The organism is Actinomycetospora sp. 2LY8.5 (assembly GCF_057180585.1).
In genome coordinates this window covers 226278-283948 of the sequence record NZ_JBXUHE010000005.1, presented here as the reverse complement: position 1 = coordinate 283948, position 57671 = coordinate 226278, and the positions used below count along the sequence as shown (strand labels likewise).

At 74.9% G+C, this 57671-nt stretch carries 53 protein-coding genes and 1 tRNA gene (2 of these 54 cut by a window edge); 21 read left to right on the top strand and 33 right to left on the bottom strand.

Translation table 11 applies throughout. The features are described from left to right. The 3 genes from topA to AC2A1K_RS09800 form a co-directional block, all read right to left on the bottom strand. A protein-coding gene (gene topA, locus AC2A1K_RS09810; protein WP_483896119.1) for a type I DNA topoisomerase crosses the window boundary here: on the bottom strand, nt 1–2595 show its 5' portion. It extends 360 nt beyond the left edge of the window; the window shows 2595 of its 2955 coding nt (coding positions 1–2595); the start codon lies at nt 2593–2595; its stop codon lies off the left edge, out of view. 204 nt (nt 2596–2799) lie between these two features. Next, nucleotides 2800–3780, bottom strand: a complete 981-nt coding sequence (locus AC2A1K_RS09805) for a hypothetical protein (protein ID WP_483896118.1) — start codon at nt 3778–3780, stop codon at nt 2800–2802. A 42-nt stretch (nt 3781–3822) separates the two neighbouring features. Next, nucleotides 3823–4677 (bottom strand): helix-turn-helix transcriptional regulator, encoded by an 855-nt coding sequence (locus tag AC2A1K_RS09800; protein ID WP_483896117.1) that lies wholly within the window; start codon nt 4675–4677, stop codon nt 3823–3825. A gap of 102 nt (nt 4678–4779) precedes the next feature. On the opposite strand from AC2A1K_RS09800, the gene AC2A1K_RS09795 reads away from it, so the two are divergent. Then, nucleotides 4780–5463 (top strand): SDR family NAD(P)-dependent oxidoreductase, encoded by a 684-nt coding sequence (locus AC2A1K_RS09795; protein WP_483896116.1) that lies wholly within the window; start codon nt 4780–4782, stop codon nt 5461–5463. A 75-nt stretch (nt 5464–5538) separates the two neighbouring features. Here the strand turns inward: AC2A1K_RS09795 and AC2A1K_RS09790 are convergent, their stop codons facing one another. After that, the gene (locus AC2A1K_RS09790) at nt 5539–7857 is read right to left on the bottom strand and encodes a sodium-translocating pyrophosphatase (protein ID WP_483896170.1); all 2319 of its coding nucleotides are present in this window, start codon (nt 7855–7857) and stop codon (nt 5539–5541) included. Nucleotides 7858–8083: 226 nt separating this feature from the next. Between AC2A1K_RS09790 and AC2A1K_RS09785 the strand changes: the two genes are divergently transcribed. Further along, the gene (locus tag AC2A1K_RS09785; RefSeq protein WP_483896115.1) at nt 8084–10429 is read left to right on the top strand and encodes a DEAD/DEAH box helicase; all 2346 of its coding nucleotides are present in this window, start codon (nt 8084–8086) and stop codon (nt 10427–10429) included. A 333-nt stretch (nt 10430–10762) separates the two neighbouring features. Here AC2A1K_RS09785 and AC2A1K_RS09780 read toward each other — a convergent pair whose 3' ends face one another. From AC2A1K_RS09780 to AC2A1K_RS09740, 9 genes are all read right to left on the bottom strand, one after another. After that, nucleotides 10763–11407, bottom strand: coding sequence for a bifunctional DNA primase/polymerase (locus tag AC2A1K_RS09780; protein WP_483896114.1), 645 nt, complete (start codon nt 11405–11407; stop codon nt 10763–10765). Nucleotides 11408–11594: 187 nt separating this feature from the next. Further along, nucleotides 11595–12053, bottom strand: coding sequence for an Rv3654c family TadE-like protein (locus AC2A1K_RS09775; RefSeq protein ID WP_483896113.1), 459 nt, complete (start codon nt 12051–12053; stop codon nt 11595–11597). Next, nucleotides 12050–12481 carry a TadE family type IV pilus minor pilin gene (locus AC2A1K_RS09770; protein ID WP_483896112.1) on the bottom strand — a complete coding sequence of 144 codons (432 nt, stop codon included), beginning with the start codon at nt 12479–12481 and terminating at the stop codon, nt 12050–12052. The genes AC2A1K_RS09775 and AC2A1K_RS09770 overlap by 4 nt, the downstream gene beginning before the upstream one ends. A gap of 17 nt (nt 12482–12498) precedes the next feature. After that, nucleotides 12499–12699: a DUF4244 domain-containing protein gene (locus tag AC2A1K_RS09765; RefSeq protein WP_483896111.1), complete on the bottom strand. Its 201-nt coding sequence runs from the start codon at nt 12697–12699 to the stop codon at nt 12499–12501. A gap of 42 nt (nt 12700–12741) precedes the next feature. Then, a complete protein-coding gene (locus AC2A1K_RS09760) occupies nt 12742–13461 on the bottom strand; it encodes a type II secretion system F family protein (RefSeq protein WP_483896110.1) in 720 nt (239 codons plus the stop codon). Beyond that, the gene (locus tag AC2A1K_RS09755) at nt 13458–14270 is read right to left on the bottom strand and encodes a type II secretion system F family protein (protein ID WP_483896109.1); all 813 of its coding nucleotides are present in this window, start codon (nt 14268–14270) and stop codon (nt 13458–13460) included. The genes AC2A1K_RS09760 and AC2A1K_RS09755 overlap by 4 nt, the downstream gene beginning before the upstream one ends. Beyond that, nucleotides 14267–15556: a TadA family conjugal transfer-associated ATPase gene (locus tag AC2A1K_RS09750; protein WP_483896108.1), complete on the bottom strand. Its 1290-nt coding sequence runs from the start codon at nt 15554–15556 to the stop codon at nt 14267–14269. Before AC2A1K_RS09750 ends, AC2A1K_RS09755 begins: the two co-directional genes overlap by 4 nt. Further along, on the bottom strand, nt 15553–16653 hold the full coding sequence (gene ssd, locus AC2A1K_RS09745) for a septum site-determining protein Ssd (RefSeq protein WP_483896107.1): 1101 nt from the start codon (nt 16651–16653) through the stop codon (nt 15553–15555). Before ssd ends, AC2A1K_RS09750 begins: the two co-directional genes overlap by 4 nt. Before the next feature lie 187 nt (nt 16654–16840). Then, nucleotides 16841–17578, bottom strand: a complete 738-nt coding sequence (locus tag AC2A1K_RS09740) for an oxidoreductase (protein ID WP_483896106.1) — start codon at nt 17576–17578, stop codon at nt 16841–16843. A 182-nt stretch (nt 17579–17760) separates the two neighbouring features. On the opposite strand from AC2A1K_RS09740, the gene arfB reads away from it, so the two are divergent. The 3 genes from arfB (at nt 17761) to AC2A1K_RS09725 (ending at nt 19776) form a co-directional block, all read left to right on the top strand. Beyond that, nucleotides 17761–18207 carry an alternative ribosome rescue aminoacyl-tRNA hydrolase ArfB gene (gene arfB / locus AC2A1K_RS09735; protein ID WP_483896105.1) on the top strand — a complete coding sequence of 149 codons (447 nt, stop codon included), beginning with the start codon at nt 17761–17763 and terminating at the stop codon, nt 18205–18207. A gap of 178 nt (nt 18208–18385) precedes the next feature. Continuing rightward, nucleotides 18386–18865, top strand: a complete 480-nt coding sequence (locus tag AC2A1K_RS09730; protein WP_337707448.1) for a phage holin family protein — start codon at nt 18386–18388, stop codon at nt 18863–18865. Between the two features lie 107 nt (nt 18866–18972). Next, nucleotides 18973–19776 carry an alpha/beta fold hydrolase gene (locus AC2A1K_RS09725; RefSeq protein WP_483896104.1) on the top strand — a complete coding sequence of 268 codons (804 nt, stop codon included), beginning with the start codon at nt 18973–18975 and terminating at the stop codon, nt 19774–19776. 153 nt (nt 19777–19929) lie between these two features. Here AC2A1K_RS09725 and AC2A1K_RS09720 read toward each other — a convergent pair whose 3' ends face one another. The 4 genes from AC2A1K_RS09720 to nth are packed head-to-tail and all read right to left on the bottom strand — an operon-like array spanning nt 19930 to nt 23196. After that, nucleotides 19930–21126: a MarP family serine protease gene (locus AC2A1K_RS09720; RefSeq protein WP_483896103.1), complete on the bottom strand. Its 1197-nt coding sequence runs from the start codon at nt 21124–21126 to the stop codon at nt 19930–19932. Then, nucleotides 21123–21869: an NUDIX hydrolase gene (locus AC2A1K_RS09715; protein ID WP_483896102.1), complete on the bottom strand. Its 747-nt coding sequence runs from the start codon at nt 21867–21869 to the stop codon at nt 21123–21125. The genes AC2A1K_RS09720 and AC2A1K_RS09715 overlap by 4 nt, the downstream gene beginning before the upstream one ends. Beyond that, a complete protein-coding gene (locus tag AC2A1K_RS09710) occupies nt 21866–22513 on the bottom strand; it encodes a TlpA family protein disulfide reductase (protein WP_483896101.1) in 648 nt (215 codons plus the stop codon). Before AC2A1K_RS09710 ends, AC2A1K_RS09715 begins: the two co-directional genes overlap by 4 nt. Next, entirely contained in the window at nt 22510–23196 is a 687-nt protein-coding gene (nth, locus tag AC2A1K_RS09705) for an endonuclease III (RefSeq protein ID WP_483896169.1), read from the bottom strand. Before nth ends, AC2A1K_RS09710 begins: the two co-directional genes overlap by 4 nt. A 211-nt stretch (nt 23197–23407) precedes the next feature. Between nth and AC2A1K_RS09700 the strand changes: the two genes are divergently transcribed. From AC2A1K_RS09700 to AC2A1K_RS09680, 5 genes are all read left to right on the top strand, one after another. Beyond that, nucleotides 23408–23656, top strand: coding sequence for a hypothetical protein (locus AC2A1K_RS09700; protein ID WP_483896100.1), 249 nt, complete (start codon nt 23408–23410; stop codon nt 23654–23656). 245 nt (nt 23657–23901) lie between these two features. Next, nucleotides 23902–24576 (top strand): Crp/Fnr family transcriptional regulator, encoded by a 675-nt coding sequence (locus AC2A1K_RS09695; protein ID WP_116708603.1) that lies wholly within the window; start codon nt 23902–23904, stop codon nt 24574–24576. Nucleotides 24577–24618: 42 nt separating this feature from the next. Further along, nucleotides 24619–25344, top strand: coding sequence for a helix-turn-helix domain-containing protein (locus AC2A1K_RS09690; protein ID WP_483896099.1), 726 nt, complete (start codon nt 24619–24621; stop codon nt 25342–25344). Between the two features lie 55 nt (nt 25345–25399). Then, a complete protein-coding gene (locus AC2A1K_RS09685; RefSeq protein ID WP_483896098.1) occupies nt 25400–26206 on the top strand; it encodes an alpha/beta fold hydrolase in 807 nt (268 codons plus the stop codon). 9 nt (nt 26207–26215) lie between these two features. Further along, nucleotides 26216–26638 (top strand): VOC family protein, encoded by a 423-nt coding sequence (locus AC2A1K_RS09680; RefSeq protein WP_483896097.1) that lies wholly within the window; start codon nt 26216–26218, stop codon nt 26636–26638. Here AC2A1K_RS09680 and AC2A1K_RS09675 read toward each other — a convergent pair. The 6 genes from AC2A1K_RS09675 to sp36 all read right to left on the bottom strand — a co-directional run bounded on the left by AC2A1K_RS09675 (nt 26635) and on the right by sp36 (nt 32658). After that, a complete protein-coding gene (locus AC2A1K_RS09675) occupies nt 26635–27456 on the bottom strand; it encodes an MBL fold metallo-hydrolase (protein ID WP_483896096.1) in 822 nt (273 codons plus the stop codon). The genes AC2A1K_RS09680 and AC2A1K_RS09675 overlap by 4 nt on opposite strands. Further along, nucleotides 27453–28268: an NUDIX hydrolase gene (locus tag AC2A1K_RS09670; RefSeq protein ID WP_483896095.1), complete on the bottom strand. Its 816-nt coding sequence runs from the start codon at nt 28266–28268 to the stop codon at nt 27453–27455. Before AC2A1K_RS09670 ends, AC2A1K_RS09675 begins: the two co-directional genes overlap by 4 nt. A 58-nt stretch (nt 28269–28326) precedes the next feature. Further along, on the bottom strand, nt 28327–31281 hold the full coding sequence (locus AC2A1K_RS09665) for a hypothetical protein (protein ID WP_483896094.1): 2955 nt from the start codon (nt 31279–31281) through the stop codon (nt 28327–28329). Beyond that, nucleotides 31274–31885: a hypothetical protein gene (locus tag AC2A1K_RS09660; RefSeq protein WP_483896093.1), complete on the bottom strand. Its 612-nt coding sequence runs from the start codon at nt 31883–31885 to the stop codon at nt 31274–31276. The genes AC2A1K_RS09665 and AC2A1K_RS09660 overlap by 8 nt, the downstream gene beginning before the upstream one ends. A 141-nt stretch (nt 31886–32026) precedes the next feature. Continuing rightward, complete coding sequence (locus AC2A1K_RS09655) at nt 32027–32494, bottom strand: RidA family protein (RefSeq protein ID WP_483896092.1); 468 nt, start codon at nt 32492–32494, stop codon at nt 32027–32029. Next, nucleotides 32491–32658 (bottom strand): Sp36 family protein, encoded by a 168-nt coding sequence (gene sp36, locus AC2A1K_RS09650; RefSeq protein ID WP_337704865.1) that lies wholly within the window; start codon nt 32656–32658, stop codon nt 32491–32493. Before sp36 ends, AC2A1K_RS09655 begins: the two co-directional genes overlap by 4 nt. 95 nt (nt 32659–32753) lie before the next feature. Here sp36 and bagA point away from each other — a divergent pair, with 95 nt between their 5' ends. Both bagA and bagB read left to right on the top strand, forming a co-directional pair. After that, nucleotides 32754–33770 carry an ATPase BagA gene (gene bagA, locus AC2A1K_RS09645; RefSeq protein ID WP_483896091.1) on the top strand — a complete coding sequence of 339 codons (1017 nt, stop codon included), beginning with the start codon at nt 32754–32756 and terminating at the stop codon, nt 33768–33770. Beyond that, a complete protein-coding gene (gene bagB / locus AC2A1K_RS09640; RefSeq protein WP_483896090.1) occupies nt 33770–34990 on the top strand; it encodes an ATPase BagB in 1221 nt (406 codons plus the stop codon). The genes bagA and bagB overlap by 1 nt, the downstream gene beginning before the upstream one ends. A 24-nt stretch (nt 34991–35014) precedes the next feature. Here the strand turns inward: bagB and AC2A1K_RS09635 are convergent, their stop codons facing one another. Continuing rightward, entirely contained in the window at nt 35015–35383 is a 369-nt protein-coding gene (locus AC2A1K_RS09635) for a WhiB family transcriptional regulator (protein ID WP_483896168.1), read from the bottom strand. 318 nt (nt 35384–35701) lie between these two features. On the opposite strand from AC2A1K_RS09635, the gene AC2A1K_RS09630 reads away from it, so the two are divergent. From AC2A1K_RS09630 to AC2A1K_RS09610, 5 genes are all read left to right on the top strand, one after another. Continuing rightward, complete coding sequence (locus AC2A1K_RS09630; protein ID WP_483896089.1) at nt 35702–38074, top strand: penicillin-binding protein; 2373 nt, start codon at nt 35702–35704, stop codon at nt 38072–38074. Further along, a complete protein-coding gene (locus AC2A1K_RS09625) occupies nt 38071–39057 on the top strand; it encodes a metallophosphoesterase (RefSeq protein WP_483896088.1) in 987 nt (328 codons plus the stop codon). Before AC2A1K_RS09630 ends, AC2A1K_RS09625 begins: the two co-directional genes overlap by 4 nt. Before the next feature lie 23 nt (nt 39058–39080). Beyond that, nucleotides 39081–39154: transfer RNA gene (locus AC2A1K_RS09620), tRNA-Pro, on the top strand. A 183-nt stretch (nt 39155–39337) separates the two neighbouring features. After that, the gene (locus AC2A1K_RS09615) at nt 39338–40681 is read left to right on the top strand and encodes a hypothetical protein (RefSeq protein WP_483896087.1); all 1344 of its coding nucleotides are present in this window, start codon (nt 39338–39340) and stop codon (nt 40679–40681) included. Nucleotides 40682–40698: 17 nt separating this feature from the next. Then, complete coding sequence (locus tag AC2A1K_RS09610) at nt 40699–41820, top strand: glycoside hydrolase family 18 protein (protein ID WP_483896086.1); 1122 nt, start codon at nt 40699–40701, stop codon at nt 41818–41820. An 18-nt stretch (nt 41821–41838) separates the two neighbouring features. On the opposite strand, the gene AC2A1K_RS09605 is transcribed toward AC2A1K_RS09610, so the two are convergent. Next, nucleotides 41839–42852 carry an alcohol dehydrogenase gene (locus AC2A1K_RS09605; RefSeq protein ID WP_483896167.1) on the bottom strand — a complete coding sequence of 338 codons (1014 nt, stop codon included), beginning with the start codon at nt 42850–42852 and terminating at the stop codon, nt 41839–41841. A gap of 207 nt (nt 42853–43059) precedes the next feature. On the opposite strand from AC2A1K_RS09605, the gene AC2A1K_RS09600 reads away from it, so the two are divergent. Both AC2A1K_RS09600 and AC2A1K_RS09595 read left to right on the top strand, forming a co-directional pair. Continuing rightward, entirely contained in the window at nt 43060–45438 is a 2379-nt protein-coding gene (locus AC2A1K_RS09600; RefSeq protein WP_483896085.1) for a glycerol-3-phosphate 1-O-acyltransferase, read from the top strand. A gap of 28 nt (nt 45439–45466) precedes the next feature. Further along, a complete protein-coding gene (locus tag AC2A1K_RS09595) occupies nt 45467–46918 on the top strand; it encodes an HAD-IB family hydrolase (protein ID WP_483896084.1) in 1452 nt (483 codons plus the stop codon). 8 nt (nt 46919–46926) lie between these two features. Here the strand turns inward: AC2A1K_RS09595 and AC2A1K_RS09590 are convergent, their stop codons facing one another. Together AC2A1K_RS09590 and AC2A1K_RS09585 are read right to left on the bottom strand one after the other, a co-directional pair. Further along, nucleotides 46927–47658, bottom strand: a complete 732-nt coding sequence (locus AC2A1K_RS09590) for an enoyl-CoA hydratase (protein ID WP_483896083.1) — start codon at nt 47656–47658, stop codon at nt 46927–46929. A gap of 7 nt (nt 47659–47665) precedes the next feature. After that, nucleotides 47666–48478, bottom strand: a complete 813-nt coding sequence (locus AC2A1K_RS09585; RefSeq protein WP_483896082.1) for an SAM-dependent methyltransferase — start codon at nt 48476–48478, stop codon at nt 47666–47668. Nucleotides 48479–48557: 79 nt separating this feature from the next. On the opposite strand from AC2A1K_RS09585, the gene AC2A1K_RS09580 reads away from it, so the two are divergent. Then, nucleotides 48558–50423 carry a S9 family peptidase gene (locus AC2A1K_RS09580; protein WP_483896081.1) on the top strand — a complete coding sequence of 622 codons (1866 nt, stop codon included), beginning with the start codon at nt 48558–48560 and terminating at the stop codon, nt 50421–50423. 154 nt (nt 50424–50577) lie between these two features. Here AC2A1K_RS09580 and AC2A1K_RS09575 read toward each other — a convergent pair whose 3' ends face one another. From AC2A1K_RS09575 to AC2A1K_RS09550, 6 genes are all read right to left on the bottom strand, one after another. Beyond that, nucleotides 50578–51057, bottom strand: a complete 480-nt coding sequence (locus tag AC2A1K_RS09575) for a Dps family protein (RefSeq protein ID WP_483896080.1) — start codon at nt 51055–51057, stop codon at nt 50578–50580. A 135-nt stretch (nt 51058–51192) separates the two neighbouring features. Then, nucleotides 51193–52677 (bottom strand): catalase, encoded by a 1485-nt coding sequence (locus AC2A1K_RS09570; protein WP_483896079.1) that lies wholly within the window; start codon nt 52675–52677, stop codon nt 51193–51195. A 9-nt stretch (nt 52678–52686) separates the two neighbouring features. Continuing rightward, on the bottom strand, nt 52687–53154 hold the full coding sequence (locus tag AC2A1K_RS09565; RefSeq protein WP_483896166.1) for a Fur family transcriptional regulator: 468 nt from the start codon (nt 53152–53154) through the stop codon (nt 52687–52689). A gap of 161 nt (nt 53155–53315) precedes the next feature. Then, nucleotides 53316–54371, bottom strand: a complete 1056-nt coding sequence (locus AC2A1K_RS09560) for an aspartate-semialdehyde dehydrogenase (RefSeq protein WP_483896078.1) — start codon at nt 54369–54371, stop codon at nt 53316–53318. Between the two features lies 1 nt (nt 54372). Beyond that, nucleotides 54373–55638: an aspartate kinase gene (locus tag AC2A1K_RS09555; protein WP_483896077.1), complete on the bottom strand. Its 1266-nt coding sequence runs from the start codon at nt 55636–55638 to the stop codon at nt 54373–54375. Between the two features lie 103 nt (nt 55639–55741). Next, nucleotides 55742–56101: a hypothetical protein gene (locus AC2A1K_RS09550; protein ID WP_483896076.1), complete on the bottom strand. Its 360-nt coding sequence runs from the start codon at nt 56099–56101 to the stop codon at nt 55742–55744. Between the two features lie 305 nt (nt 56102–56406). On the opposite strand from AC2A1K_RS09550, the gene leuA reads away from it, so the two are divergent. Further along, nucleotides 56407–57671, top strand: partial view of a 2-isopropylmalate synthase gene (leuA, locus tag AC2A1K_RS09545; RefSeq protein WP_483896075.1) — the 5' portion only. The gene runs 547 nt beyond the window's last position; 1265 of the gene's 1812 nt are visible here — the first part of the coding sequence; its start codon is at nt 56407–56409; its stop codon lies off the right edge, out of view.

Genomic DNA, 57671 nt, shown 5'->3' with positions numbered 1-57671 from the left:
GAGCTTCTGCGCCTCCTCGAGGGTCACCGTGAACAGCTTCTCCTCGCTGTCCAGCGACCGGGAGTCCTTGCCCTTCTTGAGGTACGGCCCGTAGCGCCCGTTCTGGGCGGTGATCTCCTCGCCCGACTCGGGGTCGGTGCCGACCACGCGCGGCAGGCTCAGCAGCTTGAGCGCGTCATCGAGGGTGATCTCCGCCAGCGTCATGGACCGGAAGAGCGAGCCGGTGCGCGGCTTGGACGTGTCGCCCTCGTCCAGCACCTCGGTGACATAGGGCCCGTACCGGCCCTCCTTGGCGAGGATCTCGTGGCCCGACTCCGGGTCGGTGCCCAGCGAGCGCCCCTCCTGCGGGGTCGCGAAGAGCTCCTCGGCGTGGGCGAGGTCGAGCTCGTCGGGCGGGAGATCCTCGGGCAGGTTGGCCCGCTGGGACTTCTCCTCGCCGTCCTCGGTGACGATCCGCTCGAGATAGGGCCCGTAGCGACCGACGCGCACGACGACGTCGCGGCCCTGGTCGTCGGCGAACATCCGCAGCGAGTTGACCTCGCGCGCGTCGATGCCCTCGAGCTTGTCGCCGACGAGCTTCTTCAGCCCGCCGAGGTTCGACATCGACGCCTCGACGCCGTCGCCCTTCGGCGAGCTGCCGTTGCCGCCGAAGTAGAAGTGCGACAACCACGTCTCGCGCTGGGCCTCGCCGGCCGCGATGGCGTCGAGCTCGTCCTCGAGCGCGGCGGTGAAGTCGTAGTCGACGAGGCGCCCGAAGTGCTGCTCCATCAGCCCGACCACGGCGAACGCGATCCAGCTGGGGACGAGAGCGCCGCCCTTCTTCCAGACGTAGCCGCGCTCCTGGATCGTGTTGATGATCGACGCGTAGGTCGAGGGGCGGCCGATGCCGCGCTCCTCGAGCGTCTTGACCAGGCTCGCCTCGGTGTAGCGCGCGGGCGGGTTGGTGCTGTGGCCCTCGGGGCTCAGCTCGTCGGCGGCGCACGCGTCGCCCTCGGCCAGGCGCGGCAGGCGGCGCTCGGCGTCGTCGGCCTCGCCGCCGGCCTCCTCGTCGACGGTCTCGACGTAGGCGCGCAGGAAGCCGGGGAACGTGATCGTGCGGCCGGACGCGGAGAACGTGGCTTCCTCGCCGGTCGCGGCGGTGCCGGTGATGCGCACGCTCATCGTGGTGCCGCGCGCGTCACGCATCTGGCTCGCGATCGTGCGCTGCCAGATCAGCTCGTAGACGCGGAACTCGTCGCCGGAGAGCTCTCCCGCGACCTGGCCGGGGGTCCGGAACGTCTCGCCCGCAGGCCGGATCGCCTCGTGGGCCTCCTGCGCGTTCTTGACCTTGCGCGTGTACTGGCGCGGCTTCTCGGCGACGTTCTCGGCGCCGTAGAGGTCGCGGGCCTGGGTGCGCGCGGCGTTGATCGCCGTGTCGGACAGCGTCGTGGAGTCCGTGCGCATGTAGGTGATGTAGCCGTTCTCGTACAGGCGCTGCGCGGTGCGCATCGTGCGCTCGGCCGAGAACCGCAGCTTGCGCCCGCCCTCCTGCTGGAGGGTCGAGGTCATGAACGGCGCGTAGGGCTTGCGCGTGTAGGGCTTCTCCTCGACCGACGAGACCGTGTAGTCGCGGTCGGTGAGGGCCTCGGCGAGCCGGCGGGCGTCGCCCTCGTCGAGGCGGCGCACGTCCTGGGTCTTGAGCCGGCCGAGGGAGTCGAAGTCGCGGCCGGTGGCCACGCGGGCGCCGTCGACGGCCGTGAGCGACGCCTTGAAGCTGCGCGGGGCCTGGTCGTCCTTCGATTCCGTGGCGCGCAGCTGCGCGTCGATGCCCCAGTAGCCGGCGGACACGAACGCCATCCGCTCGCGCTCGCGCTCGACGATCACGCGGGTCGCCACCGACTGCACCCGGCCCGCCGAGAGCTTCGGCATGACCTTCTTCCACAGCACGGGGCTGACCTCGTAGCCGTAGAGCCGGTCGAGGATGCGCCGGGTCTCCTGGGCGTCGACGAGGTCCTTGTCGAGCTCGCGGGGATTCGCCGCGGCCGCCTGGATGGCCGACTCGGTGATCTCGTGGAACACCATGCGCCGGACCGGCACCGTGGGCTTGAGCGTCTCGAGCAGGTGCCAGGCGATGGCCTCGCCCTCGCGGTCGCCGTCCGTGGCGAGGTAGAGCTCGTCGACCTCCTTGAGCGCGTCCTTCAGCTCGGTCACCGTGGACTTCTTGTCCGGGGTGACGATGTAGAGCGGCTCGAAGGAGTTGTCGACGTCGACGCCGAGGCGCGCCCACGCCTCGCCCTTGTACTTGGCGGGGACGTCGGCGGCGCCGCGCGGCAGGTCGCGGATGTGGCCGCGGCTGGACTCGACGATGTAGCGCGAGCCCAGGTAGTCGGCGATCTTGCGGGCCTTCGCGGGCGACTCGACGATCACGAGGCGGCGGCCGCCGTCACCGGCGGGGGTCGCGCCGCCGCGACCGGTCTTCCTGCCTCCACCCGAGGACGTCGCGCCGGACTTCGCGCGCGTGCCGGACCCGGCCGTCGACCCGTTCTGCGTCGGGGTCTCGGCCTCGGTGGTCGCGCTGCGTGCCGTCGTCGAGCCCTTCGTCGGTGCCACGGGCATGCCTCGTCTCGTCGTACTCATGGCGGGTCGCCACTCGCCGCCAGTGTGCCTCACGGTGTCACCTGCGCCAGGCGCGACCGGTGTCAACGCTCACGCACCAGGGTGGTGACGGGTCCTGCCGCCGGGCGTGGCGACCCGGATTCTGGACCGATCGGCGCTGTTCACGGGGCCGACCGGGTGTTCCTCGGCTCGATGTCGCCGGGCTCACACCGGCCAGACGCCCTCGGCCAGATCGCGGGGCGGTCGGCCCAGCAGCTCGCCGAGTCGACCGTGCCGTCGCCTCCCGACGATACGCAGCACCGGGGTCCGGGCCGCGCCGGCCAGGGTGGCGCCGAGCCCCGCGTGACGACTCGCCGTGAGCAGACGGTCACTCGATCCCGGAGCGTCGGGGTCGAGACCGAGCGTGTACGCCCGCCCGTCGACCGCGCCGGCCGCGAGCACCCACAGCCGCAACCGGGGTCCGTCGAGCTCGAACCCCTCGGGCACGTGCTTCATTCCCCCGCCGCCGGTCCAGGTCCTCGCGAGGTCCACCAGATCGGCCCGGAACGCCGTGCGGACCTCCGGGCGCCCGTCCCCGGCGCGCCCCACCTCGGCCGGCACCCCCCGCACCCGCAGCGCGCAGCACAGGGCCCGCACGCGCCACGTCACGAGGGGGTCGTCAGCCTCCGGCGTGCGAGCGATGCGGCGTTGCTGGCGTCTGACGCCAGGATCGCCACAGCCTCGCTGCAGCGACACGCCGGGCCCGGGGGTGGCGGGTGCCTCAGCGTGGCGGCCACCACCCGCGGCACGCAGCGTCGAGGGGAGCACGCCGATCGGGGGAGCTGCCTCGCCGGAGGCGCGAGACCGACGTCGAACGTCAGGGTGTCCGCCGGCTCGCCCCAGGAGAGCGGCGATCTCGTCCGGGTCGAGGTCGAGGAACGCGAGCTCGTCCGGGTCGACGTCGGGCCCGGGGTCGGGATCGGGTTCGGGCGTGTCGTCGGTCGCGATCTCGACGTCGACCTCCTCGTCCCCGACGTCATCGTCCTCCTCGGGCTCCGGCGCCGGCTCGGGCCCCAGGACGATCGTCAGCCGCGCCGCGGAGCCCCGCCCGAAGATCTCCGCGCGCCCCGGCCCGCAGAGCAGGCCCTCGAGGTCGGTCAGGGCGCGCGGGCGGGCGTCGGCCGAGTAGAACGACAGCTGCCCCACGCCCGCGGAGCCTAGAACATGCGTTCGAACGGACGTGGGACCTCAGACGGTCTGCAGACCCACCACGCGCAGGAGGCCGAGCAGCTCGGCGTCGTGGCTGCCCGGCGCAGCGGAGTAGACGACCAGGCGCTGGTCGTCGCCCGGAACCTCCAGCGAGTCGCAGTCCAGCGTGAGCCGTCCGACGCCCGGCACCTCGAACGACTTCCGGTCGACGCGGCGGTCCTCCACCGGCCGCTGCGCCCACAGCTCAGCGAAGATCGGGCTCGTCCGCGTCAGCTCGTCGACGAGCCCCCGCAGCACCCGGTCGTCGGGGTAGCGGCCCAGCGCTGCCCGTGCCTGGGCCACGGAGAGGCGATCGAGTCGCTCGCGGCTGCCGTCCTCGTCCACCACGAGCGCGCGGCCCTCGCCGCCGCGCGGCCCGAAGCGCATCCAGAGCATGTTTCGCCGGTCCCGCGGGATCGCGGAGAGGTCGCCGTACAGCGCCTCGAGCAGCGGGTTCCAGGCCAGCAGGGTGCTGCGGGCGTCGACGAGCATCGCGGGCAGGTCGTGCATCCGGTCGAGCAGGCGCAGCACGCTGGGCCGCACGACATCGACGATCTGCCCGGCGCCGGGTGTCTCGACGCCGGCGAGGTCGAACAGGTGCGTCGTCTCCGGCGCCGTCAGGCGCAACGCCCGGGCGAGCGCGCCGAGCACCGACGACGACGGGTGCGGGCCGCGGCCCTGCTCGAGGCGCACGACGTAGTCGACCGACACCCCGGCGAGCTGCGCGACCTCCTCACGCCGCAGCCCCGGCGTGCGCCGCCGCGGACCGGCGGGCAGGCCCGCGTCCGCCGGGCCCCGACGCTCCCGCCACTGGCGCAGCGCGGCCGCGAGCTCGCTCCTGTCACCCCGGGACATGCCCCTCAGCCTGCCCCGTCCCCGGCAGCGCAGCCTGGTACCGCCGGTCCCCGGGTCCGTGCTCCCTGGTCGCCCGCGACGGGACGGCGCAGCGTGAAGGCCATGAGAACCGCACTGATCACCGGCGCCTCCCGCGGACTCGGCGTGGTCGCCGCCCGCCGCCTGGCCGCGCAGGGCTGGACCGTCCTCGCCGGGTGCCGCGAACCGGCGGCGTTCGTCACCCCGGACGAGCTGGACATCCGCCGGATCGCGCTCGACGTCACCGACGACGCGTCGGTCGAGGCCGCCGTGAAGGAGGCCGAGGCGCAGGTCGGGGCGTTGGACGTGCTCGTCAACAACGCCGCGATCGTCGGCGGCACCCGGCCGCCCGCGGACACCGGCGTCGAGGACCTCCGCGAGGCCTACGAGACGAACGTCTTCGGCCCGGTGCGCGTCACCCGCGCGTTCCTGCCGCTGCTGCGCCGCGCCGAGCGCCCGCGGCTGGTGATGGTGTCGTCGAGCCTCGGCTCGCTCACGGAGATGACGAGCGGGCGCTGGGACAACCACCCCCACCTCACCTACCCGTCGACCAAGGCCGCGCTGAACATGCTCTCCATCGGCTACGCGCAGAGCCTCCCGGACGTCCTCGTCACCGTGGTCAACCCCGGTTACACGGCGACCGACCTCAACGACCACCAGGGCACCCAGACCGTCGAGGAGGGCACCGACGCCATCGTCGCCGCCGCTCTCGACGTCGACGGACCGTCCGGGCGGTTCCTGCAGCGGGACGGTGTCGTCGCCTGGTGAACGAGCGAGGGGCCCCTTCGGTCGATCTCGTCGACCGAAGGGGCCCTGCGCTCAGCTACCGCTGGCGCGCTCGCGTCAGGCCGAGGCCGGAGTCGCCGCGTCCTGGTTGGAGTCGGCGATCGCCGTCGAGCGGCGCTTCGACACGTAGATCGCCACCGCGATGCCGACCACCGCGACGACGGCGATCGTGATGCGGACGGCCGGGTTGGCCTCGACTCCGACCGACAGGGCCACGACGGCCGGGGCGATCAGCACCGAGACCAGGTTCATGACCTTGATCAGCGGGTTGATCGACGGGCCGGCGGTGTCCTTGAACGGGTCACCGACGGTGTCACCGATGATCGTCGCCTCGTGGGCGTCGGAGCCCTTGCCGCCGTGGTTGCCGTCCTCGACGAGCTTCTTGGCGTTGTCCCAGGCGCCACCGGAGTTGGCCAGGAAGATCGCCATCAGTGTGCCGGCCGCGATCGCGCCGGCGAGGTAGCCCGCGAGCGGGCCGACGCCGAGGCCGAAGCCGACCGCGATCGGCGCGAGGATCGCCAGCAGGCCGGGCGTCGCGAGCTCGCGCAGCGCGTCGCGCGTGCAGAGGTCGACGACCTTGCCGTACTCCGGACGACCCTCACCCTGGCCGCCCCGGTACTGCATGATCCCCGGGATCGAGTTGAACTGGCGGCGCACCTCGAACACCACGGCGCCCGCCGCGCGGGACACGGCGTTGACCGCGAGACCCGAGAACATGAACACCACGGCCGCACCGATGATGACGCCGACCAGGACGTTCGGAGCGGTGATGTTGTAGATGTCGCTGAGCGCCTGGCCCGCATCGCTGTAGGCCTGGGTGATCGCGTCGTTGTACGACCCGAACAGCGCCGTCGCGGCGAGCACCGCGGTGGCGATGGCGATGCCCTTGGTGATCGCCTTGGTGGTGTTCCCGACCGCGTCCAGCTCGGTGAGGATGTCCGCACCGGCGCCCTCGACGTCACCGGACATCTCGGCGATGCCCTGCGCGTTGTCCGAGACCGGGCCGAAGGTGTCCATGGCGACGATGACACCGACCGTCGTCAGCAGGCCGGTACCGGCCAGGGCCACGGCGAACAGGGCGACGAACACGGAGCCCGAGAGCAGGAACGCGCCGTAGACGGCCGCACCGATGACGATCGCGGTGTAGACCGCCGACTCGAAGCCGACCGAGATGCCGGCGAGGATCACCGTCGCGGCACCGGTGAGCGAGCTGGTGCCGACGTCCTTGACCGGCTGGGTCTCGGTGCCGGTGTAGTAGCCGGTCAGCGACAGGATGACGATCGCGAGCACGATGCCGATGGCGACGGCGATGGCGGCGATGACCGCCGGGTTCCCGGCGGCGGCGAGGTCGCCGATGCGGTCGGCGTCGACCCCGGGCAGCTCCGCGAAGCTCGTCGGCAGGTAGTAGAACGCCGCGAACGAGCAGGCGACGATCGAGATGATCGCCGAGATGTAGAAGCTGCGGTTGATCGCGCGCAGCGCGTTCTCGCCCTCGCGGGTGCGGGTGATGAACACACCGACGATGGCGGTGAGGACACCGATCGCCGGGATGATCAGCGGGAACGTCAGACCCAGCGTGCCGAACGCGACCGAGCCCAGGATCAGCGCGGCGACCAGGGTGACCGCATAGGACTCGAACAGGTCGGCCGCCATGCCGGCGCAGTCGCCGACGTTGTCGCCCACGTTGTCGGCGATCGTCGCCGCGTTGCGGGGGTCGTCCTCGGGGATGTTCTGCTCGACCTTGCCGACGAGGTCGGCGCCGACGTCCGCGGCCTTGGTGAAGATGCCGCCGCCGACACGCATGAACATGGCGAGCAGGGCGGCGCCGAGGCCGAAGCCCTCGAGGACGCGCGGGGCCTCCTCGACGAAGATCAGCACGACGATCGCCGCGCCGAACAGACCGAGGCCGACGGTGGCCATGCCGACCACGCCGCCGGTCCGGAACGCGATCTTGGCGCCCTTGTCGCGCCCGCCCGGCTCGTTGGCCGCGGCGGCGACGCGGATGTTCGCCTGGGTCGCCAGGTTCATGCCCAGCGCGCCGATCGCCATGGAGAACAGGGCGCCGACGACGAAGGCCACCGAACGGCCGATCAGCTCGCCGGTGCTGCCCGCCGGCAGGGCGAAGAGCACCAGGAAGACCACGACGATGAACGGCGCGAGGGTCTTGAACTGGCGGGTGAGGAAGGCGCTCGCGCCCTCCTGTACGGCCCGGCCGATGTCACGCATGCCCTGCGTGCCCTCGTCGGCCGCCAGGACCTGCTGACGCAGGACGACGCCGATGATCAGCGCGATGACGGCCACGACCGCCACCACGACGACCACGATGTTGTCGCCGGCGGAGAACGTGATCCCCGCGGCGAGGACGGACGCTTGCATCCAGCCTCCCGGTTGGCACTTCTGCTCGACGCGCCCGGCCCGGCCTCGCGGCGACCTCGGCGCGTGATGATTCAGGCCACGACCCGATACGACGGGTGGTGGACAGGTGCCGCAGTGTAGGAGGTGCGCGTCACCCGGACGCACAGCAGTTCCCCCGGGAGCTGTGAGGTGTGCTTCTTTCACGTGCGAGAGCGGGGGTGCGGGGCCTGTGTCAGGGTCGGATCGCGTGGGCGGCGTACAGGAGGTCTTCGACGCGCTGCCCGGCGACACCCGCGGCGCCCGGCTGCTGCGCCGGGTGCTGGCCGGCGCCCCCGCCGGCGAGAGCCCGCTGACCCACGCCGAGATCGTCCCGGCCCGTGACGGGCGCACCACCGGATGGCCCGACTGGGTCCCCGACGAGGTGCGGGCGCCACTCCTCGCCCGCGGCGTCGACCGGCCGTGGGGTCACCAGGCCGCCGCCGCCGAGCACGCCTGGGCCGGCGAGCACGTCGTCGTCTCCACCGGGACGGCGTCAGGGAAGTCGCTGGCCTACCAGCTGCCGGTCCTGACGCGCCTGCACACGGACCCGCGCGCGACCGCGCTCTATCTCTCGCCGACCAAGGCGCTGGGCGCCGACCAGCTGCGTACCGTCCACGACCTGCGCGTCGAGGGCGTGCGGGCCGCGTCCTACGACGGGGACACCCCGATCCCCGAGCGCGACTGGGTCCGCCAGCACGCCAACTGGGTGTTCACCAACCCCGACATGCTCCACCGCGGGGTCCTGCCCCGGCACGGGCGCTGGACGACGTTCCTGCGCCGCCTGCGCTACGTCGTGATCGACGAGTGCCACACCTACCGCGGCCTGTTCGGCTCCCACGTCGCGCTGCTGATGCGGCGGCTGCGGCGGGTGTGCGCGCGGTACGGGGCGCACCCGACGTTCGTCCTGGCCTCGGCGACGGTGTCCGAGCCCGCCGTGTCGGCCTCGGTCCTGACCGGGCTGGACGTGGCGGAGGTCACCGACGACGGATCACCGCGCGGGGCGCGGGCGGTCGCGCTGTGGGAGCCGCCGTTGCTCGAGGAGGTCACCGGCGAGAACGGCGCACCGGTGCGGCGCTCGGCGGGGGCCGAGACCGCCCGGATGCTCGCCGACCTCGTGCTCGAGGGGGCCCGGTCGCTGGCCTTCGTCCGGTCGCGGCGTGGGGCGGAGCTCACGGCGCTGGGAGCGCGGCGTGTGCTGGCGGAGATCGACCCCGAGCTCGCGGCGCAGGTGGCGGCGTACCGGGCGGGCTACCTGCCCGAGGAGCGCCGGGAGCTGGAGCAGGCGCTGCTGACCGGCGCGTTGCGCGGGGTCGCGACGACGAACGCGCTCGAGCTCGGCGTCGACATCGCGGGGCTCGACGCCGTCGTCGTCGCCGGCTTCCCGGGCACGCGGGCGTCGTTCTGGCAGCAGGCAGGCCGCGCCGGACGGTCGGGGGACGACGCGCTCGTCGTGCTCGTGGCCCGCGACGACCCGCTCGACACCTACCTCGTGCACCACCCGCAGGCGATGCTCGGCGCGCCGCTCGAGCGCTGCGTGCTCGACCCGACCAACCCCTACGTGCTCGCGCCGCACCTGGCCTGCGCGGCGTCGGAGATCCCGCTGACCCGCGACGACGTGTCGTCGCTCGGCGGAGCGGCGGCGCTCTCGGTCGTCGACGACCTCGTCGCCGAGGGGCTGCTGCGGCGGCGGCGCGGGGGATGGTTCTGGTCGCACCCGACCGACCGCCCCCACGCCGGCGTCGACATCCGGGGCAGCGGCGGCGAGCAGGTCGTGCTCGTGGAGTCCGAGACCGGACGCATGCTCGGCACCGTCGACCCCGGCACCGCGCCCGCGACCGTCCACCCCGGTGCCGTGCACCTGCACCAGGGCGAGAGCTACGTCGTCGACACCCTCGACCTCGACGAGGGCCTGGCGCACGTGCACGCCGAGGACCCGGAGTGGACGACCCAGGCGCGCACGGTGATCGACATCTCGGTGGAGGAGACCGAGCGGTGCGCCGCGCACGGCGAGCTGCAGGTGTGCCTGGGGAGCGTGGAGGTGACCGAGCAGGTCGTCGGCTACCTGCGCAAACTCCCCTCGGGGCGGGTGCTCGACCAGACGCCGCTGGACATGCCGGCGCGCAGCCTGCGGACCCGGGCGGTCTGGTACACGCTCACGGAGTCGGCGCTCCTGCGCGCAGGACTCGAGCCCGCGCGCTGGCCGGGCGCGCTGCACGCCGCCGAGCACGCGGCGATCGGGCTGCTCCCGCTGGTGGCGGCCTGCGACCGCTGGGACATCGGCGGCGTCTCGACCGCCCTGCACCCCGACACCGGGCACCCGACGGTCTTCGTGCACGACGGCCACCCGGGCGGGGCCGGCTTCGCCGACCGAGCGCACGAGGCGCTGCGGGAGTGGCTGAGCGCGACGCGGGCCGCGATCTCGGACTGCGAGTGTCCCTCGGGATGCCCATCGTGCGTGCAGTCGCCGAAGTGCGGCAACGGCAACGACCCGCTCGACAAGGCCGGCGCGATCCTCGTCCTCGACGCGGTGCTGGGGCGGCTGGCGGAGGGCTGAGCAGTTGGCTCCGCCGCGGGTCGGGGGTTCTCCGGTCCGTCCCGACCCGCGGCGAGGTCTGGAGCGCCGCAGGCCGGGGAAGTGATCGACCCGGCCTGCGGCGCCGTGTGGGGCGGCGGTGGGCTCGCGATCTCCATCGCGTGGGCCCACCGCCGCGGGTCCTCCCCTGCCCCGGACCGTCGGCCGGTCGCGACGGGTGGACCGGCGCGTCGGCCTTCGATGGGCCGGGTGGGGCGGCGGGCGCGCGGCGGAGTCGTCCGCCCCGCTGGTCCGGCGTCGCCCCGAGGGGACCCGAAGTGTGTGGAGTTGTGGTGGTGTCGCCGTCGGGACCCGCTAGGAGCGGACCCCGGTGGCGACGGTGGCGAGGCGGTAGGTCGACCCGCCGCCCGCAACGGCCGGGCGCTGGGCGACGGCTTCGGCCAGCGCGTCCTGGACGCGGAACGGGTCGGGCAGATTCCAGCTGCACGCGGAGGGGCGGACCCGCCAGTGCACCGAACCCTGCGGATGGGTGGAGGGCGGCGCGGCGAACCAGCTGCCGCGCCCGTGCAGGACGATGCCGGCGCGCTCGGCGAGGTCGGGGCGCAGGGGCTCGCCCGCGCCGACCGGGAACAGCCACTCGCCGGTCGGGGTCGCCGCGATCGGCACCGGGACGCCGACGGCCCGCAGGACGGCGGCGGCGCGGCGACCGACCGTGGCCGGGACCTCGAGCACGTCGAAGGTCAGCCCCGTGGGCAGGATGATCGAGTACGGCAGACCGGACCACCAGTCGGCGATCTGGTCGCAGTCGGTCGACGCCCGGCGCGCCCAGTCGTCGAGCACCGGGCAGGGCCCGTCCTGCGAGGCGTCGGAGCAGCCGCTCCAGACCTCGCCCTGAGGGAACGTGCCCGGGACGACCGCCCAGCCGTGGTCCGCGAGAACCATGGCCTCAGCGCGGAGCTCCGTGCCGTAGACGGCTCGATAGCTGTCCCACCACTGCATCGGCTTCCTCCTGGACCGGTTCCTGCCCCGGCGTGCTGCGTCCAGTAACGGCCCGCGCACGTCGCTTCGCCACCTGTCATCGCCCAAGGGCCTTGATCACACGCCGAGCGTCACGGTCGGCCCCGTTCAGCGGGCGAGCGCGCGACGAACAGCCGGTCCGCTCCCGATTGCTCGCGGGGGTCGCCGCTCACCCGGGACCGCCCTCCGCTCGTCCCGGGGCGTTCACCTCCCCGTCGCTGCCGGTGACCCCCGTCGAGCCGGACGGGGGCCCGCCCACCGCCACGGGACCCGCCCGGGCTCGCCCGGTCGGCTCACCGGACACGCTCGGGAGGCATCGGCACGACGTCGTCGTGGTCACTCTCACGCTCCAGCCCTCCACGGCGCAGTCGACGAGGGCCGCCCCGTTGCCCGCGGCGATCCCGCGAGCCCGCGCACAGGCCACGTCGGCCCCGCGCACGGCCTCACGAGCGCCGGCGAGCGCCGCGAGATCGGCGGCCGACTCGGCGCGGTGGCGGGCGAGCGTGGCGGCGCCGACCTGCAGGCCCAGGCCCAGCAGGGAGATCAGGACGCCCACCGCGGCGGCGGCGAGCACGGTGGCCGACCCGGAGTCGCCGACCGCTCGTCGACCGCCCGCCGTACCGCTCACCGTGTGCTCCCGGCCGGGCTGTCGCGGACTCGTCCGGAGGCCGACGCGGGCTCGATCCCGGCGTCGGCCTCCGGCAGCCCGCCGGGGAGCGGATCGGGGCCCTCGGCCGGCGCCACCGGCGAGGGTTCGCGGGCCGCCAGCGCCTCGGCGCCGACGCGCACGCCCGGCAGCGCCGAACCCAGCGGCGCCGCGCGGACCCGTGCCACGACGTCGTCGCCGCGGACCTCGACGGTGACCTCCGCGCCACCGGGGAGCAGCTGCTCCGCGGCCCGCCGAGCGCCGTCGGTGTCGCCACGCGCCGCGAAGCGCGCCGCCTCGGTGGCCGCGTCGACGCAGCGCAGCTGGAGCACCACCGCGCCCATCGCCGCGAGCACGACGCCCAGCACGACGACGAGCGTGCCGACCGCGAACGCGGCCTCGACGGTCACCGAGCCGGCGTCACCGGTCAGAAGGCGGTCGTCAACGCCCGCTGCACGATCTCCGTCAGGCCACCGATGATGTTCTCGCCGGTGACCACCTGGTACAGGATGGCGCCGAAGGCCGCGGCGGCCACGGTGCCGATCGCGTACTCCGCCGTGCTCATCCCGGTGTCGTCGTCGCGCAAGTGCGCCAGGCGGTCCCGCAGGCTGCGTGTCGGTGTGATCATGGTGTTCCCCTCTCCTCCCCCGCCCCGGCGGGGCGGGCGGCCTCATCGCTGCTCCAGCAGCGGCCCGGCGAGCCCCACGACCACCGGGACGATGCCCAGGGCCAGGAACGCCGGCAGGAAGCACAGTCCGAGCGGCCCGGTCACGAGCACCCCGGCCCGCTCGGCGCGCGCCTCGACGGCGTCGGCGGCCTCGGCGCGCAGATCGGCGGCGACGGCCTCGACGACGTCGGCGACCGCGGCCCCGCTGCGCGACGACCGCCGGGCGGCGCGCGCGAGGCGCGCGGTGTCCGGGGCCTCGAGAGCGGGCGCCCACGCCGCGGCCGGGTCGGCGCCGAGCGCGACCAGGTCGGCCACGCGACCCAGGGCCTCCCCGGCGGCCGCGGGCAGCACCGGCACGACGGCCCGGGCGGCGCGGTCGAGCGAGAGCCCGGCGCGCAGGCACGCCGCGAGCTGGTCCCACGCCCCGGCGAGACCGAGAGGGTCGGGACGCGGGCGCGCCCGGTGCGCCTGCCAGCGCGGCAGCAGCGCGACGACGGCGACGCCGGCCGCGACCGCGAGCACGCCGGGGCCGCCCGCGCCGCTCGACACCAGGGCGCTGCCGACGGCAGCGAGGGCGAGACCGGCCACGAGGCCCTCGCGGGCGGGACGCCGGGCCGGGGGCGGCGGGACCGTCCGGCGGTGTGCGGTGACCGGGCCCGGCGCCACCACCAGCGCGGCGGCCACGGCGAGCAGCGCGAGGGCGACGCCGGCGGACACGCTCACCGGGTCACCCCCGCGACGATGCGCTCGGTCCAGGCGAGGCCGGCGCACACCAGTCCGACGCCGACGACCAGCAGGACCTGACCGAGGACCCCGCCCGTGAGCACAGCCCACGGCCGCGCGCCGATGCCCTCGCCGAGCAGCAGCCCGAGCACCGGCAGCCCGCCGAGCACCGCGGCCGTGGCGCGCGGCCCAGCGAGGCGCGCCTTGAGGCCGCCGGCCATCCGGGCGCGGGCGCGCAGGTCGTGCGCCACGGCACCGGCGGGCCCGGCGAGCGCGATGCCGTGCCGGCCGGCGAGCGCCCACGCCCCGGCGAGGCGGTCGAGGTGCGCCGCGACGGCCGGTTCGCGCGATCGCGCCGCACGCAGGGCGGCGGGGACGTCGCCGCCGAGCTGGGCGGTCGCCTCGAGCAGCGTCATCACGCGCGCCGCGACCGGGTGCGCGTCGGCGCCCGCCGAGGCGGCGGCAGCGGCGGGCGGGGCGCCGGCGCGGACCTCCGCGGCGAACGACGACAGGGCCTCGGCCAGACCGGCGGTGGCGGCGGTGCGCTCGCGCTCGGCGCGCGCCGCCGTCCGGTGGCGGTGCAGCGTCGCCGCGAGCACGGCGGCGGCCATCGCGCCGCCGGGACCGGCGACCCCGAACCCGAGCACCGCCGCGCCGGGCAGCAGGACGACCCGGTGGCGGGCGAGTCCGGCCAGACGTCGCAGCTCGGCCGTCTCGAGCCCCCGGGAGGGCCCGCGCAGGCGCAACGGCGCGCTCGGGGTCGGCCAGCACACGATCGCCGCGGCGGCGAGCGCCAGGGCCGTGCTCACGCCGGCTCCCGCTGCAGCACCGCCACCCCGGCGGCGACGGACACGGCGCGCGGGGGCGGGGCGGGCACGAGCGTCGGCGACCCGGGCGGCTCCGGCGGGTCGGGTGCGCCCTCCCACGGCGGCACCACCCCGCGCTCGCGCAGCATCGCCGCGAGGTCGGCGCGTCCGACCGCCCAGCCGTCACCACGGGTCCAGGCCGGCGTGACGACCACCTCGCCCACGCCGTCGCGGCGGCGCAGGACCCCGACCGCGTCGAGCGTCCGCGCCCCGTCCCGCCCGCGGCGCACCTGCAGGACCACCTGCACGGCCGCGGCGAGCTGGCTGTGCAGGGCGGCCGACCCCAGCCCGCCGAGCGCGGCGAGGGCCTCCAGGCGGGCGGGCACCTCGCGCGGTGCGTTGGCGTGCACCGTGCCCGCCCCGCCGTCGTGGCCGGTGTTGAGCGCCGCGAGCAGCTCGACGACCTCGGCGCCGCGCACCTCGCCGACGACCAGCCGGTCGGGGCGCATCCGCAGCGCCTGGCGCACGAGCTCGCGCAGGAGCACCTGGCCCGCGCCCTCGACGTTCGCCGGGCGCGACACCATGCGCACGACGTGCGGGTGGACCGGCCGCAGCTCCTCGGCGTCCTCGACGCACACGATGCGCTCGCCCGGCGCCACCTCGCCGAGCAGTGCCGACAGGAGCGTCGTCTTGCCCGACCCCGTCCCGCCCACCACGAGGAAGGCGAGCCGCGCGGCCACCACCGCACGCAGCAGGGCCGCGCCGTCGGCGTCGACGGTGCCCGTCGCGGCGAGCGCCGCGAGGTCGTGTCGGGCGGGCCGGAGCACGCGCAGGGACACGCACGTGCCGTCCGCCGCGACCGGGGCGAGTACGGCGTGCAGCCGGACCCCCGAGCCGGGCAGGCGGGCGTCCACGTAGGGGCTGGCGTCGTCGAGACGCCGGCCGGCCGCGCTCGCGAGGCGCTGGGCCAGGCGGCGCACGGCGTCCTCGTCGGGGAACGTCACCGCGGTCCGCTCGAGGCCGGCTCCGCGATCGACCCAGACGGCGTCCGGGGCGGTGACGAGCACGTCGGAGGTGCCGGGCTCGCGCAGCAGGTCCTCCAGCGGCCCGGCGCCCACCAGCTCGCGCTGCAGCCCCCGCACCGCGGTCAGCACGTCCGCGTCGCCGACCACGCCGCGGGCCTCGGCGCGCACCGCGGCCGCGAGATCGCCGGCACCGGCCTGGCCCCCGGAGGTCACCAGCCGCGTCCGGACCCGCTCGACGAGCCCCGTCTCCGGCGCGGTGCTCATGCCGCCCGTCCCCGGTCGGCGACGGCCTCGAGCGCGTCGAGCACGGCCTTGGCGGCGTCCTGGACGGCCCCACCGCGCAAGCCCGGCACCTTGCCCTGGTCGAGCGCACGGTCGAGGCCCGGCTCCCTGCCCACCGACGCGAGCACGTCGAGGCCCAGCGCGTTCGCCACGTCGGCGGCGTCCAGGCCGCCGGGTCCGGGCCCGCGCACCACGAGCCGCAGCGGCGCCCCGCGCTCGGCCAGGGGCTCGACGACGCGAGCGGCCGCGGCGACGGCGCGCACCTCGGCGGGCACGACCACGACCACCAGATCGGCGACGTCCACCACGGCGAGCGCGGTGTCGGTCGGATGGCGCGGGAGATCGCAGACCACGACCTCGCCGGCCCGCCTCCCGGCCTCCACGACCGCGACCGCCGCGCCCGGATCGGGCCCCTCTCCCGCGCGGTCGCAGGCCAGCACCGTGATCATCCCGTCCGGCGAGGGCAGCGCCTCGTGCAGCGACGCCGCGGCGACCCGACCGCCACCTCCACCACCGAGCGCGAGCCCGCTCCAACGGAACCCCTCCAGCTGCTCGGCGCCGGCGAGGAGGTCGAGGCCCCCGCCGAGGGGATCGCAGTCGACGAGCAGCACCCGCGTGCCCCGGGTGCTGGCGTACGCCCCGACGGCCACCGCGAGCACGGAGGCCCCGGCGCCGCCGCGCCCGCCGACCACCGCCACCACCCGCCCGGGCCCGGTGTCGTCCTCCGGGCCGGCGTCGGCGAGCTCGGAGACGAGCCAGTCCTCGCCCTCGGGCAGCGACACGACGTGCTCGGCGCCCACGCCGACCGCGTGCTCCCACAGCGAGCCCGGCGGATCGCCGCGGCACAGCAGCACCACACCGTCACGGCGCCCGAGGCGCAGGGGACCGACGGCGCGTGCGGCGCCCTCGTCGACCAGGACCCGCGCCGCGGAGTGCCACCGGCGCCGCAGGCCCGCCGGATCGGGCACCCGTTCGAGCTCGACCTCCGCGGCGGCCGCCAGCCGCACGACGTCGTCGAGCAGCTCCTCGTCGTCGGTCATCACGACCACGCGCCGCTCCGTGCCGTCCCTCGCCGCCATCACCGTGTCCTCCCCGCTCACCGCCCGACGGATCGCCTGACGAGAAGCACGCTGCCGCGCCTCCGGCCAGAAGCGTCAGCGTCGGGATCCGGGCTGGGGACGGACGGGCGGGGTGGGGACAACCGGGCCGCACGATGACCCTGGTGGTGGGTCCGGACGCCGCAACGGCGGCGCCCGGGCGGCGGTCCTACGCGGACGCGGCGTCCGCGATGCCGAGACCCTCCCGGGCGCCGACCTGCCAGGCCGCGGCGCAGTGCGCGAACCAGCGCGCGAGACCGTCGGGCTCGCCGGTGGCGAACGCGGCAGCGGACGCGCGGTACTCGTCGGCCGCGCGGTAGTGGCCGACCTCGGGGACGGCCAGGCCCTTCGGGTCGAGGCCGGTCGCGACGGCGGTCAGACGGGCCGCGGCGCGGGCGACGACACCGGTCGCGGTCGGGAACGGCGCCAGGGCGAGCAGCTCGCCGTGCACGACGGCGACGAGCACGGGCGCGGGCACCGACGTCCCGCCCGTCACGAGCACCGCGAGAGCGTCGAGGCGCTCCCCGACGCCGGGGTCGAGGCGCGGCCGGCCGAGGTCGTCGTCGGTGACACCCGGCAGGTCGGCGGCGGCCAGGACGTGCAGGCGCGCCAGTGCCTGCCTCGGCGCCGAGCGCCAGGCCGACAGGAGCCCGCCGAGGGCCTCGGCGACACGCAGCGAACCCGCCAGCACGGGGTCGTCGACCGGACCGTCGGCGGGCAGCTCGGCCGAGCCGCCGTCGAGGCTCGCGGAGGCGCGCGCGGCCCGCACCGACGCCTCGGCCGCGGTGGCGGGCCAGCCGCGGCGGTTGGTGCGGTGGTTGTGCACCCGGGTCAGCGCCTCGCGGACGGCGTCGGCGTCGGCGGCGACGCCCGGCAGGCGGGTCAGGGGCTCCAGCGGGTCGGCCACGGCGGGTCATGGTCGCAGGGCGACACCGACAGCCCACGTCACAGCCCATCCGGTCCGATCGGAGGGCCCCGACCACCAGGGCCGCCCGGAGCTGAGCCGGTCCGGATCGCGTTCGCCGCCGACGTGCGGTTCGTCGAGCCGGAGATGGAGGCATCGGGCCGCTGACGGGGCATCCTGACGGAGTGCAGCCGGCCGGAGACGACATCGCGGGTGACCTCGTGGTCACCCGCGACGTCGTGCTGCCCGCGGCCGCCCTCCAGTGGCGCTTCTCCCGCGCCGGCGGCCCGGGAGGGCAGGGCGTCAACACCACCGACTCGCGGGTCGAGCTGTCGGTGGACCTGCGCCACGCCCGCGTGCGCGACGCCGACCGCGAGCGGCTGCTCGCCCGACTCGCCGGGCGACTCCACGACGGCGTCCTGACCGTGGTGGCCGCCGACGACCGCTCCCAGCGCCGCAACCGCCGCGCCGCGCGCGACCGTCTCGCCGCCCTGCTGCGCGACGCGCTGGCCCCCGACCCGCCGGACCGTCGCCCCACCACCCCGTCCCGCGCGGCGCGTCGGCGGCGGCTCGAGAGCAAACGCCGGCAGGGTGCGGTGAAGGCGCTACGACGCCGCCCGGCCGGTGAGTAGCCCGTTCGAGGGAACCGGCGGAGTACACACCGGCGGTGAGGGGAAGACCGGGGCCGACCGTGATCAGCGGACGGCACGCCGTGTGGCGCGGAGTACCGCCGGTGACGTGGCACGATGACCGACCTCAGCACCCGCTCGACGATCCGACCCGAGCGACCGAACACCGCCAGGAGCGCCCGTGACCCGCCCCGAGCAGCCGGCCAGCGGCTCGTCGACCCCGCCGATCGTCCCGTCGATCCCCCTCAACGCCGAGCCCGTGCGGCAGGACGGCGACGCCTCCGTCGGCTCGCTGGTCAAGGAGGTCTCGACCCACGTCTCGACCCTCGTCCGCGCCGAGGTCGAGCTCGCGAAGACCGAGATCACGGCCGAGGTCAAGAAGGGTGTCCAGGGCAGCGTCTTCTTCGTCGTCGCCGGCGTGGTGGCGCTGTTCAGCCTGTTCTTCTTCTTCATCGCGGTGTCCGAGGCGTTCAACCTCATCTGGCCGAGCCAGCAGTGGGCCGGCTACGCGGTCACCTTCGGGCTCATGATCCTCTTCGCCGGGCTCATGGGTCTCCTCGGCTACCTGAAGGTCCGCAAGATCAAGGCGCCGGAGCGGACCATCGAGTCCGCGAAGGAGTCGGTGGCGGTCTTCAGTCGCGGCCGCTCCGACGCCGCCTGAGCACCGTCGCCGGGCCCGACATCCCCGGGCCCTGGAGCCACCGGAGCGTCTCGGCCAACGGCGTCCAGCTTCATGTCGCCGAGTCCGGCCCCGGGGCCGGGCCGCTCGTGCTGCTGCTGCACGGGTTCCCCGGCTTCTGGTGGGCCTGGCGCCACCAGCTGCCCGCCCTGGCCGTGGCCGGCTTCCGCGTCGCGGCCGCCGACCTGCGCGGCTACGGCGACTCCGACCGGCCGCCCCGCGGCTACGACCTGTGGACGCTGGCCGGCGACGCCGCCGGCCTCGTGCGCTCGCTCGGGGCGCGGGAGGCCACGGTCGTCGGTCACGGTTGGGGCGGTGCCGTCGCGTGGACGCTTGCCACGATGCGGCCGGGCGTCGTGTCGAGGCTGGGCGTCCTCTCCGCGCCGCACCCGCGGGCGCTCCGGACCGCGGTCCGACGGCGGCCGTGGGGGCCGGCGGTGCGAACGGCACTCTCGCTGCAACCGCCGCGGTGGCCCGAGCGGCGGATGCGCCGGGACGACGGCGCGTGGGTGGAATCACTGCTGCGGTCCGGCTCCGGGCCGGACTGGGCCGCCGCGCCGGAGTTCGGCGAGGTCGCCGACCACCACCGCGCCGCGATGCTGCTGCCGCGCGTGCCGCACACCGCGCTCGAGGGCTTCCGCTGGGGCGTGCGCTCGCAGCTCCGGCCGGACGGCGCGCGCTACGCCGCGGCGATGAAGGCTCGCGTCACGGTGCCGGTACTGCAGATCCACGGCGGCGCCGATCCCTGGGTGCCCGACCGCGTCGCGCGCGCCTCGGCCCGCTGGTGCGACGCGGGGCACGCGCACCGGACCCTCGACGGCGTCGGGCACTTCCCGCACCAGGAGGCGCCGCGACACGTCACCGACGCGCTCCTGGACTTCCTCGACGGGTGACCGGCGTGTCGCCGCAGCGAGCCTGTGGCGATCCTGGCGTCACACGCCAGCGATGCCGCATCGCTCGCACGGGGCCACGATCGTTGCGGGCTTTCCCGACGTCCAACGTCAGCGCGGCCGCGAGGCTGACACACCCCGCCAGGCCGGCGGGAGCTAGGCCGCGCAGGAGCCGGTGCTGACGCGGCCGGTGGCGCCCGGGGAGGCGTCGAGAGCCGGGCGGACCTGGTCGGCGGTGAGGACGAAGCCGGTGTCGCCCTGGTCGACGGCGGCACCGAAGACGACACCGATGACACGGCCCTGCGGGTCGACGAGCGGCCCGCCGGAGTTCCCGGACCGCACCTGCCCGCGGATCGTGTAGACGTCGCGGGTGACGGTCTCGCTCTCGTAGATGTTCGGGCCGCGCAGCTGGATGCGCTGGCGGACCTTCGCGGGCGACGACGAGAACGGGCCGTCGAGCGGGTAGCCGAGCGCGACCGCGTTGTCGCCGGTCTCGGCGCTCGCGAAGTCGAACTCCAGCGGGTTCGCGTCCAGTCCCGGCACCGCGAGCACCGCGACGTCGACCTCGTCGTCGTAGTAGACGACGCGCGCCGAGCGGGTGCGGGCGTCGCCGTCGGAGGTCGGCACCTCCACGGACACCTCGTCGGTGCCCGCGACCACGTGGGCGTTGGTCATCACGCGGTCCTCACCGATGACGAAGCCGGTGCCCTCGAGGGCGCGCTGGCACGACGGGGCGCGGCCGCGGACCTTGAGCACGCTGGAGCGGGCCTGCTGCACCACGGGGTCCTCGACGAGCGCCTGCTCGGGCGGCGGCACGTCCGCGATCGGCGTCGACGAGAACGGGCTGAGCACGTCCGGGAAGCCCGAGGCGTCGAACAGCGCGCGCAGTTCGTTGGGCAGCTGGCGCAGCGGGGTCGGCATGACGGCGTCGACGCCGGCGAGCACCCGCGAGTCGCGCAGCGAGGAGGCGAGCGCGGTCTCCGACGAGCCGGCCAGCGGGAGCGCGATCAGCCAGGCGACGATCAGCGCGGTGAGCGCCTGCAGGATCGAGCCGAAGAACGAGTCGACGGTGCGCACGGCAGGCAGGCGCATCCGGTCGCGCATCGCCCGCCCGAGGTAGACCCCGAGCGTCTCGCCCAGCGCGACGAGCGCGACGACGAGCAGGACGCTCACGACGATCTTCGACGTGGTGCCCTCGAAGTTGTCGACGATCGCGGGCGCGATCTTCAGGCCCAGCAGCGCGCCGCCGAGCACGCCGAGGAAGCTCAGGGCCGCCACGGCGAGACCGTGGCGCCAGCCCGAGATGCCCGCGGCGATCGCGAGCAGCACGACGACGACGTCGACCCAGCTCACCGGATCGGCCCTCCTTCGGCCGTGTCCGGCCGGGTCGGCGCAGGGTGCGCTGTGGTCGCTCTGCTCAGGTGGTGCCGCTGCGCCCACACCTCGTCGAGGTCACGCACGTCGGAACCGTCCCAGGGTCTCGCCCAGCCGCCCAGGGTGAGCATCCAGTCCACCAGCCCCGCCGTGAAGCCCCAGACGAGCAGTCCCCCTGCGGCGAACGCGGGACCGGCGTCACCGGAAGGGCCGGTGACGCGGAAGCGCACGGCCGGGTCGGCCAGTGTCGCGACCGGCACGCGCACCACCGCGGCGGTCTCGCCGGGGTCGACGACGTGCACCGGGGACGGGCGGGCCCAATGGGCGAGCACCGGTGTCACGGCGAAGCCGGTCACCGGGATGGTCAGCGGCGGCAGGGTCACCAGGGGGACCACGCCGGCCGGGTCGAGCCCGGTCTCCTCCCGCGCCTCGCGCAGCGATGCGCCGACGGGACCGGTGTCCTCGGGGTCGATCGACCCGCCGGGGAACGCCGCCTGGCCCGCGTGGGAGCGCATGTCGGGGGCACGCTCGGTGAGCAGGAGCTCCGGACCCTCGACGGCGCCGCCGAAGAGCATGAGGACCGCCGCGCTGCGACCGTTCGGCGCCGTGCCGGCGAGGCGGCGGCGGAACGGGACGTCGTCGGGACCGAGGCGGCGGCACGCCTCCACGAGCGGCGCGAGCCAGGCCGGGGCGTCTCCGGGACGGAGATCCTCGGAGGTCATCGCGCACCGCCCCGCGCCGCGTCGACCGCCGCCCGCACCTGCTCGGGCGTGCGCAGCACCTCCGGGGGAATGGTGACGACGCTGCCGTCGGCGCGCACGAGCACGCTCACCGGCAGGATCGGCGGGGCCCCGAGCTTCGGGGCGACGACCTGCGCGGGGTCGCTCACCGAGGGGTAGCGGGCGCCGAAGCTCTCGAGCAGCCCGAGCGCCGACGTGGCGCGGTCGTTCGCGTCGACCCCCAGGACGGCGACGGCGCCCGGCTGCTCGACGTACGCCCGCAGCGCCGGGATCTCCTCGCGGCACGGGCCGCACCACGACGCCCAGAAGTTCACGAGGGTCTCGCGCCCGCCGAGCGCCGCGGCGAGGTCGACCGGGCCCGGCGTCCCCAGGCACTCCAGGGTCACGCCCGCGAGCGCGCCGACCGGTGCCGCGCCGGGCACGGGGGCCGGGCAGGGCTCCAGCCGGGCGGACCCGCGGGCATCGGCGAGAGCGCCCGGGTCGTCCGCGACGGCGCCGGGCGCGGGCTGGAGGACCGAGGAGGAGTCGACGGCCGGGGCGCCCGCGTCCCGCGGCCACAGCGCGATGACGCCGACGACGGCCAGCACCACGACCACCAGGGTGGCCCGGATCTCGGCGCGGGTCACCGCTCGAGGCCGACGAGGGCGAGAAGGTGGTCGGCGTCGGGACCCTTGACGAGCTTGGCGGCCTTGGCCGGGTCGGTCTCGCCGGTGCCCCACGACGGGCAGTCGCGGCGCAGCGAGCAGGCCCCGCAGGCCGGCTTCTTGGCGTGGCAGACGCGGCGGCCGTGGAAGATCAGGCGGTGGGAGAGCATCGTCCAGTCCTTGCGGGGGATGAGCTCGCCGACCTCCTTCTCCACCTGCACCGGGTCCTCCGAGGACGTCCACGCGAACCGGCGCGCGAGGCGCCCGACGTGCGTGTCGACCGTGATCCCGGGGACGCCGAAGGCGTTGCCGAGCACGACGTTGGCGGTCTTGCGCCCGACGCCGGGCAGCGTGACGAGATCCTCGAGACGTCCCGGCACGACGCCGTCGAATCGCTCGACCAGCGCGGCGCCCAGCTTCGTCACCGACTCGGCCTTCGCCCGGAAGAACCCGGTCGGGCGCAGCATCTCCTCGAGCTCGACGCGGTCGGCGGCGGCGAACGCCGCGGCATCCGGGTAGCGGGCGAAGAGCCCGGGCGTCACCCGGTTGACCGTCACGTCGGTGGTCTGCGCCGAGAGGACGGTGGCGACGAGCAGCTCGAGCGGCGAGGTGAAGTCCAGCTCGCAGTGCGCGTCGGGGTGCGCGACCGCCAGCTCACGGTCCATCCGACGGGCTCGCCGCACCAGGGCGAGTCGGCTCTCGTCCCCGACGGCGCGGGCTGCCCTGCTCACCCACCCAGGGTAGGACGCGGCCCCTCGGCGCTCGGCCGGGCCCGGTACCCAGGGGACCGGAGCCGCTGGTCGGAGCGGTTCCGCGACACGCCCGGCAGGCCCCGGTGCGTGACGCCACAGGCCGGTGCGGGACGATGCGCTCACCATGACCGCCTGGCTCGCCATCCTCATCCCTCTGCTGGTGATGGTCTTCGCGCTCGGCATGGAGCGCCTCGAGACCCGCCTGAGGTCGGGCACCGTGCGCGAGGACGAGGTCGAGGACTTCCTCGAACGCGCCCGGCCCGACGAGGTCAAGGCACTGTTCCGGCAAGGCATCGGCGGGGCGCTCCAGTTGTTCCGTCTCCGGAATCTCGGGAAGCGCGGCGGACCCCGACGAACCAGGGAACGGGCCTGACGCTCACGCACGGCAGCGACGCCTCGGGATCTCGGAGGCTATGATGGTCCGATCGGGGGAATGCACGACCCGAGTTCGACGGAACCGCCCCGATGCGGTGAGTTCCGGTGGCCGCCGTGGCGTGATCATGGGCAGGGACGTGACTATGCTGCGGCGGACGTGACTGGTGACACAGAGGTGCGGACGCGGGCCGAGGGCCCGGGCCCGTGCGCGGTTGAGTGATGAGAGTGGGCGAGGAGCGCACGGTGGACGAGGTACTGGCGCGGGCCGGGATCTTCCAAGGGGTCGACCCCGCCGCGATCGAGGTGCTCACCGAGTCCCTCGAGCGCGTGGAGTTCCCCCGCGGGACGGTCATCTTCAACGAGGGTGAGCCCGGCGACCGGCTCTACATCGTGTCGACCGGCAAGGTGAAGATCGGCCGACGCTCCCCCGACGGTCGCGAGAACCTGCTGTCGATCTTCGGCCCGTCCGACATGTTCGGCGAGCTCTCGATCTTCGACCCGGGGCCGCGCACCTCGACGGCCACGACCGTCACCGACGTGCGCGCCTACACGATGGACCGCAACGCGCTCCGCGAGTGGATCGCGCAGCGGCCCGAGATCGCCGAGCAGCTCCTGCGCGTCGTCGCCCGCCGCCTGCGCCGCACGAACAACCTGCTGGCCGACCTGATCTTCACCGACGTGCCCGGCCGCGTCGCCAAGGCGCTGCTGCAGCTCGCGCAGCGCTTCGGCTCGCAGGAGGCCGGACTGCTGCGGGTCACGCACGACCTCACGCAGGAGGAGATCGCCCAGCTCGTCGGCGCCTCCCGCGAGACCGTGAACAAGGCGCTCGCCGACTTCGCCGCCCGCGGCTGGCTGCGCCTCGAGGGCAAGAGCGTCCTCATCCTCGAGCCGGACCGTCTGGCCAGGCGCGCCCGCTAGGAACAGGTCGCCGGGCGGCGCGGCCCGCTACCGTCCCGGGGTATGACGCGGCGGGATCGGATGCTCGACCTGCGGGTCCGGGCGTCCGACTCGCCGTACGTCGAGCGGGTGTGGCGCAGCGTGGCCGAGGGCGGCCCGATGGCGTCGGTGGCCGGGGCCCACCAGGAGATCGTGCTCTGGGGCGACCCGGGCGAGGTGCGCGTGGATGTCCGCGGGCCGGAGACCCGCCCGGCGACCCTGGACGTCCCGGCCGGGCTCACCGCCGTCGGCATCGTGCTCGCCCACGGTGCCTCGATGCCGCACCTGCCCGCGCGGGCGCTGGTCGACGCCGTCGTCGATTGCCCGAGCACCGGAGCGCGCCGCTTCGTCCTGCGCGGCGAGGAGTGGACCGCACCCGCGTTCGACGACGCCGAGATGCTCGTCGAGCGCCTGGTCCGCGCCGCCGTCGTGGTGCGCGACCCCCTCGTCGACGACGTCCTGCGCGGCGGGAGCACCCGGGTCGGCGCGCGGTCGCGCGAACGGCGGATCCGGGCGGCGACCGGGCTGAACCACCGCGCCATCCGTCAGATCGAGCGGGCCCGCGCGGCCGCGGTCCTGCTGAGCGAGGGCCGCACGCCGCTCGACGTCGTCGGGCGGCTGGACTATCACGACCACCCGCACCTGGCGCACGCGCTGGCCCGCTTCGTCGGCCGGAGCGCCTCGGGGCTGCGGGCGCGCGACGTCGACGTGTCGCTCGCGTACAAGGCCGACGCCCCCGCCCGCTCCTAGTTTCGTCTCGTCCGTCCCGTTCGGCCGGACCCCGAGACGATCACGAGGAGCACCTGTGCCCACGCTCACCGCCCCGGACGGGGCACGTCTGTCCTACACCGACGTCGGGAGCGGACCGCCGGTCCTGCTGCTCCACGGTTGGTCTCTCGACAGCTCCATGTGGGAGTACCAGGTCTCGGCGCTCGTCGAGGCGGGACACCGCTGCGTGACCCCCGACCGCCGAGGCCACGGACGCTCCGAGGTGGTGGGCGGCGGGTACGACATCGACACCCTGGCCGACGACGTCGCCGCGCTCGCCGAGCACCTCGACCTGCGCGATGCCACCCTCGTCGCGCACAGCATGGGCACTTGCGAGGCCGTGCGGTGGCTCGGCCGCGGCACCGATCGCGTCGTCCGCGCGGTGCTCGTGGGGGCGATGACGCCGCACCTGGTCGGCGTCGTCGGGGAGTCGTTCGTCGACGCGCTGGTGGCCGACCTGCGTACGGACCGCCCGGCGTGGTTCCACGACGGCGCGCCGGCCTACTTCGCCACGAGCGGGAGCGGGTCGTGGGTGTCGCAGGCGCTGGTCGACGACGGCGTCCGCACCATCCTGCGCACGCCGCTCGAGGTGCAGATCGCGTGCCTGCGGACCTTCGCCGGCACCGACCTGACCGAGGACCTCACCCGCATCGACGTGCCGACCCTCGTGGTGCACGGCGACGCCGACGCGTCCGCACCGCTCGAGATCACCGGCAAGCCGACCGCGGACCTGATCCCCGGAGCTCGCCTGCGTGTCCACCTCGGCGGTCCGCACGGCCTCTACGTCAGCGAGAAGAAGGCGTTCACCGCCGAGCTCCTCGACTTCGTCGCCACCGGCGCCTGAGGACCTCCGATGCTGCTCACGAGCTTCTACCCGGTGCTGTGCTCCTCGGACGTCGAGGCGGCGCGGCGGTTCTACACCCGGTTCCTCGACTTCGAGGTCACGTTCGCCACCGACTGGTACGTCAGCCTGCGCCGGGAGTCCCCCACGTACGAGCTGGCCCTGCTCGACCACACCCACCCGACGATCCCGGCGGCCTACCGCAAGCCGCCGCAGGGCGTGCTGCTCAACCTCGAGGTCGACGACGTCGACGCGGAGTGGGACCGGCTCGCGGTCCGCGAGGGCCTCACCGTCGAGCTCGGCCTGCGCACCGAGGGGTTCGGCCAGCGCCACTTCATCGTCGCGGGGCCGGACGGCGTGCTCATCGACGTCATCACCCCGATCCCGCCGTCGGCGGAGTACGCCGAGGCGTTCGCCGGAGAGGGCGCGACCTAGCCGCCGGTCCGGCGCAGGTGCTCGAGCTGCGCGGCCACGCTCTGGTCGGCCGCCGGCCACAGCGTCCGGTCGACGTCGGCGTAGACGATCTCGACGACCTGGCGCGGTGCCGGCTGCGGGCCGAGCTCGCGCAGCGCCGCCCGCACCTGGTCGAGCCGCTCCTCGCGGTGGCGCAGGTAGTACCGGGCGGTGTCCCCGGCGTCGGGGAGGTCCGGGCCGTGCCCGGGCAGCAGCGTCGTCCCCGGCGGCAGCTCCGCGAGGCTGCGCAGCGAGGCGAGGTAGTCGGTGAGGGCGCCCTCGTAGTCGCCCAGCACCGTGGTGCCGCGGCCGAGCACGGTGTCGCCGGTGAGCACGCTGCCGTCGTCGTCGACCACCAGGCACAGCGAGTCGTCGGTGTGCCCCGGCGTGAGGAGCACGCGCAGGTCGAGCCCCGCGACCGCGAGGCGCTCGCCCGCCCCGAGCCCTTCCGCGCCGAGGGTCAGCTCCGGGTCCAGCGCCCGGACCGGGGCACCGACGCGCTCGGCGAAGGTGCGCGCGGCCTCGGTGTGGTCGAGGTGGCGGTGGGTGAGCACGACGAGCTCGACCGGACCGCAGGCGGCGAGGCGGTCGAGGTGGACCGTGTCCTCGGGACCCGGGTCGACGACCACGCAGCCCGGCTGGCCCGGCGCGCGGAGGATCCAGGTGTTCGTGCCGTCGAGGGTCATCGGCGACGGGTTCTGCGCGAGCACCACCGAGGCGGCCTCGGTGACGGGACGCAGCTGCTCGTAGGCCGGGTGCTCCGGGCGCTCGGGAGCTCCGGGGACGACGCGCCCGCTCACCGGGCGGCCCCGATCGCGAACGCCGGCACCGCGATCCCGACCCGCTCGCCGCCGGGACGCAGGCTCGGCGTGACCGGCTCCGGACGGCGCACGGCCGCCTCCGCGAGCAGGCCGGCGACGTCGCGCGCCGCGGCGAGCTCGGTGAGCATGGCCCAGGTCGGCGGCATCAGCGCCCGGTCCTGCTCGTCCCACTCCCGCAGCGCGCGGGCCGGTGCGCACCACCCGGCGCCGACCGCCTCGCTCGTCGCACCGTCGGGCTCCTGGCCCTCCGGGACGGCGGCGACGAAGAACGCGGTGTCGTAGCGCCTGGGCATGACCTCCGGGGTGAGCCAGCGCGCCCAGGGCCGCAGCCGGTCGGCGGCGAGGCGCCCGACGACGTCGCGCAGACCGATCTCGCGGGCCGCGACACGCTCGCGGGAGCCGTCCACGGGCGGGGCGACCCCGGCGAGCAGGACACCGGTCTCCTCGTAGGTCTCCCGCACCGCGCACGCGAGCAGCGCCGCCGCGTCCTGCGGCGTGGTCCCCCAGCTCGCCGCGGCCTCCGCCGCCGCGCCCGCGTCGACCAGCCCCTCGGCGAGGGCGGTGCGGTCGGCCTCGTCGACCCCGCCGCCGGGGAACACCGACATCCCGGCGGCGAACGCCATCCCGTCCGCGCGCTGGAGCAGGAAGACCTCGAGGCCCTCGGCGCCGTCGCGGGCCAGGATCACCGACGTCGCGGCCCGCAGCTCGCCCGGCGGCCGCCCCTCGAGCCTGTCGAAGGCCGGCCGGTCCATCCCGAACCGCGGGGGCAGGTCGACGAGATCGGTGGTCACCCGCCGCACCCTAGAGGCCGTTCGCACCCTGGAGGCCGTTCCTGTCGCCGGGACGACCTCAGGCGCCGTGCGGCGGGCCGTCCTCGTCGTCGTGATCCCGTCGATGCGGGAGACCGTGACCGTTGACGGGACCGTGCCCGTTGGTGCCGGCGCCGTTGGTGCCGGCGACACCGGGGGGCGGGCCCGGCCACGGACCGGGGCGACCCGGTCCGTGCTGCGGACCACCGGGACGGGGTCGGGGTGCCGTGGCGTCCTCGGAGCCCGGCGGAGGCCCCGACGGGGCCTCGGGCGGGCGCCCGAGCAGCGGGTCCGGGGAGTCGGGCGCCAGACGCTCGCGGGAGGCCAGCTCCTCGTGCAGGCGCGCCAGGAGCTCGCGCTCGCGCTCGGAGAGCTGCACGTCGAACGAGTCGGGCCCGGACGAGGCGGGCGGCCTCGGCGCGGACGGCGCGGACGGCTCCGACGGCCCGGACGGCCCAGCACGCGGCGGGTGCGGGGCCTCCGGGCGCTCGACGGGGCCGGTGGCGGGGTCGCCGGAGCGGTCGTGGGCGTCGGCCTCCGGGCCGTGCCGGTGGCCGTTCGTGGGGGCGGGAGCGGCCCGGGTCGGCGGGTCGGGCTGCGGTTCCGACGCCCGATCGACCGGCATCTCGAACTCGCCGGTCTCGGCGCGGCTGTGCCTCGCGCGCCGGACCCGCCCGTCGACGGCACCCGTCTCCGGTGGACTCTGCGGGCCGGGCTCGGGCCGCGGTCCGACGGCGGGCATGTCGCCGGTGGCCGCGTCGGGGTCGACCGGGGCCTCGCCGCCGCGCGCCGCGGAGAACTCCCGGGCCGTGGTGACCGGCTCGTCCTCGCCGGGACCGAAGGTGGGGCCGACCGCGCCCTCGCTCCACGCCGAGATCGGGTGCTGGTCGGAGAGGATCTCGTCGGGCGGCGGCACACGCCACAGCGCCGCGATGCGCTCGGCGGTGACGTCGGGATCGAGATCGACCGGCGCGGGCTCCTCCGGGGCGACGGACTCCGCCGACCGCGGCTCCGGCTCCGGTGTCGGCTCGGGCTCCGGCGGGGCGGCCGGGGCGGCCGGGGCGGCCGGGGCGGCCGGGGCGGAGGACACGGATGGCACGGGCGTCGCCGACGGGGCGTCGTGGCGCCCCGTGCCCGCGGCCGGGGGCGTCGCGGGCGGCCGGGCTGTCGGCGGCGTCACCGAGGACGGGCGGTCCGTCTCGCCGGTCTCGCGCCGCGGGAGACGCCCCTCCGGCGGCGCGAACAGCGCCGTGCGCTCCAGCGGGTCCCGACCGGCCGACGCGACCGTGCGGTACTCCTCGTCGGCGCCCCCGACCCGGGTGGCGTCCTCGTCGGGCGCCTCCGGCTCACCGGGGGCCGGGGAGGACGCGGCGTGTGCCGGGACACCGAACGGCGGCACGTCCTCGGCGCCGCGGCGCCACGACGGCGCCGGGTCCGGGCGACGGGGGCGCAGCGGGCTCGCCGGGCCGCTCGTCGAGAGCGCCGACGAGGCCGCCGGCGCCGTCCGTGTGGGCGTCGAGGCCTGTGTTCCCGGGCTCGAGGCGGGCGCCGAGTCGAGCGGACGGGCGGCGCGGACGGCGGCGCGGTGGTACGGGGGGAGCTCGGCGCCCGCCGCGAAGACCTCGACCGACACGGCCCCGTGCTCGCGGGCGGCGTGGGCGACGTGGTGGGCGACGTGCTCGCAGTCGTCGGGCGAGTGCGTCTCGACGAGGACGACCCGGTGGGGCACGGGCCCCGGAGCCGTGCCGGCGGGCGTGGTGCGCCAGCACTGGTGCACGCGCTGCACGCCGGGCAGGCGCGCGGCGGCGCGGGCGACGGCCTCGCCCGCCCCGCCCGCGACGGCGGTGCCGGACGGCGGGTCGGCGGTGAAGCGGTGCTCGTCGCGCCGGTCGGCCTCGGGGTCGCGGGGCAGGGCGTCGACCAGCTCGGGATCGACGCGGGACGCAGCGAACCAGCGGCCGAGCACCGCGTGCTCCCGTGCCGTGACGCCCGCGCCCGCCGCCAGCAGGCAGCCGCCGAGCAGCTCCGCGGCAGCGGCCTCGTCCTCCACGGCGACCAGCTCGCGCACCGAGGTCAACGCGTCGTCGTCGATCCGTCCGGCCAGCGAGAGCAGTACCTCGTGGCGTCCGCCCGGCTCGGACGGGCCGCCACCGGGCCGCGGGTCGTGACCGCCGCGCGTGGTCGGGGGTCCGGGCGGCCGCCCCGGCGGACCGGCCTGCGCGTCGCGGGCCTCGGCCTCCACGGGGCGGGAGCCGAGCCACGGTTCGAGGCCCTCGTCGTCGGTGGGCGTGACGCGGTCGTTCCCACCGCCCGGTGCGGCCGCGGCCATGCCGGCGAACACGCCGGCCGCGTCGTCGCGCGGCGCGACGGGCTCAGCGGGCTCGACGGGCTCCGGGAGTTCCTCGGCGACGTGATCGTCACCGTCGCCGACGTCCTCGACCAGCGGCACCTCGTCCTCGAGCGCCGCGCGCTCCAGAGCCGCCAGGGCCTGCTCGGCCAGCATCCGCTGCGACATCGGCTCCGCGGGAGGCACGGCAGGGGTGAGGGCGTCCGACGACTCGTGGACGGGCCCGGCCTGCTCGCTCGGCCCGGCCTGCTCGCTCGGCCCGGCCTGCTCGCTCGGCTCGGCCGGCATCGCCGAGGCGCGCCGGCGGCGGCGCTCGGCGACCCGGCGCCAGGCGGCGAGGGCGACCGGATCGCGGTCGGGGCGCTCGGCGCCACCAGTGCCACCAGTGCCATCAGTCCCACCGGTGCTGCCCGCGCCGTCGTCGCGGACCGACCACGGCGGCAGGTTGGCCAGGTCGCCACCGCCGCCGGCGAGACCGCCCAGCTCACCGAGACCGCCCAGTTCACCGAGACCGCCCAGCTCACCGAGCCCGCCGAGCTCCCCGAAGCCGAACCGCCCGATGCGCGGCGGGTCCTCGGCGCGTCGGCGCGCGAGCCCGGAGGTGTCGAGGTCCGGGCGGTCCTCGCCGGTCATGTCGCGCTCAGCCATGGCCCACCAGCTCCCCGGCCTGGGCGCCGAGCCCGGCACGGGTCGGCGACGGCACTCGGCCCTCGCTGGAGCGCCACAGCACCTCGGAGGCGTCGAGCGCGGCCCGGTGGTAGGGCGGCGCCGCGGTCGACGCGCCGAGCACCTCGACGCACGGGTCGGCCTCGCCGCGGGCCCGCAGCGCGCGCTGCACGGCGCCGGCCAGGGCTGCGCGGTCGGCCGAGCCGTCGGCGGTGACCAGCACGATCCGCACCGGCGTGTGGGACCCCGAGCGCCAGGCCCGCCGGATCGCCGTGACGCCGGCGGTCACGGGGGCCAGGGCGCGCAGCACCAGGTCGGTGTCGTCCCACCCGGGCCCGGAGGCGGGCTCGGTGAACGTCACGGCCGGCTCGGGCGCGGCGTCGACGTGCAGCACCGCGTCGACCAGCCGCGCGGGCCCGCCCCAGGCGAGCACCGCGGCGCGCAGGCGCGCCCGCTCGTCCTCGGTGACCCCGACGCGGTGCCGCAGCAGCGCCCGGGGCAGCGCGGTGCGCAGCGCGACGTGCGCACCGCAGCTCAGCCAGTCCCGCAGACGCCAGAGCAGGCGGTCCGGCAGTCGTCCGGCCATCGCCAGGAGGACGTCGTGACACGACCGCTCGGCTTCGGTCCAGGATCCGTTCCCGGTCCTCGATTCCACGCTCTGCGCTCCGATCCACCCGCGGCATCCACCGCTCGGCCGCCCGGGGTGCCGGGCGGGTCCGCTGCCAGCTCACGTGAGGTCGACGACGACCTCAACCTCGACCGGGGCACCCAGCGGCAGCGCCGCGACTCCGATCGCCGAGCGGGCGTGCTCGCCCGCCGAACCGAAGACCGCGCCCAGGAGCTCCGAGGCACCGTTGACCACACCGGGCTGACCGCCGAACCCGGGCGCGGAGGCCACGTAGCCGACGACCTTGGCCACCGACGCGACGGCCTCGAGACCGACCAGCGCGTCGATCGCGGCCAGGGCGTTCAGCGTGGCGATCCGAGCGTAGGCGGCCGCATCGTCGGGGGCGACGTCGGCCCCGACGAGCCCGGTGGCCGGGAGCTCGCCGCCGACCAGCGGCAGCTGCCCGGAGGTCCACACCTGGTTGCCCGTGCGCTTGGCCGGCACGTAGACGCCCTTCGGCGCCGCGACCGGCGGGAGCTCCAGCCCGAGGGACCGCAGCGCCTCCCGCGGACCGCCTGCACCGGTCATCCCCGCGGCTTCTTCAGGTAGGCGACGTGCTGCTCACCGGTGGGCCCGGGGAGCACGGTGACCAGCTCCCACCCGTCCTCACCCCACTGGTCGAGGATCTGCTTGGTCGCATGGGTCAGCAACGGCACCGTTGCGTACTCCCACTTCACGGCGTCCGCACTCATGTCGGCGAGGGTAGAGAAGGCCACCCGCGCCGCTGTGACCCGGACCCCGGTGCGCACCGGCCGCGAGCCCCGTCGACCGGGCCTAGGGTGGATGCGTGACCGATCAGCGCTGGCCCGCCGCCCTCGCCGAGGCCCGGCTCCACGTGGTGAGCGGCAAGGGCGGCACGGGCAAGACGACGCTGGCCGCGGCCCTGGCCCTGGCGCTGGCCGCCGGGGGCCGCCGGACCCTGCTCGTCGAGGTCGAGGGCCGGCAGGGCATCGCCCAGGTCTTCGACACCCCACCCCTGCCCTACGCCGAGCAACGGATCGCCGTCGCCCCCGACGGCGGCGAGGTCCGCGGGCTGTCGGTGGACGCCGAGGCCGCCCTGCTCGAGTACCTCGAGATGTTCTACAACCTCGGTCTCGCCGGCCGCACCCTGCGGCGGATGGGCGCGATCGAGTTCGCGACCACGCTCGCCCCCGGCCTGCGCGACGTCCTGCTGACCGGCAAGGTCAAGGAGTGCGTCGGGCGCACCGTCGGCGAGGACCGCCGCGGTGGCCGCCGGGTCCCGCTCTACGACGCGGTCGTCCTCGACGCCCCGCCGACCGGGCGGGTCGTGAAGTTCCTCGACGTCACCAAGGCGATGGGCACACTCGCCCGCACCGGCCCGATCCACTCGCAGAGCGAGGGCGTGGTCGAGCTGCTGCACTCGAGGCGCACCGCGGTGCACCTGGTGACCCAGCTGGAGGACCTCCCCGTGCAGGAGACCCTCGACACCGTCGACGAGATCCGCGAGGCCGGGCTGCCCATCGGCGCGGTGCTGGTCAACCGGGTCCGGCCGTCGCGCCTGCCGGTCACGGCGCTCACCGGGGCCGCCACCGGCGCGGACCTGGGGGCCGGGCTGCGCGAGGGGCTGGAGGCCGCGGGGCTGTTCCTCAAGGACCAGGAGGTGGACGGGCTGGTCAGCGAGACCGTCGAGCACGCCGAGCGGGTCCAGGTCGAGGCCGCCGTGCGCGCGGGGCTGGACGACGCCGGGCTGCCCCAGCTCGAGCTGCCCGAGCTCACCGAGGGCGTCGACCTGGGCGGGATCTACGAGCTCGCCGAGCTGCTCCGCGAGCAGGGGGTGCGCTGATGGCCGACACGAGACGCCCCGACACCGCGCGCTCGGGGCGGCCCCGCCACCTCGACCTCGACACGCTGCTCGCCGACCGCTCCACCCGGGTGCTCGTGTGCTGCGGCTCGGGCGGGGTCGGGAAGACGACCACCGCCGCCTCGCTCGCCCTGCGGGCCGCCGAGCAGGGCCGGCGCGTCGTGGTGCTGACCATCGACCCGGCGCGGCGGCTGGCCCAGTCGCTCGGGCTCGAGGAACTCGACAACGAGCCGCGCACCGTGCCGGGCGCGCTGCCGCCGGGAGCGTCCGAGGGCGAGCTCCAGGCGATGATGCTGGACATGCGCCGGACCTTCGACGAGATGGTCTCCGGGCACACGACGCCGGAGCGCGCACAGGCGATCTTCGACAACCCCTTCTACCAGACCATCTCCACGTCGTTCTCCGGAACGCAGGAGTACATGGCGATGGAGAAGCTCGGGCAGCTGACCGCCACCGGCGACTGGGACCTCATCGTGGTCGACACCCCGCCGTCGCGTTCGGCCCTGGATTTCCTCGACGCCCCGCAGCGGCTCTCGTCCTTCCTCGACGGGCGCATGATCCGACTGCTCTCGGCGCCGGCCCGCGCCGGCGGGAACGCGTTCCGCAAGCTCGTCGGCTCGACGTTCAACCTGTTCGCCAAGGCCGTCTCGACGATCCTCGGCGGGCAGATGCTCGCGGACGCCTCGGCGTTCGTGCAGGCCTTCGACACGCTGTTCGGCGGCTTCCAGGAGCGCGCGGACAGGACCTACCAGCTGCTGCGCGCCCCGGGGACCTCGTTCGTCGTGGTGGCCGCGCCCGAGCCCGACGCCCTGCGCGAGGCCAGCTACTTCGTGGAGCGCCTGTCGGCGGAGAAGATGCCGCTCGCGGGCCTCGTGCTCAACCGCACCCACCCGGTGCACAGCACCCTCTCGGGTGCGCGGGCGCGCGAGGGCGCGGACACGCTCGAGGCCTCGCACGGTGATCGGGTCGAGCTCCCCTCTCGGGGTGCTCGCCTGGATGCTCCGTCCCGCAACGACGCGCTGGCCGCCGCGGTGCTGCGTCTGCACGCCGACCGCGTCGAGACCGCGGAGCGCGAGCGCCGCGTGCTGGGGCGCTTCACGCGCGCGCACCCCACGGTGCCGATCATCGACGTGCCCGCGATGGCCACCGACGTGCACGACCTCGACGGTCTGCGCGAGATCGGCCGCCGGTTGGCGTCCTGAGGGACCCCTGAGGAAAGAGGAACCTCAGCCCGCCGCGGCGTCCGGCGACGCCTCCGCGGGGCCGGCCGCCGGGCGGGCGGGCCGCGCGGTGCGGCGCGCCGCCGGGGCACTCGGGTTGGCCGGAGGGCTCGCGGCCGCCGCGCGCCGCGCCGACTCGAGCAGCGCCGCCCACGAGATGACGTCCGGGCGCCGCTTGAGCAGCGCGCGCCGCTCGCGCTCGGTCATGCCGCCCCAGACCCCGAAGCGCACGCGGTTGTCCAGCGCGTGGGCGAGGCACTCGGTGCGCACCGGGCAGGCCCGGCACACCTCCCGCGCGTCGCGCTGCAGGGCGCCCTGCACGAACAGGGTGTCCGGGTCCTCGTCACGGCAGCGCGCGGAGTGCCGCCAGTCGATCGTGGTCGCTGAGCTCGGAGCCGTCGACTCGTTGGTCACGTCGTGTCCCCACCCTCTGTTCCCCGTGCGGGCCCCTCGTCCGTGGACACACCTCCCCGCAGGTGGGTCCCCGTGCGCGCTCCGGATCGGTCCCCGGGCGCGGCCGGCCCGTCATTGGGGTCTGACGCACTCTAGGAGCGCACGGTTCCCCCCACAATCGAATCGGAAGGATCCGTGACGAACCGTGTGCGCCGGGTCGCACCCCGCGAACGGCGCGGCCGCGGCGTGCCGCGTCCGCGCCGACGGGAGACACACCCCCGACCGCGTACCCTCGTCGCCGTGGCGAGGGGCGGACGCAGCATCGGTGCGAAGGTCGGGCCGATCACGAAGCTCCTGGCGGTCTGCCTGGTCGCCGGCGTGATCGTGGCCGGGATGACCTTCCCGTTCGTCGGCGGCGTCGGCCTGCTGTCGAACGACGCGAGCGACACCGTCAACGCGACGTCCTCGGACCTCGCGGCGGGCCAGCTGCCCGGTGTCACCACCGTCACCGACAACCAGGGCGCCCCGGTCGCCTACCTCTACGAGCAGAACCGCACGCCGGTCTCGCTGCAGCAGATGTCGCCCGCGATGCGCGGGGCGATCGTCGCCATCGAGGACCGCCGGTTCTACGACCACGACGGCGTCGACTGGACCGGCACGCTGCGCGCGCTGGTGACCAACCAGACCGCCGGCTCCACCCAGCAGGGCGCCTCGACGCTGACGCAGCAGTACATCAAGAACTACCAGCTCTACGTCACCGCGCAGACCGAGTCCGAGCGGCTGCAGGCCACCGAGCCGACCTACGCCCGCAAGCTGCGCGAGGTCCGCGTCGCCCTGCAGCTCGAGCGCGAGCTCGCCTCCGGGCGCACCAAGCGCGAGGCCAAGGACGAGGTCCTCGAGCGCTACCTGAACATCGTCTTCCTGGGCAACAACTCCTACGGCGTCGCCGCGGCGGCGCGGACGTACTTCAACACCACGCCCGACCGCCTGACGATCCCGCAGTCGGCGATGCTCGCCGGGATGGTGCAGTCGACGACCCAGTTCGACCCGACGCGCCACCCGCAGGCCGCGACCGGGCGGCGCAACGAGGTCATCAACCAGATGCTGGGCCAGGGCATGATCACCCAGCAACAGGCGCAGGAGGCCGTCGCGGCGCCCCTGGGGATCGTGGAGCCGCTGGCGACGCCGCCCAACGGGTGCATCGGTGCCGGCAACGCCGCGTTCTTCTGCAAGTACGTCGTGGACTACCTGGGCGAGTCGGGCATCTCGTCCGAACAGGTCAACCGGGGCGGCTACACCATCCGCACCTCGCTCGACCGCAACGCCATGAACGCCATGCAGCAGGCGCTCAACGACGAGGTCCCCGCGCGCCAGCGCAACGTCGCCGACGTCATGGCGACGGTGCAGCCCGGGCGGGAGAAGCACCGCGTCGTCGCGATGGGGGCGAACCGCGTGTTCGGCGTCGACGGCGAGGCCCTCGAGACCAGTTACGGGCTGCCCTGGGAGCCCGTGAACCTCGGTGCCGGCTCGACCTACAAGATCTTCACTGCGGCCGCCGCGCTCGAGGAAGGGCTCGGCATCAACTACCAGATGCCGATCCCGCCGGACGGCTACGCGTCGCCGATCTACCGCGACGGCTCCGGTCGCCCGTTCCCGGTGCGCAACGCCGAGGAAGGGCTCGCCCCGTTCCTGAGCATGACCGACGCCCTGGCGCAGTCGCCGAACACCGGGTTCGTCAAGCTCATGGAGACCACCGGCGTCCCGCCGGTGGTGGACATGGCCGTCAAGCTCGGCCTGCGCTCGCTCGCCGACCCGGGCCCGAGCGGGACGTCGATCGCCGACACCGCGCGCGCGCAGAACCAGGGCTCCTTCACCCTCGGCGTCACCCCGACCAGCCCGCTCGAGCTCGCCAACGTCGGCGCCACGCTGGGCTCCAGCGGCATGTGGTGCCCGCCGAGCCCCATCGAGTCGGTCACGGACTCGAGCGGGGCGCCGGTGCCGGTGGCCGAGCAGCCGTGCGAGCAGGTGGTCGACCCCGCCCTGGCCGACACCCTCATGACCGGGCTGAGCAAGGACGACCAGCCCGGCGGCACCGCCGCCTCCGCGGCCTCGGCCAACGGCTGGAACCGGCCGCTGTCGGGCAAGACGGGGACCACGCAGAACAACCGCTCCGCGGCGTTCCTCGGCTTCAACACGCAGTACTCCGGCGCGGTCATCACGTTCGACGACTCCTCGTCCCCGCGGACGCTCTGCGACGGCGGCGGCGACAGCCCGCCGTTCCCGTGCAGCGACGGCAACCTCTTCGGCGGCACCACACCGGCCCGGACCTGGTTCAAGGCGATGAACCCGGTCTTCGCGCCGCTCCCGTCGGCGCCGCTGCCGCCGACGAGCCCGCGCTACCTGCAGGGCGGCTCGAACGAGCAGATCCCCGAGGTCGTCGGCGACCAGGTCGACGAGGCGACCGAGGAGCTGCAGGACGCCGGCTTCCAGGTGCAGCAGCAGCAGGTCGGCAACCGCGCGCCGGCGGGCACCGTCGTCGGCCAGAACCCGCGGGGCTCGGTGCTGCCCGACCAGGTCGTGACCCTGCAGGTGTCGAACGGGACGGTCCCGGCGGCCCCCTCGCCGCCGACCGGGCCGCCGCTGGCCGGCGCGGCGAACGGAGGAGGCGGATGAGCGGGCTCCTGCGCCGCACGCTGCGGGTGGGAGCCGGCGTGACCGCCGCGGGCGCGCTGGGGCTCGGCTACGCCGTCGGCATCGAGCGGCAGTGGTTCGCGGTGCGCCGGGCCCGGCTCGAGGTGCTCGATCCCGCGACGGCCGCCGGCCGCAGTCTGCGGGTGCTGCACCTGTCCGACCTGCACCTGCGTCCCGGGCAGCGCTTCGAGCGGCGGTTCGTCGAGAGCCTGGCCGCTCTGGAGCCGGACCTCGTCGTCAACACCGGCGACAACCTGTCCCACCCCCGGGCCGTCCCCGAGGTGCTCCGGGCGCTCGGCACGCTGCTCGACGCGCCGGGCCTGGTCGTCTGGGGCAGCAACGACTACCACGGCCCGAAGCCCAAGAACCCGAGCCACTACCTGTTCCGCCCGCAGCACCGGGTCCTCGGCCCCGAGCTGCCGTGGCGCGACCTGCGGGCGGCCTTCCTCGAGCACGGCTGGCTCGACGCGACCCACACCCGGCACACCCTGACCGTGAACGGCGTGCGGATCGTCGCCGGCGGCGTCGACGACCCCCACATCGGCCGCGACGACTACGACCGCATCGCCGGCCCCGCCGAGGAGCCCCACGACCTGCGTCTGGGGCTGACCCACTCGCCCGAGCCACGGGTGCTCGACGCCTTCGCCGCCGACGGCTACGACCTCGTGCTCGCCGGCCACACCCACGGCGGCCAGCTGCGGCTGCCCGTCTACGGCGCGATCGTCACCAACTGCGGCCTCGACCGCTCCCGGGCACGCGGCGCCTCCCGCTGGGGGGAGCGCATGCGACTGCACGTCTCGGCCGGTCTGGGCACCTCGCCGTACGCGCCCGCCCGCTTCTCGTGCCGTCCCGAGGCGACGCTGCTCGAGCTCGTACCGCGCGGCCAGGGCGAGGGATCCGCGCGCGGGGGCGTGGGCGTGCGCGAGGGGCATCCCCCGTCGGCCCGCTCGGGGGCCGACGGGTAGAGTCTGCGCTGCGCGATCGCCTCCGGGGTGTGGCGCAGCTTGGTAGCGCGCCTCGTTCGGGACGAGGAGGCCGTGGGTTCGAATCCCGCCACCCCGACACCGCCGTCAAGGCCCTCATCCACCGCGTGGATGAGGGCCTTCGTCGTTCCGGAGCAGTGACGTTCGTTCCCTCGTCGGCATCACCCCCGTGGCGGTCTCCGTCCGGTAACGACAGCATGTCGACCGACGATGGTCCTTCTGCATCACTCTGTCGGAGGGCTGTCACACGATCGGGGAGTTCATGCGACACGGACGGGACTCGCTGCCGCCCGCGGGCCGCCATGCCGCGCCGGCCTCACCGGCCGAGCCCGCCTCACCGGCCGTGCCCGCCGTGCCCGCCGACGGACGGCACGCGCGGCACGCCGATGCCGGCACCGCGCTCGGCCCGGATCTCCCGTCCGCGTCCGACCGGTCGTCCCGCCGCCTGCGCGCCGTGCCGGACCTCCCGGAGGCGCCCCACGCCGAGCGCGCGGCCCGGGGCCGCGACGACGAGCCCCGCCGCGCGCCGCGCCTGGCCGACATCCTCGCCACGACGCCCGCGGAGTCGCCCGCGCCGACCGTGATGCCGACCGTGATGCCGACCGTGATGCCGACCGTGGGCCCGCGCCCCCTCGAGACCACGGTCTCGCCCGACCGCACGAGCGCCGTGCCCGCGCCCCGCCGCGCACCGGAGCGCCGGTCGATGCCGGGCCCGGCGACCCCCGCGCGTCCCGGCGGCCACCCCGCGCTGCCGAGCGTGTCTCCCCTCCCCCGCCCGGTGCATCCCGCACCGACCGGCGTCGTGCCCCCGCAGGCCCCGGGCACGCCGCGGCCGACCCCGACCGCCCCGCCCACGCCCGGCCACACCCCGGCGACCGGTGTCCCACCGACGACCACGACACGGGCCACGACACGGGCCACGACACGGGCCACGACACGGGCCGGCACCGACGCCCCGGCGACAGCGGTCGTCGGCACCGAGCAGCCGGCCGGTCCCGCCCCGCGCCCCGCCGCGCGCCGGTCCGACCCGTCCGAGATCGCCGCGCGGTCGACGACGACGCTGATCAGCTCCCAGCCGGGCGGCGGCCGGCGCCGGGCCGACCGGGCGCTCCTCGCCCCGCCTGCGCCGAGCGTCGCCGACCAGGGGCCCGCGACGCCGGTGTTCGCCGACGGCACCGGGCGCCGGGCCAAGCACTGGCGCCTCGCCGCGATCGCCGCGACGGCCGTGTGCGCGTCCTACGTCGGCGTGGTGGCCGTCGGCGCGGTGGCGGGCCCGGTCGGGCCGACCGCCTCGCCGACGCCGCTCCCGACGCCGACCCTGGCCCCGCCCGCCCCGACGGAGGCGCCGCCGACCGTCGACGCCCGCAACGTCGCCGAGGTCGAGCCGACCACCACGAAGCGCTCGGCGCGCGCGACCACCACGCGCAGCACGCCCCGGTCGACCACCGCGCCGGAGTCCCGCACCACGCCGCGCCCGGTGGTCGTGGCCCCGGAGGTCCCGGCCGCCCGGCCTCAGGTCCAGCCCCGTGTGGCACCCGCGCCGGCCGCGGTGCCGGACGAGCCCGAGAACGACGACGCCGTGGTCGACGACGTCGCGGGCGCCTGAACCGCACCCGGCGCCCGGTGGCACGACCGTCCCTGCGCGCCAGCCTGCTCGCCGCCCTGGTCGCGGTGCTCGTCACCGCGCCGGTGATCACCGGGGAGACGCCGACACCCGAGCCCGCGCTCGCGGAGGCCACGGCGGGGAGCACGGCGGGGAGCACGGCGGGGAGCACGGCGGGGAGCACGGCGGGGAGCACGGCGGACGCCCCCCGCCGCCCCGGCGTCGCCGCGCCCGACGGACCGCTGCCCGACGTCGCGTTCGCCCCCTACGTCGACCTGACCACCCCTCCGCTGCCCACGATGACCGACATGGCCGACGCGACCGGCCACGCCGACGTCGTCCTCGCTTTCGTCCTCGCGGGCACCGACGGGTCGTGCACGCCGACCTGGGGCGGCACCACGGCGCTGCGCGACCCCGCCGTCATGGGGCGCATCGCCGGCGTGAAGCAGCGCGGCGGCCGGATGACCGTCTCGTCGGGCGGGGCGCTCGGCGACTACCTCGAGAAGGCCTGCCCGGACGCCCCGTCGCTGGCGCGCGCCTACGCCGCCGCCCTGGACGCCGTCGGCACCGACCACCTCGACGTCGACGTCGAGACCGACCGCGGCCGCACCGTGTCCTCGCAGCGGATCGCCGAGGCGCTCGCCCTGCTCCAGCAGCAACGCGGCACCCGGGTCACCCTCACCGTGCAGGTCGACGGCGTGTCCGAGGGGCTCAGCGAGGACGCCCGCGACCTCGTGCAGGCCGCCACGAGGGCCGGGGTGGCGGCGCGGGTGAACCTCATGGTCATGAACTTCGAGTACGAGGGCTCGTGGGCCGACGCGATGATCGGTGCCGCGCGCAGCGCCGTCGGCCAGCTCGAGGCGATGTGGCCCGGCAGCGAGCCCGCCGATGTGCGCCGGCGCACCGGGGTGACGTTCATGCTCGGGCGCAACGACATGGACATGACCACCTCGCCCGACGACGCCCGCGCCGTCGTCGAGGACGCCCGCGGCAACGGCTACGGCGGCGTCGGGTTCTGGGCGCTCGCCCGCGACAACGGCTCCTGCCCCGGCACCGAGGACGAGGCCGACGACTGCAGCGGCATCGCGCAGGCGCCCTGGGCGTTCACGCGGATCACCCAGGCCTTCACCGCGCCGGCCTGACGATCACCGGCCCGGACCTCATGGTCGCGTGGTGAGCACCATCCGGAACCGCGCGTCGTTCGCCATCATCCGGTCGTAGGCCTCGGCGGCCCGCTCGAGCGGCATCGTCTCGATCATCGGACGGACGTCGGTCAGCCGTGCGAAGCGCAGGGTGTCCTCGGAGTCGATCGAGGTGCCCGACGCGTGGCCGGCGATGCTCGCGACCGGGGCGATGAGGCTCATCGCGTCGACCTGCAGCGGACTCTCGGCCGCGCCGACGACGAGCAGCTGACCGCGGCGGTCCAGGCCCGGGATCAGCCCGGAGATGGCCTCGCCGCTGGTGGCCGTGGCGAGCACGATCGCGGCGCCGCCCTTCTCGGCGAGCGCCTGGCCGGGGTCGGCGGCCTCGCTGTCGATGTAGTCGTGGGCGCCGAGCTTGCGGGCGAGGTCCTCCTTGTCGCGGCCACGGGAGACCGCGACGACCTCGAAGCCCATGCGCGCGGCGAACTGGATGCCGAGGTGGCCGAGCCCGCCGACGCCCTGCACCGCGACCCGGTCCCCCGGACGCGCCGGGCTCGAGCGCAGCGCGTGGTAGGTCGTCACGCCGGCACACATGAGCGGCGCGGCCTCCTCGGCCGAGAGCTCGTCGGGCACCCGCGCGAGCGCGTCGGCGGGCACCACGACGGCATCCGCATAGCCGCCGTCGAACGTGACGCCGGGGATGCGCCCGTTCGCGCAGGTGATGAAGTCGCCGCGCCGGCAGGCGTCGCAGTGGTGGCAGGCACCGCCGAACCAGCCGACGCCGACGCGGTCGCCCGCGGTCCAGTCACCGAGCACGTCGGGGCCGACTTCGTCGACACGCCCGACGACCTCGTGGCCGGGCACGATCGGGAACGGCGTCGCCGGCATGACGCCCTCCTTGGCGAACATGTCGCTGTGGCAGACCCCGCAGGCCTCGACGCGGACGCGGACCTCGCCGCGACCGGGGGTCGGGACCTCCCGCTCCACGAGCTCGAGGTCTCCCCCGGCGTGCGGGACCTGGACGGCGCGCATGGTGGGCACGAAGTACTCCTCAGGCTGTCGACGATCGACTACTGCCGTGTGCGTACCCGTGCATACCCGAGCGCACGCGGTGGACGATCGACGCTCACAGGAGGTCCGCGCACGACTCCACCGGGTAGGGTCCGGACGGACCAGGAGCTGCGGCGGCGGGCAGCTCGTCGTCGGGGCACGCGACGTCGCGAGGGTGGAGGTGCGGCGTTGAGCACGCTGGACGACACGGCGACGCTCCCGGACTCGGGCGACCGGCCGCTGGTCGTCCTCGTCGACGCCCCCTCCAACGTCGAGCGCCGCCTGGTCGACCGCTGGCTCGCGGGGGTCCGGCCCCGGACGGCGAACGGGCGTGGCCTCGAGGTGCTCCCGGCCGAGGGCGAGCAGCTCGCCGCCCGGCTGACCCGCGGCGACAACGCGCTGCTCGTGCCGGTGCGCGTGGTCTGGTCCGCCGACCCGGAGCCCGACCGCACGCTGCTGCGCCTGGCCGACGTCCTCACGCGCGGTTGGGCGCTGCGGGCCAAGGCCCGTGCCGCGCGCCGGGGCCCGCAGCACCACCGCGTCGTCGTCGGCAGGCCCGCGACGGTCCGCGAGCTGATGCGCCGCCACCGCCGCGAGCGCTCGGCGATCGACACGGCCGACTTCGTGCGGTTCGTGGCGCGGCAGGCCACGCTCGCGCTCGACCGCGCCGAGCGGGCCCTGACCGGTAACCGCTTCAAGGTCCCGCGCGAGGTCGCCGGCCAGATCGTCGGGTCGGCGCACTTCAGCCGGGAGATCCGCCGGCTGGCCGAGGCGACCGGGCGACCCGAGGACGAGGTGGCCACCGAGGCCGCCGCCGACCTCGAGAGCATCGTCGCGTCGCTCGACCCCGCCGCCGTCGACCTGTTCTCCGGGGTGCTGCGCCCGATGCACGAGAAGGCCTGGACGGTGCACGCCGACACCGCCGGGCTCGAGCCGCTGCGGGAGCTGAACGCCGAGCACGCGCTGGTGTTCCTGCCGTCCCATCGCAGCTACACCGACCCGTTCGTCCTGGCCGACGTCCTGCGCAGCAACGACTTCCCGCGCAACCACGTCCTGGGCGGCGACAACCTGCGCATCCTGGGGCTCGAGCAGCTCGCGCGGCGTAGCGGGATCATCTTCATCCGCCGCAGCTTCGGCGGTGACCCGGTCTACAAGACCGTGGTCCGCGAGTACTTCTCGTGGCTGTGCGCCAAGCGCTTCAACCTCGAGTGGTACATGGAGGGCGGGCGCACCCGCACCGGCAAGCTGCGCCCACCGAAGTACGGGCTGCTCTCGGACGTGGCGAGCGCCGTGGAACGGCGGCGCACCGGGGACGTCTACCTCGTCCCGGTGTCGATCATCCACGACCAGCTCCAGGAAGTGCACCAGATGGCCGCCGAGCAGACCGGCGCCCCGAAGACCCCGGAGGGCCTGCGCTGGCTCGCCGGCTACGCGCGCGCGCAGCGCCGGCCCGTCGGCGGCGTGCACGTGAGCTTCGGCGAGCCGCTGTCGCTGCGGGCCGCACTGTCCGGGGCAGGAGACCCCGCGCTCGACGCCCGCGCGGAATCGGACCCCGACGCGGCCGTCGAGGACGACCCCGTGCGCAGGCTCGCGCTGCAGAAGACCGCGTTCGAGGTCTTCGTGCGGATCAACCGCGTGACCCCGGTGACGCCGATCGCGCTCGCCGCGCTGGCCCTGCTCGGGGTGCGTGACCGCGCGCTGACCCTGTCGCAGGTCCGCCGGGTGGTCGAGCCCGTCCTCGACTACGTCGACGCCCGCGGGCTGCCGCACACCGGCATCGCGTCGCTGCGCACCAACGGCGGCGTCGCCGAGGCCCTGCTGTCGCTACGCCGCGAGAAGGTGGTCAGCGCCTACACCGAGGGCTCCGAGCCGGTGTTCTCGGTCGAGAGCGGCCACCACATCGTCGCGGCGTTCTACCGGAACTCCGCGATCCACCACTTCGTCAACCGGGCGATCGTCGAGCTCGCGATCCTCGACGTCGGCGACCTGACCGGCCGCGAGGCGCTGGCGAAGGGCTTCCAGGCCGCGCTCGAGCTGCGCGACCTGCTGAAGTACGAGTTCTTCTTCCCCGGCAAGGAGACCTTCCGCGCCGAGCTGATCAACGAGCTCGCCCTCATCGACCCGGACTGGCGCTCCGACGACAACGACATCGCGCGCACCCGCAAGCTGCTGCGCCAGAGCCGTTTCCTCTGCGCGCACCGCGTGCTGCGCTCGTTCGTCGACGCCCAGTGGGTGGTGGCCGAGCGCCTCGCGGAGCACGACCCCGACACCCCCGTCGACCAGGACCGACTGCTCGAGCGTTGCGCCGCCGTCGGGCAGCAGCTGCTGTTGCAGGGCAAGCTGCACGGGCCGGAGTCGCTGTCGCGGGAGCTGTTCACCTCGGCGCTGCGACTGGCCTCGAACCGGGGCCTGCTCACCCCGGACAGCGCCCCCGCCGACGGGGGCCCCGACCTCGCGGCCCGGCGCCGCACGTTCGCCGCCGAGATCCGCGGGGTCGTGGAACGTGTCGTGGCCATCGACGAGACCGACGCGACGAACCGACAGGAGTCCGCGGGTGTCCGACCCTGAAGGACGCGAAGCGCAGCGGAGCCGGACCATGGACGAGGCCACCGTGCAGGGCCTGATGGACGCGGTGGAGGCCGCGCCCGACGGGCCCGAGGTGGGCGCGTTCTTCGACTTCGACGGCACGGTGATCGCCGGTTACTCGGTCACCGCGTTCCTGCGTCACCACGTCAAGCATCTCGACCTGCACCCCCGCACGACGATCGAGACGTTGGCCGGCGGCTGGCAGGGCCTCCACGGGGAGGAGGACTTCCGCAAGTTCCTCGGCATCACGCTGCGCACGTGGGCGGGCCGCACGCCCGAGGAGCTCGAGAAGATCGGCAACCAGCTCTTCCGCGACGAGATCGGCCCGAGCGTCTACCCGGAGTCGTGGCGACTGATCCGCGCCCACCTGGAGAAGGGCCACACCGTCGTGCTGGCGAGCTCGGCGACCCGGTTCCAGGTCGAGCCCGCGGCCAAGGCCCTCGGCGTCGACCACACGATCTACACGGCGGTCGAGGTGGGCGAGGACGGCACGCTCACCGGCCGCCCCGACGGCCGCTCCCCCTACGGCGAGGGCAAGGCCGCGGCGGTCAAGGAGTTCGCCGCTGCGCACGGCGTCGACCTCGACGCGAGCTTCGCCTACTCCAACGGCGGCGAGGACGTGCCGTTCCTGGCCACGGTGGCGCACCCCGCGGCGGTCAACCCGTCGGCGGGCCTGCGCCGCGCCGCCGCCGAGCGGGGCTGGCCTGCCCTCGACTTCACGGGCCGCCCGTGGACGACGCCGGTGGAGATCGCGCGCACCGCCGCCACGTTCGCCGGGATGATGGGCGGCTTCGCGACCGGTCTGGGGCTGGGGCTGCTCGGCGGCTCCCGGCGCGCCGGGCTCAACCTCGGCATCGGTCTGGGTGGCGATCTCTCGCTGATGGCGAGCGGGGTCTCGCTCGACGTCCACGGCGCCCGCCACATCTGGGACGCGCAGCCCGCGGTGTTCCTGTTCAACCATCAGAGCCAGCTGGACGTGCTCGTCCTGGGCGGGCTGCTGCGCGGCAACTTCGCGCCGGTGGCGAAGAAGGAGCTCGCCAACGACCCGCTCTTCGGCGGCCTCATGCGCCTGCTCGAGACGGCGTTCATCGACCGCGCCGACAACGCCGCGGCCCGCAAGGCGCTGGAGCCTGCCGTCGAGCGCCTGCGCGCCGGGACGTCGATCGTCATCGCGCCGGAGGGCACCCGCTCGCCCACGCCGACACCGGGGACGTTCAAGAAGGGCGCGTTCCACCTGGCCATGCAGGCCGGCGTGCCGATCGTCCCGCTCGTGTTCCGCAACACCGGCGAGCTGATGAGCCGCAACGCGATGATCATCCACCCGGGCGTCGTGCAGGTCGCCGTGCTGCCACCCATCGACCTGTCCGACTGGACCCGCGAGGACCTGGACGAGCGCATCGAGGGTGTACGCCAGCAGTACCTCCACACGCTGGCGCACTGGCCGGGTGGCTCCGCCGTGTGAGCGTGCCGTCAGGCACCCCGGAAGACCGGCGCCCGCTTCTCCTCGCGCGCTCGCCGGCCCTCCACGAGGTCCTCGCTCGCCCAGCAGGCGTCGAACGCCGCGGCGACCTCGTCGGGCACCGGCGCCTCCTCGAGCAGGCGGGCCACGGCGAGCTTGTTGTAGGCCAGCGTGAGCGGGGCGAGCCCCGCGATCTCGGTCGCCCAGGCCAGCGCGGTGCCGCGGTCGCCGACGCGGTCGACGAGACCGGCCGCGCGGGCGGCGTCGTGGTCGAGGCGCTCGCAGGCGAGCAGCATCCGCCGGGCCGCACCGCCGCCCGCGACGAGGGCGAGCCGGCGCACCGTCCACGGGTCGACCGCGAGGCCGAGGGCCGCGGTGGGCAGCCCGAACGCGCCGGGGGCGTCGACGACGCGCAGGTCCGCGGCCAGCGCGAGCTGGGTGCCCGCGCCGATCGCCGGGCCGTGCACCGCGGCGACCACGGGCACGGGGATCTCCACGAGCCGGTGCAGCATGCCGTAGAGCGCGGCGAGGAAGTCCGGGTCGCCGACGGTGTCGAGGTCGGCGCCCGAGCAGAAGGCGGTGCCCTCGCCGGTCAGCACGAGCGCCCGGGCGCCGTCGGCGACGGCGGCGTCGACGGCGGCGTGCAGGTCGCGGCAATGCGCGGTGTCGAGCGCGTTGCGGCGTTCGGTGCGGTCGATGCGGATCTCGTGGACCGCGGCGTCGTGGCGCTGGGTACCGATCACGGGGCCATCATCCCCGCCGCGCGACCACACCCCACAGCCCGCTCCCTGTGATCTCCGGGCCGGGCACCGGCGGCTCGGGGCGCCAGTCGGGCGCGGACACCCAGCCGGGTCCGACGACGGCGAGTCCGTCGAGCCACGGGGCCATGCCCTCGGGGTTGCGCAGACGCGGCGCGTAGCTCCAGCCGCCGTGGGTCATCGTCGCCCAGGTGTCGATGTCGTCGCGCGCCGCCGAGGTCAGGTGCGAGACGGCCAGCCCGCTCCCGGGCGCCAGCGCCGCGGTGTAGACGCGCACGGCCTGCGCGGCGGCCGCGTCGTCGTGCAGGTAGTGCAGGACGCCCACGGCGAGCAGCCCGACCGGGCGGGTGAGGTCGAGAACCTCGCGGACCTCGGGCGAGGCGAGCACCGCGGCCGCGTCCCCGGCGTCGGCGTGCAGGACCGACACGCCCTCCTCGCTCTCGAGCAGGCGCCGGGCGTGCGCGACGGTCCGGCCGTCCCGGTCGACGTAGGCCACGCGCGCCCCGGGGTGGGTCCGGCGGGCGCGGGTGTGGATGTGGTCGACGGTCGGCAGGCCGGACCCGAGCTCCAGGAACTGGTCGAGTCCCTCGGCGCACCAGTGGTCCACGACCGCCGCGGAGAACCGGCGATGGGCCCGGCACAGCCCGCGCATCCCCGGCATCATCGCTTCGACCTCGGCGGAGAACTCCCGGTCCACCTCGAGGCTCTCGGTGCCGCCGAGGGCGAAGTCGAACACGCGCGCCATGTTCGGCGGCGTCTCCTCGTCCTCCTCGCCGATCTCGCCGGCGGGATGCAGTCCGGTCACGGTCCCTCCCCCCGGGCCCATCCTCGCCCACGACCCCTCCACGCCGCCGCCCCGGCACTCCGGGAGGCAGGATCCGGGTATGACCCCGACGTCGCCCCGCCGCTCGGACCCGGCCCCCGAGATTCCCGACGCCCTCTTCGCCGACCCCGCCGCCGAGGCGAGGTGGCGGGGCCGCTTCACGGCCGCGCGCATCTCGGTGCCGGACTGGGCCCGCGACGCCCCGGAGCGCAGCGTCTACTCGTCGAACGCCACCGGCACCTGGGAGATCTACGCCTGGGACCGCGCGACCGACACCCACCGGCGCGTCACCGACCGCCCGCACGGCACCCGCGGCGGCGCCGCGAGCACCGACGGCAGCACGATCTGGTGGTTCGACGACACCGACGGCGACGAGTTCGGGGTGTGGGTGTCCGAGCCCTTCGAAGGCGGGACGGCATCTCCCGCCGTCGCCGGCGCGACACCGGGCTACCCCGCGGGGCTCGAGCTCGGTCGGCGCACGGTCGCCGTCGGGTGGTCGACCGACGACGGCTCGACGCTGGCGGTGAGCGAGGGCGACGGCTCCGGGTTCGGGGACGCGCGTGTCGTCTACACCCACACCGAGGACGCCGGGATCGGCGCGCTCTCCCGCGACGAGACGCTGCTGGCGATCTCGCACGCCGAGCACGGCGACTCCCGCCACCCGGCGATCCGCGTGCTGCGCCTCGCCGACGGCGCGACCGTCGGCGAGCGCCACGACGGCGAGGGCCAGGGCCTCGACCCCATCGAGTTCGCTCCGGTCGAGGGCGACCAGCGCCTGCTCGTCGGCCACGAGCGCCGGGGCCGCGACGAGCTGCTGATCTGGGACCTCGCCACCGACACCGAGTCCGAGGTCGCCATCGACCTGCCCGGCGACCTCTCCGCGGGTTTCTACCCGGACGCCTCGGCGCTGCTCGTCGCGCACACCCGCGCGGGCCGTACGACGCTGCACCGCTACGACCTCGCGACCGGCGAGCTCACCGACCTGCCGACGGCGCCGGGCTCGGTCGGCGGCGCGGACGTGCGCCCCGACGGCACGGTCGAGTACGGCTGGTCGTCGGCGGCCCACCCGTCGTCGGTGCGCGCGCTGCACCCCGACGGCACCGACACCGAGCTGCTCGCCCCGCCCGGCGACCGACCCGCGCGGTCGGTGGCGCTCGACGACGCGTGGGTCGACGGCCCCGGCGGGCCGGTGCACGCGCTGTGGACGCGCCCGGAGGGCACCAGCGGTCCGGTCCCGACCGTCGTCATGATCCACGGCGGGCCGCAGGCGGCTGACGAGGACCGCTGGTCCCCGGTGCGGGCGGTGTGGGTGGACGCCGGCTTCGCGGTGGTCCACGTGAACTACCGCGGCTCGTCGGGCTACGGGTCGGCGTGGCGCGACGCCATCGAAGGGCGCCCGGGCACCACGGAGCTCGAGGATGTCGCCGCCGTGCACGACTGGGCCGTGTCGTCGGGGCTCGCCGACCCGGACGCGTGCGTGCTCGAGGGCTGGTCGTGGGGCGGCTACCTGACGCTGCTGGGACTCGGCCGCCAGCCCGAGCGCTGGGCGGTCGGCTGCGCGGGGGTCCCCGTCGCGGACTACCTCGCGGCGTACGAGGACGAGATGGAGCCGCTGCGCGCCTTCGACCGCTCGCTGTTCGGCGGCTCGCCGTCGGAGGTCCCGGAGCGCTACACCGAGGCCTCGCCGTTGACCTGGGTCGACCAGGTCCGCGCGCCGGTGCTGGTGCTGGCCGGCGAGAACGACCCCCGCTGCCCCATCCGCCAGATCGACAACTACCTCGACGCCCTCGCCGAGCGCGGCGTGCCGTACGCGATGGTGCGCTACGACGCGGGCCACGGCTCGCTCGTCGTCGCCGAGACGCTCGAGCACACGGTCGCCGAGATCGCCTTCGCCCGCGAGGCCCTGGGCCTGCCCGTCCCCGCCTGAAGGTTGTGACCGAAGGGCACCTTCGCTCGCGTAGACCGGCGAGGGGCGCCCGTCGCCGGAATGGCCGCGCCCGCCCTGGAACGAGCGAAGGGCCCCTCGGGTCGACCTAGTCGACCCGAGGGGCCCTTCGCTCAGATCGGGTGACCCGGGTGGATCAGGCCGTCTTGGCCTGCCACATCCAGTGGGCCTCCTCGAGCTTGGCCGTCTGGCCGATGAGCAGATCCTGGGTGACCGGGTCCGGCTCGTCGGTGACCGCGATGCGCTCGCGCATCCGCGCGATGAGCGTCGCGAGGTGCTCGACGACGGCCTGGTTCACGTCCTCGACCTTGCGCCACCCCTCGTCGGCGGTGGGCAGGCCGCTGCTCTTCGCGACCGTCTCGGCGCGCCCGTCGGGCGAGACGCCCAGCGCGGCGGCGCGCTCGGCGACCTCGTCGGAGGAGGCACGCGCGAGGTCGACGAGCTCGTCGAGGTGCAGGTGCGCCTCGCGGAAGTTGCTGCCGACGACGTTCCAGTGCCACTGCTTGGCGGTCAGGGACAGGTCGACGAAGTCCGTCAGCGAATCCTGCAGGACCGCGCCGACGGTCTGCTTCGCGTCGTCGGCCAGCGGGCTGGTGATGGGCGTGGTGGTGGCCATGCTGTTCTGCTCCTTCGACACCGTTGTTTGGAACGGTTCCAGTCTTAAGGATGCCCCGGAGCGGGGTGGAAAACCACCACACGGCCCGTCTCGTGGTGTGAGACGGGCCGCGTGAGGTGAGGCTGAGCTCAGTACCTAGCTCTGGCTGAGCACCTTGTCCTGCTTGCCGGTGAGCTCGCGGACGCGGTCCTCGACGCGCTGCCCGACGCCCTCGTCGATCGACTTCCAGTAGTCGAACGCGCGGGCCAGGACGTCGTCGCCGACGCCGTCGGCGAGGTGGCCGGAGACGTTCTCGACGAAGCGGTCGCGCGCGGCGTCGTCCCAGACCTCGAGCATCATCGTGCGGGCCTGGACCTCGTCGGAGTCCTCGGGGTGCGCCACGTAGGCGACGCGCTGGATCTCTCCGTCCGAGTACCACGACGGCGGCTGGATCGTCTCGGTCGTCTGCGGTCCGCCCTTGGTGTTGGGCGCGTAGACCGGGTCCGGCGCGTTCACGACGCGCATGGCGCCGGCGACCGTGTACGGGTGGGCGTCGGTGCCCCTCGGCGCGTTCACCGGGATCTGCTTGTAGTTCACCCCGAGGCGGGCACGGTGGGCGTCCGCGTAGGAGAACCCGCGGGCCAGCAGCATCTTGTCCGGCGAGAGGCCGAGCCCCGGGGGCTGGTTGTTCGGCTCGAACGCGGCCTGCTCGATCTCGGTGTGGAAGTCCTCGGGGTTCCGGTTCAGCGTCAGCTTCCCGACCTCCTGCAGGGGGTAGTCGCCGTGCGGCCACACCTTGGTCAGGTCGAACGGGTTGAACCGGTAGGTCTTGGCGTCCTCGAAGGGCATGATCTGCACCTTGAGGGTCCAGGTCGGGAACTCTCCCCGCTCGATGGCCTCGTAGAGGTCACGGCGGTGGTAGTCGGCGTCCGCGCCCGCGAGGCGGTCGCCCTCCTCCTGGGTGAGGCACCTGATGCCCTGATCCGAGATGAAGTGGTACTTGACCCAGAACTCCTCGCCGGCGGCGTTGATCCACATGTAGGTGTGGCTGCCGTAGCCGTTCATGTGACGCCAGGTCTCGGGCAGACCGCGGTCGCCCATCAGCCACGTGACCTGGTGCTTCGACTCCGGCGAGAGCGTCCAGAAGTCCCACTGCATGTCGTGGTCGCGCAGCCCGTTGCGGGCCAGGCGCTTCTGCGACCGGATGAAGTTCTGGAACTTCATGGGGTCGCGGATGAAGAAGACCGGCGTGTTGTTGCCGACCATGTCCCAGTTGCCCTCGCGCGTCCAGAGCTTGAGCGAGAAGCCGCGGGGGTCCCGCCACGTGTCGGGGCTGCCGCGCTCCCCGGCGACCGTCGAGAACCGGATGAGTCCCTCGGTGGTCTCGCCGGGCTGGAACACCGCGGCCTTGGTGTAGGCGGTGACGTCCTGCGTGACCTCGAACTTCGCGAACGCGCCCGCGCCCTTGGCGTGCGGCTGGCGCTCGGGGATCCGCTCCCGGTTGAAGTTCGCCATCTGCTCGATCAGATAGTGGTCCTGGAGCACCAGGGGCCCGTTGGTCCCGACCGTGGCGGAGAACTCGTGGCTCGGCGCCGGGATCCCGGCGTCATCGGTGGCGTAGGAGCGATTCGTCGTGGTCACGTTCGCCTCTCAGTGTGGTGGTGGGCTCTCGTGCAGGGCCGCGACGGCACCGCGGACGGCGCGCCGGGACTCCCGGGTACCCGATCCGGCCGCGACGCACGTCGGGCACGTGCCCCAGAAGACGACCTCGGCCTCGTCGACGACGAAGCCGCGGGTGTCGGAGGGAGTCAGACACGGCCGATGGTCGACGACGCAGTCGACGTCGGCCGTCGCGCCGCACGACCGGCAGACCACGTGGTGGTGGTTGTCTCCGGTCCGCGTCTCGTAGCGCGCCGCCGAGCCCGCGGGCTCGATCCGGCGCACCAGGCCGGCGTCCACGCACGCGGCGAGGACGTCGTAGACGGCCTGGGTGCTCACCGACCCGAGCCGGGCGCGCACCGTCGACGCCACGGCCTCGGCCGTGGAGTGCGGGGACTCACCCAGGACCCCGAGCACCGCCTGTCGCGGTGCGGTGACGCGCAGACCCGCGGCGCGCAGACGCGCCCGCGGGTCGGCGACGTGGTGGCGCGGGTCCGGGGCCGGGCCGGCCTCAGGGACGGCCGCGGAGTCGTCCGCAGCGTCCTGGGGACCGGTCGGTGACGTCATATCGACCCACGCTGCCACCGAGACTGGAACGGGTCAAGAAAAGCGCGGCCGGGTCACGCGCTGCGGACGAGCTCCTCGGCGATCTCATAGGTGTTCAGCGCCGCGCCCTTGCGCAGGTTGTCGCCGCACACGAAGAAGTCGAGGGTGTTGGGGAAGTCGAGCGCCTGGCGCATCCGGCCCACGTAGGTGGGGTCCTCGCCGACGACGTCGGCCGGCGTCGGGAAGCGTTTCGCCTCCGGCTCGTCGACCAGCACGATCGACGGCTGGGCGGCCAACAGCTGCTGGGCTCCGGCGACGTCCACCTCGCGGTCGAAGGTCGCGTGGACCGACAGCGAGTGGGTGGTCACGACCGGGACGCGCACGCACGTCGCCGAGACCTTGAGGTCGGGCAGCCCGAGGATCTTCCGCGACTCGTTGCGGACCTTGAGCTCCTCCGAGGTCCACCCGCCGTCACGGACCGAGCCGGCGAACGGCACGACGTTCATCGCCAGCGACGCGGGGAAGGGCGACTCGACCGGGAGGCCGGCGGCCGCGATGACCTCCGCGACGTCCCCGCGCCGGTACCCGACGCCCTTGCCGGCGACGGCGGCGAGCTCGGCCTGCAGGCGGTCGATGCCCTCCTGACCCGCGCCGGAGGCCGCCTGGTAGCTCGCGACCACCAGCTCGCGCAGCCCGAACGCCCGGTGCAGCGCGCCGAGGGCCGCCATCATCGACAGCGTCGTGCAGTTCGGGTTGGACACGATGCCCTTGGGGCGCTCGTGAGCCTGGTCGGCGTTCACCTCGGGCACCACCAGCGGCACCTCGGGGTCCATCCGGAACGCCCCGGAGTTGTCGACGGCGATCGCCCCGCGCGCCACCGCGACCGGCGCCCACTCCGCGCTGACGGCGTCGGGGACGTCGAACATCGCGATGTCGACGCCGTCGAACGCCTCCGGCGAGAGCGCGACGACCTCGATCTCCTCGCCCCGGACCCTCAGGCGCTTGCCGGCGGAGCGCGGCGAGGCGACCAGCCGCACCTCGCTCCACGGCACGCTCTCGCGCGCGTCCATGATGTCGATCATGACCGAGCCGACCGCTCCGGTCGCTCCGACGATGGCGAGCGTGGTCATCTCATCTACCCGTTCCTGCGTGCACCACGGCCTCCTCGTCGCCCCCGAGGTCGAAGGCGGAGTGAAGGGCCCGGACGGCGTCGTCGAGCTGGGTGTCGCGGATCAGCGCGGAGATGCGGATCTCCGAGGTGTTCATCATCTCGATGTTCACGCCCGCGACGGCGAGGGATTCGCAGAAGGTGGCCGTGACGCCCGGGTGGCTGCGCATGCCCGCGCCGACCAGCGTCACCTTGCCGACGTGCTCGTCGTAGAGGACGTCGGAGAAGCCGACCTCCGACTTGACCGCGGTCAGCGCGTCGACCGCCCGCGGGCCGTCCTTGACCGGCAGCGTGAACGTGACGTCGGTCCGGCCCGTCCGCAGGTGCGAGATGTTCTGCAGCACCATGTCGATGTTGACGTCGACGTCCGCGATCGCGCGGAAGATGCGCGCCGCGTACCCGGGCTGGTCGGGCACGCCGACCACGGTCACCTTCGCCTCGGACCGGTCGTGTGCGACTCCGGTGAGGACCGCCTGTTCCACGCTGAGCTCCTCGATGGACCCGACGATCGTGGTGCCGGGCTTGTCGTTGTACGACGAACGCACTCGCAGCGGCACGTTCTCGCGGCGCGCGTACTCCACGGCGCGCAGGTGCAGCACCTTGGCCCCGCACGCGGCCATCTCGAGCATCTCCTCGTAGGTGATGGTCTCGAGCAGCTTCGCGTCTCCGACGATGCGCGGGTCGGCCGAGTAGACGCCGTCGACGTCGGTGTAGATCTCGCAGACGTCGGCCTCCATCGCGGCGGCCATGGCCACCGCGGTCGTGTCCGAGCCGCCGCGGCCGAGGGTGGTGATCTCCTTCGAGTCCACGCTGACGCCCTGGAACCCCGCGACGAGCGCGATGTGGTCCTCGGCGAGGGCGGCGTGGATGCGGCCGGGCGTGACGTCGACGATCCGCGCGTCGCCGTGCTTGCCCGTGGTGATCATGCCAGCCTGCGACCCGGTGAACGAGCGCGCGCGGCCGCCCTGGGCGTTGATCGCCATGGCCAGCAGGGCGTTCGAGATTCGCTCGCCCGACGTCAGGAGCATGTCGAGCTCGCGCGGCGGCGGGCTCGGATGGACCTGCATGGCGAGGTCGGTCAGCTCGTCGGTGGTGTCCCCCATGGCGGAGGCGACGACGACGACCTCGTGGCCGTCCTTGCCGGTGCGCACGATCCGCTCGGCGACCCGGCGGATCCGCTCCGCGTCCTGGACGGACGAGCCGCCGTACTTCTGGACGACGAGTGCCACCGCGACGGACCTCCACGAGCTGGTCGGTGAATCACCGCGACCCTATCCGAGGCAGGTCCGTGCACGGGCTGGGAGCAACCCCACGTCACGCGGGGTGCGGCCGCTACGGCGCGAGCGCGTTGAGCAGCTTCGACACGACGATGCCGATCACGATCCACACGATGGCCGCGAGACCGAAGTTGAGGATGATCCGCAGCGACTCGCTCGCCGGGATGAACAGGTCGCCGATGCCGAGCGTCAGATTCGACGCGAGGTCGCGGAAGAAGATCGTGATGCTGTTCGCGGGGTTGGCGCCGGCCACCGCGAGGATCACGTGGATCACCAGGATCGCCGCGAAGATCACGGTCAGGATGCGGACGACCGAGGCGGCCACCGTCAGGACCTTCCGGGTGAGCGCGCGGAGGTCGTCCTGGGTGTGCGAACGCCGCTGTTCGGACGTCTCCGTGCCCGCATCCTGCGCCATGCGGGTCATCATGGCACGCCGAGTAACCCGTCGGTAGCCGAGGGTGCGACCTGGGTCACCCAACGGTCGAACGTCGCAGGTGAACGGCATGATCGTTGTACCGACACGCCCCCGGACGACGCCCCGGACTTCCGGGCGGCGACGACGCGGGCGTACCGTGACCGGCGATGTCTCCCGCGCTCGCAGCCTCCGGGCTGCTCCTTCGCCGCCGCGGCGGGGTCTGAACGGACCGGCCCCTCGCCGCGGGTGATGCGCGCTGCCGGTCGCCATCCCTCGCAGTGCAGCAGGCAGGAGCGCGACATCCCATGAGCATCACCCCGGGCTCGCCGGTCAACGACGAACCCATCGCCGACATCCGCTCGACCGTCGTCCATCCCGACGGCGAGATCCCGGCCGGCCAGCCGGCGTGGAACACCCAGCGGACCAGCCGCATGCCGGTCGACCGCTACAAGCCGTTCGCCGACCTCGTCGAGAAGATCTCGCTGCCGGACCGCACCTGGCCCGACCGCGTGATCACCCGGGCGCCGATGTGGGGAGCGGTCGACCTCCGCGACGGCAACCAGGCGCTGATCGACCCGATGTCCCCGGCCCGCAAGCGGCGCATGTTCGACCTGCTCGTCCGCATGGGCTACAAGGAGATCGAGGTCGGCTTCCCCGCCGCCTCGCAGACCGACTTCGACTTCGTCCGCGAGATCATCGAGCAGGACGCCGTCCCCGCCGACGTCCGCATCCAGGTCCTGACGCAGGCGCGCCCGGAGCTGATCACGCGCACGTTCGAGTCGCTCGAGGGCGCCCACTCCGCGGTGGTGCACCTCTACAACTCGACCTCGATCCTGCAGCGGCGCGTGGTCTTCCGCTCCGACCGCGACGGCATCACGCAGATCGCGGCGGACGGGGCGAGACTGGTGCGCGCCGAGGCCGAGAAGCGCCCGGGCACCGACTGGCGGTTCCAGTACTCGCCGGAGTCCTACACGGGCACCGAGCTGTCGTACGCCAAGGAGATCGTCGACGCGGTCGGCGACGTCTGGGAGCCGACGCCGGAGCGCCCGATGATCGTCAACCTGCCGGCCACGGTGGAGATGGCGACGCCGAACGTCTACGCCGACTCCATCGAGTGGATGCACCGGAACCTGGCTCGACGCGACTCGATCATCCTGTCGCTGCACCCCCACAACGACCGTGGCACCGGCGTCGCCGCCGCCGAACTGGGTGTCCAGGCCGGCGCCGACCGCGTCGAGGGGTGCCTGTTCGGCAACGGCGAGCGCACCGGCAACGTCTGCCTGGTGACCCTGGGCATGAACCTGTTCAGCCAGGGCATCGACCCGCAGATCGACTTCTCGGACATCGACGAGGTCCGCCGGACCGTCGAGTTCTGCAACCAGCTGCCCGTCGGCGAGCGCCACCCCTGGGGCGGCGACCTCGTGTTCACCGCGTTCTCCGGCTCGCACCAGGACGCGATCAACAAGGGCCTGCAGGCGATGGCCGTCGAGGCCGAGGCGGCCGGGCACGGCATCGACCAGCACCCGTGGGAGGTCCCGTACCTGCCCATCGACCCGAAGGACGTCGGCCG

Coding starts and splice junctions, on each gene's coding strand:
- AC2A1K_RS09800 (WP_483896117.1), bottom strand. CDS start 4,677: ATGTCCCGGGGTGACAGGAGCGAGCTCGCGGCCGCGCTGCGCCAGTGG.
- AC2A1K_RS09795 (WP_483896116.1), top strand. CDS start 4,780: ATGAGAACCGCACTGATCACCGGCGCCTCCCGCGGACTCGGCGTGGTC.
- AC2A1K_RS09790 (WP_483896170.1), bottom strand. CDS start 7,857: ATGCAAGCGTCCGTCCTCGCCGCGGGGATCACGTTCTCCGCCGGCGAC.
- AC2A1K_RS09780 (WP_483896114.1), bottom strand. CDS start 11,407: ATGCAGTGGTGGGACAGCTATCGAGCCGTCTACGGCACGGAGCTCCGC.
- AC2A1K_RS09765 (WP_483896111.1), bottom strand. CDS start 12,699: ATGATCACACCGACACGCAGCCTGCGGGACCGCCTGGCGCACTTGCGC.
- AC2A1K_RS09750 (WP_483896108.1), bottom strand. CDS start 15,556: ATGAGCACCGCGCCGGAGACGGGGCTCGTCGAGCGGGTCCGGACGCGG.
- ssd (WP_483896107.1), bottom strand. CDS start 16,653: ATGGCGGCGAGGGACGGCACGGAGCGGCGCGTGGTCGTGATGACCGAC.
- AC2A1K_RS09715 (WP_483896102.1), bottom strand. CDS start 21,869: ATGACCTCCGAGGATCTCCGTCCCGGAGACGCCCCGGCCTGGCTCGCG.
- nth (WP_483896169.1), bottom strand. CDS start 23,196: ATGGACCGTGAGCTGGCGGTCGCGCACCCCGACGCGCACTGCGAGCTG.
- AC2A1K_RS09700 (WP_483896100.1), top strand. CDS start 23,408: ATGACCGCCTGGCTCGCCATCCTCATCCCTCTGCTGGTGATGGTCTTC.
- AC2A1K_RS09690 (WP_483896099.1), top strand. CDS start 24,619: ATGACGCGGCGGGATCGGATGCTCGACCTGCGGGTCCGGGCGTCCGAC.
- AC2A1K_RS09680 (WP_483896097.1), top strand. CDS start 26,216: ATGCTGCTCACGAGCTTCTACCCGGTGCTGTGCTCCTCGGACGTCGAG.
- AC2A1K_RS09665 (WP_483896094.1), bottom strand. CDS start 31,281: ATGGCTGAGCGCGACATGACCGGCGAGGACCGCCCGGACCTCGACACC.
- AC2A1K_RS09660 (WP_483896093.1), bottom strand. CDS start 31,885: ATGGCCGGACGACTGCCGGACCGCCTGCTCTGGCGTCTGCGGGACTGG.
- AC2A1K_RS09655 (WP_483896092.1), bottom strand. CDS start 32,494: ATGACCGGTGCAGGCGGTCCGCGGGAGGCGCTGCGGTCCCTCGGGCTG.
- sp36 (WP_337704865.1), bottom strand. CDS start 32,658: ATGAGTGCGGACGCCGTGAAGTGGGAGTACGCAACGGTGCCGTTGCTG.
- bagB (WP_483896090.1), top strand. CDS start 33,770: ATGGCCGACACGAGACGCCCCGACACCGCGCGCTCGGGGCGGCCCCGC.
- AC2A1K_RS09625 (WP_483896088.1), top strand. CDS start 38,071: ATGAGCGGGCTCCTGCGCCGCACGCTGCGGGTGGGAGCCGGCGTGACC.
- AC2A1K_RS09615 (WP_483896087.1), top strand. CDS start 39,338: ATGCGACACGGACGGGACTCGCTGCCGCCCGCGGGCCGCCATGCCGCG.
- AC2A1K_RS09605 (WP_483896167.1), bottom strand. CDS start 42,852: ATGCGCGCCGTCCAGGTCCCGCACGCCGGGGGAGACCTCGAGCTCGTG.
- AC2A1K_RS09595 (WP_483896084.1), top strand. CDS start 45,467: ATGGACGAGGCCACCGTGCAGGGCCTGATGGACGCGGTGGAGGCCGCG.
- AC2A1K_RS09580 (WP_483896081.1), top strand. CDS start 48,558: ATGACCCCGACGTCGCCCCGCCGCTCGGACCCGGCCCCCGAGATTCCC.
- AC2A1K_RS09575 (WP_483896080.1), bottom strand. CDS start 51,057: ATGGCCACCACCACGCCCATCACCAGCCCGCTGGCCGACGACGCGAAG.
- AC2A1K_RS09560 (WP_483896078.1), bottom strand. CDS start 54,371: ATGACCACGCTCGCCATCGTCGGAGCGACCGGAGCGGTCGGCTCGGTC.
- AC2A1K_RS09550 (WP_483896076.1), bottom strand. CDS start 56,101: ATGGCGCAGGATGCGGGCACGGAGACGTCCGAACAGCGGCGTTCGCAC.